Raw genomic sequence first — 44556 nt, forward strand, 5'->3', positions numbered from 1 at the left:
ACGCATTCCTGGACGGCCTGGCCGCGTGGGGGGGCCGCCCCCGGGGGGCCCCCCCCGGCCAAAGCCCGGGGGGGGGGGGGGGGGGCCGGGGGGGGGGGGGGGGGGGGGGGCCCGGGGGCCCCCCCCCCCCGCCCCCCCCCCCCCCCCCCCGGCGCTGGGCGGGGGGGGGCCCCGGGGGGCCCCCCCCCCCACGCGGCCAGGCCGTCCAGGAATGCGTTGGCGGCGGCGTAGCTTCCTTGGCCGGCGCTGCCGAGTACTCCGGCGACCGAGGAGAACAGGACGAATGCCGAGATGGCCGCGCCGGCCGTCGCCTCGTGCAGCTGCCATGCGCCGTCGACCTTCGGGGCGAGTACCGCGGCGACCCGCTCGGGTGTCAGCGATCCCACGACGCCGTCGTCGAGAATGCCCGCGGCGTGCACGATCCCGGTCAGCGGGCGCTCCGGCGGCACCGCGGCGACCAGGTCGCGGACCGCGACCGGATCGGTGACATCGCAGGCCACCGCGTCCACTACGGCACCGGCTTCGCGTAATTGCGCCAGCAGTTCCGCGGCGCCCGGCGCGGCCGCGCCCCGGCGGCTAGCCAGAATCAGATGCCTTGTCCCCCAGTGCGTTACGAGGTGCCGTGCCACGGCCGCGCCCAGTTCGCCGGTCCCGCCGGTGATCAGAACGGTCCCGTCGCGCAGTTCGGCCGGGATCGTCAGCACGAGCTTGCCGACGTGCCGTGCCATGCCGAAGAACCGGAACGCCGCGGGTGCGTCCCTGATGTCCCACGCCCGGGTGGGCAGCGGCCGCAGCACACCGCGATCGAACAGTCCGGTGAGTTCGGCGAGCATGTCGCGCAATCGGTCCCGTCCGGCGTCGAACAGGTCGAAGGCCCGGTAGGTGACGCCGGGGTAGCGCTCCGCGACCGCACCGGCGTCGCGGATATCCGTCTTGCCCATCTCCACGAACCGGCCACCGCGCGGCAGCAGTCGCAGGGAGGCGTCGACCAGGTCACCGGCCAGGCAGTCCAGGACGACATCGAATCCCTCGCCGTGTGTCGCCGCGGCGAACTTCTCCTCGAACTCACCGGTGCGGGAGGAGGCGATGTGCGCATCGTCGAAGCCCATGTCGCGCAGCGTGTTCCATTTCGGCGGGCTGGCGGTGGCGAACACCTCGGCCCCCCGGTGCCGGGCCAGCTGCACGGCGGCCGACCCCACGCCTCCGGTGGCTGCGTGGATGAGGACGCGATCACCGGGACCGAGTTCGGCAAGGTCGGTGAGCGCGTATTCGGCGGTGAGGAAGGCGGCGCACACGCCCGCGGCGTCCGTGTCGGTCAGACCCGCCGGAACTGGCACGAGCAGGCGGTGATCGGCCACGACGCGGGGGCCGACGCCCTGCTCGACCAGTCCCATCGCCCGGTCACCGGGCTCGAATCCGGTTACGCCCGGACCTGTCTCGATCACGACTCCCGAGACCTCGGAACCGATCGGCGTCCGGGTGTCGGGATACATACCCAGCGCGATCAGCACGTCGCGGAAGTTGAGGCCCGCGGCCCGGACCGCGAGGCGCACCTCACCGGGTCCGAGGGGCCGGGCGAGATCCGGGTACGGCGTCAATGCCAGCGCGTCCAGCGCGCCGCCGCCGGTCGCTTCGAGGTGCCAGGGCCCGGCCGATACCGGGGGAATCGTCAAGTGCCCGAACGTCTTCACGGCATGGAGCCGCGCCGCGTGCGGCACACCGTCGCGGAACGACACCCGGGGTTCGCCGGTGCCGAGAATGCCCGCGACGTCGATCTCCCCCGGCTGCACGTCCGCGATCACCACGCGGCCCGGGTTTTCGGATTGAGCCGAGCCCACCAGACCCCAGACTGCCGCACCGGCGGCGTCGGTGACCTGGTCGCCCACCGCGCCCGATGTGACGATCACCAAGGTGCTGGACGCGAACCGCCGGTCGGACAACCAGCACTGCAACACCTCCAGCACGTGCGCGACTACCCGGTGGGTGGCCTCCGCGACCGCGGTCTCACGTGCCACCGCACGGCAATCCAGCACGACCGCGGGCGGCGTTACTTCCAGGTCGTCTATGTCCGGCCACTCGGCCCAGCGCACCGGGGGCCGATCCTCCGAATCGACCGGCACCCACCGTAATCCGAGGAGCGGCCTCGCTGTTCCGATTGTTCCCGCCGTCTCGGGCATCGGCCGCAACCGGACCGCCCCCACGGACAGCACCGTGCGGCCCGACTCATCGATCCCGTGCAGCGAGTACACATCCTCACCGGAGCGGCGCAACCACACCCGCGCCACCGAGGCCCCCGGCACCGGTACCGACACCTCCTCCCACGCGAACGGCACCACGGGGGCGTCCCCGGGGACCCGATCGAGCAGCCGGGTGTGAAGGACCGAGTCCAGCAGCGCGGGGTGGAGCACGAAACCCACTGCCTCGGTGGCGCTCTCGCCGGTCAGCTCGGCCACCGCGGCACGGTCGTCCGCGCCGGACCACGCGCGGTGCAAGCCCTGGAAGCGGGGGCCGTAGTGGTAGCCGAGGTCGGCGAGCCGGTCGTAGGCGGTGGCGGTATCCAGCTCCGTCAGCTGCTCCGGCGGCCAGGACGGCGCGGTGCCCGGGTGGGTACCGGCCTCAGCACGCAGCACGCCTTCCGCGTGCCGGATCCATTCGCCGTCGATGCCGTCGGCGGAATGGATTCGCACCGCGCGGTCGCCGGTGGCGTCCGGCCCCTGCACTACGACCTGGATCCGGCGTGGTGTGTCGTCCGGGAAAGCCAGTGGGGCAAGAATTGTCAACTCACGGATGGCGGCACATCCGGCCGCCGCGGCGGCGCACAGTGCCAGTTCGACGAAGCCGGTGCCGGGGAACAGGACCGCGCCGTGTATTCGGTGGTCGGCGAGCCACGGGTGCGTGCCGGGCGATATCCGTCCGGTCAGCCGCAACTCTCCCGGCTCCGGCCCGTCGAGGACGGCACCGAGCATCGGATGGTCCGGACTGTGCAATCCCAGTCCCGTCGCGTCGCCGCCGTCCGGCATCGGCAGCCAATAGCGGCGATGCTGGAATGGGTATGTGGGCAACGGGATCCGACGCGCGCCGGTGCCCTCGAAAAGCGCTGGCCAGTCGACACTTTGCCCGGCCGCGAACGCCCGGCCCACGCCCTCGAGGAGCGCTCGCGGCTCCGGCCGATCCTTACGCAGGGCCGGGACGACGGCCCCGATCTCCGGAGCGGATTCCGTGATCGCCGACACCAGGCTCGCGTCCGGGCTCACCTCCACGATCCTGGTGACGCCCCGGTCCGTCAGCGCCGCGATACCCTCGGCGAACCGGACCGCCTCTCGTGCGTGCCGCACCCAGTAGTCGGCCGTTCCGTAACCGTCCTCGGCGACCGCTCCGGTGACGTTCGAGATGATCGGCAGTCGCGGCGCGCGCACCGTGAGAGCGGCGGCCACACGGCGGAATTCGTCCAGCATCGGATCCATCAGCTGCGAGTGGAAGGCATGCGAGACGTCGAGACGTTTCGTCCGGCGTCCCCGTGCGACGAACCCCGCCGCGACGTCGAGCACGCGGTCCTCGATACCCGAAATCACCACCGAGGCAGGCGAATTGACAGCCGCGATGCCGACACCGTCGGCCAGCAGCGGCGGCTCGGCGTCGGCGACGGCCGCCATGGACGCCAGCAGCAACGCCACCTCGTCCGGGCTCGCCTGTACCGCGACCATCGCCCCGCCGCCCGGCAGTTCGTCCATCAGCCGCGCGCGGGCCGCCACCAGCGTCGCCGCGTCCTCGAGCGACAGCACCCCCGCGACGTGCGCGGCCGTGATCTCGCCCACCGAATGACCCAGCACCACGTCCGGCCGCATACCCCAGCTCTCGAGCAGCCGGAACAGGGCGACCTCGACGGTGAACAGCGCGGTCTGCGCGTGCAGCGTCCGGGTGAGCGCCGCGGCGTTCGATCCCCACGCGATATCGGCGACCGCGCGGCCGGTGTGCCGTTCGATCGCCGCGGACGCGGCGTCCCAGGCGGCGGCGAAGGCCGGATACGCCCGGTAGAGCTCGCGGCCCATCCCCGGCCGCTGCGATCCCTGACCACCGAACACGAACGCCGTCGCCCCGGTGTCGGCGGCCGCGGTCTCCCCCACCGAGGCCAGGCCCGCCAGGAAGTCACCGCGCTCCGTTCCGAGCAACACCGTCCGATGGTCGAGGGCGGCGCGACCGGCCAGCGACCGGCCGACGTCCACCGGAAGCGCGTCGGGGTGCGCGGACAACCAGACCGACAGGCGATCCACCTGCTCCGCCAGCGCCGACCGGCTGCGTGCCGAGAGCGCCCACGGAATCACGGGCGGCGCAACAGGTTCCGGTGATGACTCGCGCGTCGGCGCCTGTTCGACGATCACGTGCGCGTTGGTGCCCGAGATGCCGAACGACGACACGGCGGCCCGGCGCGGGCGGCCGGTGTCGGGCCACGGCTGCGGCTCGGTCAGCACGGCGACGTGGCCGGTGTCCCACTCGACGTGCGGGCTGGGCCGGTCCACGTGCAATGTGCGCGGCAGCACGCCGTGCCGCATCGCCTGCACCATCTTGATCACCCCGGCCACGCCCGCCGCGGCCTGGGTGTGCCCTATGTTCGACTTGATCGAGCCGAGCCACAGCGGCGCTGCCGCCCGGTCGCGCTGACCGTAGGTCGCCAGCACGGCGTGGGCCTCGATCGGATCGCCGAGCGTGGTGCCGGTGCCGTGCGCCTCCACGGCGTCGACATCGGTCACCGTGAGACCGGCATTCGCCAGCGCCGCGCGGATGACCCGCTGCTGTGCGGGGCCGTTCGGGGCCGTCAAGCCGTTGCTGGCCCCGTCCTGGTTCACCGCCGAGCCCCGGAGCACGGCCAGCACCTCGTGCCCATGCCGCTCGGCGTCCGAAAGCCGTTCCAGCACCAGCATTCCCACGCCCTCGGCCCAGCCGACACCGTCGGCCGCCGCGGCGAAGGATTTGCAGCGGCCGTCCGGTGCGACACCGCGCTGCCGCGAGAATTCGACGAACATCCACGGCGTCGCCATCACCGTCACCCCGCCCGCGAGGGCGAGCGCGGTCTCCCCCGCGCGCAGCGAGTGCACGGCCTGATGCAGGGTGACCAGCGACGACGAGCAGCCGGTGTCCACTGTCACGGCGGGACCCTCCAAGCCCAGGAAGTACGAGACGCGGCCGGAGGCAACGCTTCCCGCACTACCGGTCAACAGGTAACCCTCGGCCTCCGCCGCGGTCCGCATGCCGCCGGAGAACCGCGCACCGTAATCGCCGTGCATGACCCCGATGAATGTGCCGGTATCACTGCCCCGCAGCAACTTCGGATCGATACCGGCGAATTCCAGCGCCTCCCACGTCACTTCGAGCAACAGCCGCTGCTGCGGATCGGTCGCCAGCGCCTCACGCGGGGACATGCTGAAGAAGCCGGCGTCGAAATCGCCCGCTCCGTAGAGGAATCCGCCCTCACGCACGGTAGACCTGCCCACCGCGCCGGGGTCCGGGTCGAACAGGTTCGCGAGGTCCCACCCGCGGTCCGCCGGGAACTCCCCCACCGCGTCACGGCCGTCGGCGACCAAGCGCCACAGATCCTCCGGGGACCGGACATCTCCGGGATAGCGGCAGCCCATTCCGACGATGGCGACGGGCTCGGACCGGGTGGCCCGCAGCGCGGCGAGTTCGCCGTGCAGGCGCTCGTTGTCCTTCGCGGCGACGCGGAGCGCTTCGAAGAGCCGGTCTTGCGGCGCGGTCATGGTGACACCCTCCGTCGATGGGTCGGAAGCGCGCGGTCAGGAACCGCTGTCGGACTGCAGGATGTGCCGGATGAGCGCCTCCTGATCCATCTCGTCGATCTGGGTGCCGCCGCGCTGCGCCACCGCCTGCCGCGGCTCGGCCGCCAGACCCACGAGCGTGTCGAGGATGCCCGCGGCGCGGAACCGCTCGATCGGGACCGACCGCAACGCCCGGCGCAGGGCATCGTCGTCGCCCACCGGCTCCGACCGGCCTGGGGCTGCCGGGCCGAGTTGCTCGGCAAGGTGCGCGGCGAGCGCGTCCGGCGTGGGATAGTCGAAGACGGCGGTGGTCGAAAGGCGCAGGCCGGTAACCTTTTTGATGCGGTTGCGCACCTCCACCGCGCTCAGCGAGTCGAACCCCATCTCCTCGAATTTCTGACCGGGGTCGATCGCGCCGGATCCGCTGTGGCCCAGCACTATCGCTATCTCGCCCCGGACCGCGTCGAGCACGAAGCGTTGCCGTTCGGAGGCGGGCGCGCGCCGCAAGCGCTCCGCGAGTCCCCCACCGGAGCGGGCCGGATTGCGTGCGGGCACCAAGCCGCTCAGCATCGGCGGGAGTTCACCGGCGTGTGCCTGTGCACGCAGGACGGCCGGGTCGAAGTGGGCGGCCAGCACGGCCGCCGTCTGGGTGCGTACGGCGGCATCGAACAGTGCCAGGCCCTCGGCGGTGGACATCGCCACCAGCCCGTCCCGTTCGACGCGGGCGAGATCGAGGTCGCCGAGTCGCTCGGTCATACCTCCGTCCTGTTTCCACAGTCCCCACGCGATCGACTGTCCGGTGAGGCCCTGAACGCGCCGCCAGGCGGCCAAGGCGTCCAGGAAGGTGTTGGCGGCGGCGTAGTTTCCCTGGCCCGGACCGCCGAGCACACCGGCCTCCGAGGAGAACAGCACGAACAGCCGCAGGTCCAGGTCCCGCGTCGCCTCGTGCAGCTGCCAGGCGCCGTCGGCCTTGGGCGCGAGCGCCGCGTCCAGCTGTTCGGGCGACAACGCGCCGACGAGACCGTTCGCCGCGACACCGGCGGCGTGCACGATCCCTCTCAGCGGGTGTTCGGGCGCGACCGCCGCGATCAGCGCGCGGACCGCGACCGGATCGGAGACGTCACAGGCGGCCACGTCCACCGCCGCGCCGGTATCCTCCAGTTGCGCAACGAGTTCCGCCGCGCCCGGCGCCGCCGTTCCGCGCCGGCTCGCCAGCAGCAGTCGCCGTACACCCCACCGGTCTGCCAGGTGGCGGGCCAGCACCGCGCCCAATCCGCCTGTGCCACCGGTGATCAGCACCGTACCGTCCCGCAGATCCGGTGGCGGCGCGGTCGGCTCGCCGGGCAGGCGAGTCACCCGGGGCACGTGTACCACCCCGTCGCGCAGCAGCACCTGCGGTTCGCCGGACGCGAGGACCGCGTCGACATCTATATCGCCGGACGCCACGTCGGCCAGCACGATGCGGCCCGGGTCCTCCGATTGTGCCGAGCGCACCAGCCCCCATACCGCCGCGCCGGGGAGGTCGGTCACGTCCTCGCCCACCGTGCCACGCGTGACGATCACGAGGGTGCTCGACGCGTACCGGTCCTCCGACAGCCAAGCCTGCACCACGGCCAGCACACCGGAAACTCTCTCGCGCAACCGTTCCGGCGCGACCGCGCCGGGCTCGCCGGATCGGCAGTCCAGCAATACCACGGGCGGCACCTGCGCCACCCGCGCCACCTCGCGCCATTCCGCCCACGGCCGCGCGGCACGGCCGCCGACCGTCTCCGTAGCCACCCAGCGCACTTCGGCCAGCCAGTCCCGCGCGTCCGCCGCGCCCAGCTGCTCCGTCGACACCGGACGCCACCGCAGGGTGCCGACCGACAGCACCTCCCTGCCCGACTCGTCGGTCCCTACCAGCGAGACCGCGTCGGGCCCGGTGATTTTCATCCGTACTCGCAGCGCGGGCACACCCGGTTCGGTAACCGAGACGTCTTCCCACACGAACGGCAGCAGCACGTCACCGTCGCCGCGGTCGGCCAGGAACGCGTGCAGCAGCGCGTGCAGGGACGCATCCAGCAGTGCCGGATGGATCGCGAAATCGCCTGCCTCGCCGCGTATCTCCGTCGGCAGCGCGGCCTCGCCGAAGATCTCGCCGGACTGCCGCCATGCCCCGGTCAGCCCGCGGAACAGCGGCCCGTACTCGAATCCCCACTCGGCCAGCCGCGCGTATCCGTCCGCCGTCTCCATCGGCTCGGCCGCGGCCGGAGGCCACGGACTCGGCTCGCCCGTGTCGGGTGCCGCCGCGCGTTCTCGTGCGAGCATTCCTTGCGCGTGGGTGGTCCAGCTCTGCCCCTGTGCGGCCCGGGAGTGCACGGAGATCGTCCGCTCGCCCGAGTCGTCCGGCTCCCCGACCCGCACCTGCACCTGCCGCGGCGCGCGGTCGGGGAAGACCAGTGGCGCTTGCAAAGTCAGCTCCCGCACCGTCGCGCAGCCGGCCTCCGCGGCCGCTCGCAGCGCCAGCTCGAGAAATCCGGTGCCCGGCAGCAGCACGGTCGCACCGACCACGTGGTCGCGCAACCAGCCGGGTGAGTCCGGCGTCAGTCGCCCGGTGAGCGTGAAGGCCGCCGAATCGGGCTGCGGCACCACCGCTCCCAGCATCGGGTGCGCGGCGGTGTCCAGCCCGGCGGCCGCGGTGCCGCCCGGCCCCGATCCGGTGTCGGCAAGCCAGTACCGGTCGCTGGCGAACGCATAGGCGGGCAGCCGCACCCGCCGCGCCCCGGCGCCGTCGAACAGCGCCTTCCACCGGACGTCCGCACCGGCTTCGAACACCGCGCCCGCCGCCGCCAGCACCGCGTCGACCTCCGGCCGCTGCCGCCGCAGGGTGGTGACGGCGACGATGTCGGTGCGCCGCACCGACTCCTGGACCGCCGCGGTCAGGCCACCGTCGGGCCCGATCTCCACGAACCTGGTCACCCCGGCGTCCTCGAGAAACCGGATACCGTCGGCGAAACGCACCGTTTCCCGGGCGTGCCGGACCCAGTATCGCGCGGACCCGAACTCCGCACCGGCCGGTGCGCCGGTCAGATCGGACACCAGTGGAATCCGCGGCGGCGTGGGTGTCATATGCACGATCGCCCGCTCGAACTCGGCGAGTATCGGCTCCATCGACTCGGAGTGGAAGGCGTGCGACACAGCGAGGCTCCTGGTGCGGAAGCCTTGCTCGCGCAACCAGATCACGACCTGTTGCACGGCATGGTCGACGCCGGAGACGACCACGGCTCGCGGCCCGTTCACCGCGGCGATATCCACGCCGTCGCCGACGAACGGACGCACCTCGGCCTCCCCGGCCCGCACCGCCACCATCGACCCGCCCGCCGGCAGCGACCGCATCAGGCGGCCCCGGACGGCGACCAGCGCGGCCGCGTCGTCGAGGGTCAGCGCACCCGCCACGTGCGCGGCCGCGATCTCGCCCACGGAGTGTCCGATCACCAGATCCGGTGTCACCCCCCAGGTTTCGAGCAGCCGGTACAGCGCCGCCTCGACCGCGAACAGCGCCGCTTGGGCATGATCGGTGCGCTCCAGTGCCGCCTCGCTCGCACCCCACACGACGTCCTGGATCGGCAGATCGTGCCGCGCCAGCGCGGCCGTCACCTCATCCCATGCCGCGGCGAACGCCGGAAACGCCTCGTACAGTTCGCGTCCCATGCCGAGTCGCTGCGCCCCCTGCCCGGCGAAAACGAACGCCGTCTTCCCCGGCACCGGACCCGGTCTCGCACTGCCGATCTCCGCCAGCTGCGCGAGCAGCGCGTCCCGGCCGGTTCCGGCCACCACCGCCCGGTGCTCGAACACCGTCCGGTGCGCGAGCGACCAGCCGACGGCCACCGGGTCCAGATCCGCTCGCTCGGTGACGAATTCGCTCAGCCGGTGCGCTTGCGCGGCCAGCGCCTGCGGGCTGGGGCCGGAGATCACCCACACCGTCGCCCGCGACGGTGACCGCGGCGCCTCGGCGACGGGATCGGACGGCGGCGCCTGCTCGATGATCACGTGCGCGTTCGTGCCGCTGATGCCGAACGAGGACACACCCGCGCGCCACGGCCGATCCACGGCAGGCCAGGGTCGCGCGCCGGTCAGCAGCTCGACGGCGCCGGCGGACCAATCCACGTGCGGCGACGGCTCGTCCACGTGCACGGTGGGCGGCAGCACCCCGTGTCGCAATGCGAGCACCATCTTGATGACACCCGCCACGCCCGCGGCGGCCTGGGTGTGACCCAGATTCGATTTCACCGACCCCAGCCACAGCGGCCGATCCGCCGGGCGGTCCTGCCCGTAGGTCGCCAGAATCGCCTGCGCCTCGATCGGATCACCGAGCGTCGTGCCCGTGCCGTGCGCCTCGACCGCATCCACCTCCGCGGCGGCCAGGCCGGACGCGGCCAGCGCCGCCCGCAGCACCCGCTGCTGCGCGGGACCGTTCGGGGCGGTCAGGCCGTTGGACGCGCCGTCGGAGTTGACCGCCGAGCCGCGCACGACCGCGAGCACCTCGTGCCCGTGGCGACGGGCATCCGAAAGCCGTTCCAGCACAAGCACACCCACGCCCTCCGACCAGCCCACGCCATCGGCCGCGGCGGCGAACGATTTGCACCGGCCGTCCGGCGCCAGTCCGCGCTGCCGGGAGAATTCGAGGAACAGCCACGGCGAACCCATCACCGTCACGCCACCGACCAGCGCCAGCCCGCACTCGCCCGCCCGCAGCGCCCGACCGGCCTGATGCAGGGCCACCAGCGACGACGAGCACGCCGTGTCGACCGACACCGTCGGCCCGTGCAGTCCCAGGAAGTACGCGATCCGGCCCGACGCCACGCTCAGCGCGCTGCCGGTCAGCCGGTAGCCCTCGCTGTCGCCGCCGGAGGCGTGCAGCCGGGGCCCGTAGTCCTGGCCGTATATCCCGACGAAGACCCCGGTGTCGCTGCCGCGCAACGACACCGGGTCGATGCCCGCGGTTTCGAGGGCCTCCCACGACACCTCGAGCAGTTGCCGCTGCTGCGGATCCATACCGGTCGCTTCGCGCGGGCTGACGCCGAAGAACCGCGCGTCGAATTCCCCTGCCCCGTCGAGAAATCCACCCCGGCGCACCGTGGACCTGCCACGCGCGTCGGGGTCCGGATCGAACAGTCCCTCCAGCTCCCAGCCGCGATCGGCGGGGAAGTCGCCGACCACGTCGCGGCCCTCGGCGACGACCTGCCACAGCTGTTCGGGCGAACGGATGCCGCCGGGGAACCGGCACGCCATCCCCACGATCGCGAGTGGTTCGTCGGACGCGACCGCGGCGGGCACGGCGGTCGGCTCGTCGGCGCCCACCGCCAATTGCGCCAGGCGCCGGCCCAGTTCGGCCGGTGTGGGGTAATCGAACACGGCGCTGGACGGCAGCGGCACACCGGTGCGGACGCTCAGCCTGGCGACCAGGTCGACGGCCGTCGCCGAGACCATTCCCGCAGCCTTGAACGGCCGGTCGGAGGCGATCGCGTCGGCGTCGCGATGCCCGAGGACGCGCGCCGCCTCACGACGCACGATGCGCACGTAGTCGTCGGGTTCGGGGGGCGCGGGCTCGCCCGGGACGGGCTGCGGGGCGGGCCTCGCCGAAACCGGCGATGACGCGGGCCTCGCCGAAACGGGCTGCGGCGCGGGCGTCGCCGGGGCGGGCGCGGGCACCACCGCCGAGGTGTCCGGCCAGTACCGTTGACGCTCGAAAGCGTATGGCGGCAACTCGATTCGCCGACCGGTCCCGGCCGTTGCGGCGAGCACACCCGCCCAGTCGACAGCGCCGCCACCGACGAACAACCGCGCCGCCGAATCCAATAGCCGGCCGGTTCCGCCGACGGACCGCGACAGCGAGCCGACGGCCGCGACCCCCGGCACCGCCGACTCCGCCGCGATGTCCTGCACGCTGCCGGTCAGGACCGGGTGCGGACTCGACTCGAGGAATACGCGATCACCCGCGGCCAGCAACGCGGCCACGGCCGCGTCGAATCGCACCGGCTCCCGCAGATTCCGGAACCAGTACTCCGCGCCGAGTTCCGCGCCGTCGAGCCGCCGGTTCTCGACCGTGGAATGAAAGGGCACCGTGCCCGGTCGCGGGCTGATGCCGTCCAGATCGGCGAGCAGCGGATCCCGGACGGCATCGACATGCCGGCTGTGCGAGCCGTACCCGACCGGCAGCAGCTGGGTACGGATTTCCGCGTCGGCGCATTCGCGCGCCAGGTCGGTCAGGGCCGACAACGCACCGCTCACCACCACTTGGCGCGGGCCGTTGACCGCGGCGATCTCGAGGTCCCGGCCGTTCAGCCGCCGCCGCATCCCGGCCTCGGACTCCGCGATCGACAGCATGCCGCCGCCGCGCGGCAGTCGTTGCAGCAGAGCCGATCTCCGCGCCACTACCCGCGCCGCATCGGCCACCGACAGGATGCCCGCCACGTGCGCCGCGGCGATCTCACCCTGGGAATGCCCGATCACCACCGCCGGCTCCACTCCCCACGAGCGCCACAGCGCCGCGAGCGAGACCATCATCGAGAACAGTGCCGGTTGCAGCACATCGTCGCGCTCGGCGGTCCGTTCCTCGGCGCGTCCGGCCAGCACGTCGAGCAGTGACCAGTCGGTGAGTGGCCGGAACGCCTCGTGGCAGCGGGCGATCGAGGCCGCGAACACCGGTGACGTCGCCAGCAATTCGCGTGCCATGCCGAGCCACTGCGATCCCTGCCCGGGAAACACGAAGACCACGCCGGACGCCCGCGCCGGGCGGGCGGCGGTGACGACCGTCTCGCCCGGATCACCCTCGGCCACACCGCGCAACGCCGCCGTCAGTTGCTCCCGATCCGCGCCCGACACCACCGTGCGATGTTCGAAGACCGTCCTGGTGGTGGCCAGCGACCAGGCCACGTCCACCGGGTCGGGTCCGGTCTCGTCGCCGACGGTCTCGAGCAGCCGCGCCGCCTGGCCGCGCAGCGCGGTGGCCGAACGCGCGGAGAGCGTCCAGGCGATCGGCGCACCGCGCGGGCGCGACACCGGTTCGGGCGCGACCGGTCCGGGTGCGGACAGCACCAGGTGGCAGTTGGTGCCACCGATGCCGAACCCGCTGACCCCCGCCACTCGCTCCCGGTCGTGGTCCGGCCAGTCGCCGAGCCGATCCTGGACCCGTAGATGCCACTGCTCCAGGGGAATCCGGGGATTGGGCGCGCCGTAGTTCAGGCTCGGCGGGATCCGGCCGTGTTCGAGCGCCAGGACCGTCTTGATCATCCCGAGGACACCGGCCGCGCCCTCGAGGTGCCCGATATTCGTCTTGACCGAGCCGACCCGCAGCGGTGTCGCGGCGGTCCGTCCGGCACCGAGCACCGCGGCGAGCGCGGCGGCCTCGATCGGGTCTCCCACTCGCGTTCCGGTGCCGTGCAATTCGACATAACCGACCCGATCGGGCGCCACGCCCGCGCGCTCGTACGCGACGCGCAGGACCGCGGCCTGCCCGTCGATACTCGGCGTGGTCAGGCCCATCGTGGCTCCGTCGTTGTTGACGGCCCCGCCCCGCACGACGGCGCGGATGGTGTCGCCGTCGCGCATCGCCGCCGACAGCGGCTTCAACACGACGATGCCGCCGCCCTCCCCCCGCACGAACCCGTCGGCGCGGGAATCGAAGGTGTGGCACCGGCCCCCGGGGGACAACGCGCCGAGCCGCTCGAGCGATAACCCGCTGTCGGCGACCAGATTCAGGTGCACGCCGCCCGCGATCGCGTAATCGCACCCGCCCGAACGCAGGCTCTCGCACGCGAGCTGCACGGCGACCAGCGACGAGGACTGCGCGGAATCCACGGTCAGGCTCGGCCCGCCGAGGCCGAGGGCGTACGACACGCGGTTCGCGATCAATCCGCGGCTGGTGCCGGTGAGAGTGTGCGCGCCGACCCCCGCGCTGCCGAGTCTCGACAGCACCGTCGCGAAGTCGCCACCCGAGGCGCCCACGAACACACCGGCCCGCCCGCCACGCAGCCGATCCGGCACGATGCCCGCCGATTCCACAGCCTCCCAGCTCAATTCCAGGGCCAGTCGTTGTTGCGGGTCGGTCGCCGCCGCCTCGCCCGGCGACATCCCGAAGAAGTCCGCGTCGAACTCCGCGGCATCGGGCAGGTAGGAGCCGCGGCGCAGGCCGGGCGGGAGCGGCTCGGCCCCGGCCCGGCGATCGGCCGGTGTGTCGCCGATGGTGTCGCGGCCGTCCACCAGCAAGCGCCAGAACTCGCGCGGCGTCCGGGCGTGCGGCACCCGGCACGCCATACCGATCACGGCAATGTCGCCGCGGTCGGTCACCGGCGTCGCGGCATCAGTGGTCTCCATCGCCTCGCGCTCCCCGGGTCGTGAGTGGGCACCGGCCGGTCCCCCAATGAACGATATCCGATCGGCCGAAGAATGTGATCCCTTCTTTCGCCGAGCTGCCAGAACATTGTTGCCGCGGCACCGCCCGCCAGGTCAACCTCCTTGTTGTACAGCATGTTCGGTCCGCTGCGAACAGTCGCTGCCGATCATTCCTGCCGCGCCCTGCCCGCGAACGGGCCTCCGCATCTATGATGCCGACAATGCATTCTTCGGAGGCAGGCGAGCAATCTTCGGTCCCGGCCCGGCGAAGGGAAGGTCACCCCGATGGCACCAGAACCCCAGCACCTGCGGACGATCCGCGAGTTCGTCGCCGAGGAGCTGATAGACCGGCAGGAGTACCTCGACTCGTTCGCCGACGCGCCCCTGCCGCTGTACGAGCGGTTCCACAAGACCGGACTGGCGAACTGGTGGCTCGCGGAGGATCTCGGCGGCCTCGGCCTCGGCCTCACCGACAGCGTCGACATCGTGTCGGAACTGGCGTACGGGGACGCGGGCGCGGCCTTCACCCTGTTCGTGTCGATCCTCGGCACCAGCATCGTCGAGCTGTACGGCTCGGCCGACCTGCGCACCACCTACCTGGAACCGATGGCCCGCCACGGCACGTTCTGCGCCACCGTCGGCAGCGAGGAGGAAGCGGGCAGCGAACTGTCACGGATCACCACCACCGCCACGCGGCACGGCGACGACGTCGTACTCACCGGCGAGAAGTACTTCTCCACCAACGCCGGGTTCGCGGACTTCTACATTGTCGTCGCCCGATCCGAAGCGGCCGCCGACGGATACCTCGCCGTGCTGGTGCCGCGTGACACCCCGGGACTGCGAGTCGTACGGCGCTGGGAAATGATCGGCCTCCGGTCCTCGGGCACCTATCAGCTGAGCCTGCGGGACTGCCGGGTGCCGGCGGCCAATGTGCTCGCGGGCCACGGCTTACGGCTGCTGGAGTTCGGCCTCAATGCCAGCCGGATCCTCATCGCCGCGACCGCGGTCGGTATCGCGCGCCGCATCCGCGACCTGAGCATGGAGTACGGCAGGCACAAACACGTCCGCGGCGAACCACTGACCGCCAACGCCGTCTTCGCCGCCAAGCTCGGTCAGATGGAAACCTGGATCGAGGTGATGCGCAATCAGTGCCTGGCCGCCGCGCGCGAATACGACACGCTCATGGCGACGCCGGACGCCGCGGCCGAATTCCGCCGCCAGGGCTCGCTCCGCTCGGCATTGACGACCAAGCTGTTCTGCGGCCAGACCGGCTGGTCGATCGCCGGGACGGGCTCGGAGATGTTCGGCGGCCTGGGATACACCACCGGTTCGATCATCGGCAAGCTGGTTCGCGACATGCGGTATATCGCAATCGTCGAAGGCGGCGAGGACGTCCTGCGCGACATTGTGTACAGCCGGTACGTGGTTCCGCCGACCAAGCGGATCTGAGATACGGAGCCATCGCACATTGCAAAGAATTTTCAGCTGCCGCGGACCGTGACGAAACGGCAACAACGCCACTTCGCTTTAGCCACACAAGGGTCGCGCGATGGCAACATCCCACGATTAACGATGCCGCCCCGAGACCCGGCGAATATCCGCACTTACCGTACACATTTCCCTCGCATTGCGGACCATCGGCCCTTGCGCCGGTCACCGCGTTTACTGTGACCTCCATCGCTATCCGCGCACGGGAGCGGCGGAGGAACTGTGGTAATCGTCGTCGGTCGGCGTGGCCCGGTTGCATTTCGACAATGCGCGCGTTTACCATGTCCTGCACAAGGGTGTCCAACCTCCGTGAAAGGACTCTGGTGGCAAAAAAAGTCATCACAAAGACTGTCGTTACCGACGATTTCGACGGGAACGAAATCCAGGATGGGCACGCCCTAGAGGTCAAGATCAGCATCGCAGGCACGGAGTACCGGTTGGATCTGCGCCCGGAGAACGTCGACAAGTTCCGCGCGCACATCCGGAAATGGCTCGAGGCCGCCCAGTCCGGCGGCGCCTCGTCTCCGGAGCAGCCCGCCGAGCGCCGCGCCACCCCCGCACGGCGCACCGGCCGGCCGACCACGAAGCGCGGCAGCCGCCGCAAGGGCCCGTCGCCGCGCCGGCCGCGGGAGGAGATCCAGGCGGTCCGCGAGTGGGCGCTCGCGCACGGGTTCGAGGTCTCGCCGCGCGGCCGCATCTCCAACGAGGTGCACGACGCTTTCAAGGCCGCGCACTGAGCGCGAGTTCCGACATTTTCGGACATTTCCGATCATTCGGGCACCGAGAACGGTGCTCACGCAGCGGACGACATGGGCGAACAGGGGCATCGGCCGACCGATGCCCCTGAAACTGACGGCACCGCCGCGGCAGCGCCGCCGGTCCGGACACCGCTCTCGATCATCGCGAGCGCGATGCCTCAACCACCAGCGCCACAACACTTTTCACCGTTCTCGCGGCACCGGCCGGGCCTCGTCACCGTGCCGGTCCACGGCGATAGTGCGCCGCCACAGAACGTTGACAGGGCCTTCGTACGCAGGCATCATCTCCCTAACCACGCCAGTCCGTTTCCGAGGAGCCCGCGGGGCCGACACAGCATTGTGTAGGCAACCCACCGATGCGTCCCGAATGGACCCACACCCTTGGTTTACTGCTTTATGTACGACGTATATGATCGAGTTCTGACCTTCGCGGGGGGAGCAAGCATTGCGCAATCAATCATCTTCGCGCCGGGACGAAGTGGTAGCCAAGGTCAGGCAAATTGCAATCAACACACTTCTCGGCCTCGGGGTGATCGTCGCGCCGGCGGCCTCGCTGGAACTGGTCGCGGTCGACGGCACCCGGTATTACCTGAAGACATTGTTGTCCAAGTGCCAGCAGGAGCCCGACACCCGGTGGCCGCACATCGTCTACGACCACTTCACCGCAGCCGGGGTGTGCGTGCCGTCCCAGCCCGCCCGGGATCGGGTCGCCGACCACATTCGCGTCCAAGTGGCGCCGCCGCACACCGCCGGGCGGCGTAACTCGAAGTTGTTGCACGCCAAACCGATTGCGTCCGACATCGATACCGCGGTACCGCTGGCCGGGTTACTCCTGGACCCGTCCGACCCCGCGGCGAGCACCGGCGAGCCCGCCGTGGGCAGCCGGGACGCGGAAGAGTTGTGGACCCTCGCCTCGGCGAATACCGCAGCCGAGCCGATCGATCACCGAAACCGGTTGGAGCGCAACGATATCGTCATCGATGTGCTCGAAGGGGAATCACCCTTCGTCGCATCGAAGATCGCCGTCATGTCCTACCTGGTCGCCAGCGAGATCGGCCCGGCGCCCTACGGGGTGCTGATCGCCATCCCCGACCAGCACATGATCGCATTCCACCGATTGAGCAGCGCGGCAAACGCGCTGTTCACCGGCTACCTGCTGATCGATTTCGCGAGCCACTTCACCGAGCGCGGCCGCGCGCCGGTGACGCGCGAGATTTTCTACTGGTACGACGGGCAAATGCAGCAGTTGACCCGTACCGACCCCAAGGGGGTCACCGATCTGCACATCACCGGCGCGTTCGAGCAGGTGTACCGCGAAATGCCCTGAGCGGGCGGGTGTTCAGTCGCCGGAGGGATCGCCGGGGAGTCGCTCACCGAAGACCCGGGCGTAAATGTCCTCACCGTGGCTGGTGGCCTCGGGAGCGCCCGCGGCCACGCGATAGGTGCGACGGCCGTCGGCGGCGCGCTGGGCCCGCAGAAACAGGTCGGTGTCCCGTCCCGCCGCGTACCGCTGCCGGACGAAGTCGTAGAGGTGTGTCACCAGTACGACCTTCGCGCCGGATTCGAGCAGGGCCGACATGATCGGGTCGGCGATCGCCGCGGCCTCGCGGTCGTTGGTGGATGCGAACGGTTCGTTGCACAGCAACATTCCGCCAGGACGCAGGGCCTCGGTGAGTTCGCGCATGCGGGCCAGCTCCTCGTCCAGCCGCCCGTGTTCCATATCCGGATCCTCGGCGCGCACGAAATGCGTGAACACACCGTTCCGCACGTCCGCGCCGAAGTCCGCGGCCGTAACGAACATACCGGCCTGCATCATCAACTGCGCCGTGCCGACACTGCGCAGGAATGTCGACTTGCCGCCGCTGTTGGCGCCGCTGACGACGAAGAATGTCACCCCGGCCGCCTCGACATCATTGCCGACCACGTCCGCCGAGGACAGGCACAGCGCCGCGTCGCGCAGGTCACGGCATCGCAATGCCGGCGCACCCGGCACCGGCACGGGGTAGCACATCGGCGTGCCCGTCCGGCCGAGCCGGTCCCGCAGATTCAGGCAGCCCAGATAGAAGGCCAGCTCGGTGCGCAGGTGCCGGAAGAAATCCTGCACGCTGTCGGTCGCTCCGGACACCACCTCGGCGACCGTGTCGAGCGCGGGCTCGACCACGGCGCTCAACGGATCGTCGGGCAGTTCGAAATCGCTCGTCGCCTCGAAGGTGGCGCCCGAGCGCCGCCCGAACAGCGACCGTTTGGCGTTGCGCGGCGGTTCGTGCAGCACGATGCGGTCGGCCTTGTTCCCCGGGCCCAGCGCCGCGCTGAACTGCACGCCGTCGTCGAAATACAATGCCGCCAAGTGGGTTTCCAGCCCGGCGAGATAGTCGTCGTCGAGCATGTCGGTCATCAGCTCGCGGAACCGCACGAGGCCGTCGGAGCTGCACGCGCCGGCGTACTTCTCGCACGTCTGCCTGAGTCTGCGCAGCTGGCCGACCAGGGCCTCGAGCGGTTGCAGCGCCAGCCCCAGTTTGCTCCGGGGCGCGCGGCCGCGCCCGACCATCCAGCGCCGCACCGTGGTCGCCTCGGTGGCGACGGCGTACAGCGCGCGCAGCATTTCCGGTTCCGCGGAGAAGTTCGCCAGCACGCCCTGCCGGTAGCGGATGATCTCGATGTCGGTCAGGCTCGCGGGGACGACCGCCCGCACGACGCTCGCGACGAACTCGTCACCGGCGGCCATCACCGTGAACAGTTCGTCCAGGTTCAGGTCCGCTGCGACGGCGGCGCCGTTGCGGGCCACGTGCAGCGGGCGGTCGGGCGGCTGCAGCAGGCCTACGGGGATCATCGGACCCGCGCCCGGATCGCGTCGTAGGTCAGGCCGTGCCGCTCGGCGACGGCGGCCGCGTAGGCCAGTCCGTCCGGCGGCCGCCGCTCGATCCGGAATGTCCTGACGGCCTCGTCGCCCGCGGCAACTCCCGCGACCATGCTCACCACCTCCGGTCCCAGGTCCGCGAGTTCGTCCAAGAATGTCACGTACACGGCGACGGCGCCGCGCGCGACGATCCGGCGCACCACGTCGCCGCCGATCCGCAGCGCGTCGGCGGCCGCTGTGGTGCTGAAGCTTTCGTTCAATACCACGATGCTGTGCGCGGTGATCCCGTCCACGATGTCGCGCATCCGGAGCAGTTCCTGTGCCAGTGCGCCGTCCGGATCGCTGATGTCGTCGTCGTGGACGAAATGCGTGAACAATGCGTCCGGCAGCAGTACCCGCGCCCGCGTGCCCGGCACCGGGCAGCCCAGTGCGGCCAGGTAGAACAATTGCCCGAACATCCGGGCGAAGGTGCTTTTGCCGCCCTGATTGGGGCCGGTGACGACGAGTATCCGCTCGGGCCCCTCGAGCCGGAAATCGTTGCGCACCACGATGGCCGACTTACCGGCGAGCCGTACGGCCAGCGCGGCGTCGTACGCGCCCTCCACGTGAATGTCGGCGAAATCCGAGGTGACCTCGGGATAGCAGAACGGCGCCCCGTGTGCCGTGAGTTTCCGGACGAACCGGAGATAGTCGAGATAAAACTGTAGTTCGGTGTCGAAACGCGCGACGGCGGGCGCGATGAAGTCGCGGTGCCGCTCGGCGTGCTGTTCGAGCCGGCGGAACGGCCGCGCATGCTGACCGGCGACGAGCGCGATGACCTGCTCCTCGACTTCGTTCATATCGGGCCACGGGTCGACCACGCGCGGCCGGGAAACGACGGCGTCGGCCCGGAAGCGCGCGAACGCCTCCCCGATGATCGCGCTGTAGTCGGCCTGGTCGGCATACCGATCGATGACGAGTTGACGCCCGGTGACGTGCACGGTGTACCGCACCGACTCCAGTTCCGCGCGCACTTCGGCGGCCTCGGCGACCAGCTCCCGATACGCCGGCGCGCCGATATGGTCGTGCAGCCAGTCCCGCCAGTGGCGCAATCCATTGGAGCGCAACGGCAATGCGGTCAGCGCGCTGTCCAGCTCCGCGAGTGTCCGGGAGTAGACCGCCTCGGCGTCGAGTTGCCATCGGTTGCGTTGCTGCGGGTGGTGCAGGCGTCGGCCGCGCTCCACATGCTCTCGTACCGAACGCATTCCGGCCGTGAAGGCCTCGAATGCCGCGCGCACGGAGTCGTCCTCCAGGTCCCGGAAGATTTCGTGCCGATAGGCCACCGAATCGATGTCGCGCAGCGGCCGACGATGGACCGCGTCGTGCGCGATTCCTCCTGTGGCCGTGAAGATCTGGTCAAGATTCAAATCCGCGAGCACATGCGGTTCGACATCGACCGCGTGTGCTTCGTCGCTGCCGCTCCACAGAATGCTCCCGAACTCGGCCAACGCTGCCCTCCCGACGGATGCCCCCAAACATAGCACGCACCCCATCGCCTCTCTGCGACAAACTTCGAACAATGCGCGGGCCGGGCAGCGGCCATTCCACCGACCGGCCCGGCGCGAACCGCTGTCGGCGATACGACACTATGGGCGTATGACAGACATGCCTTCCATGTTCACGATCGACGACGGCGGGCGGTACCTCCCGCAGGGCTGGGCGTACGGTCGGTGGGGGGCGGACATGCTCAACGGCCCGGCGATCTGCGCCGCGGCGGCTCGCTCGCTCGAACGCGAGCACGGCCTGGCCGATTTCGTACCGGCGCGGTTCACCATCGATATGTTCAAGGCGGCCAAGGGCGCTCCGCTCGAGGTGCGCACCGAGGTCGTGCGCTCCGGCCGGCGCATCCACATCGCCGCGGCTCACGTGCGGCAGGGCGACGTCGAGGTCGCCGAGGCACGGCTGGTGCAGTTGCGCGCCACCGACGCGCCGCCCGGCGAGGAGTGGCACTCCGAGCACCCGTTCGATCCGCCCGCCGACTCGGGCGTCGACTGGTGGTATCGCAGCGACCACGACTGGTCGACCACCCTGTCCGACCACCAGAATTCCGGCCGCAAGAGCCTGTGGGCGGTCCCGCTGGGCGCGGTCGAGGGCGAGGAGCGCAGCCCCTTCGTCCAAGCGGTGGTTGCCGCCGAATCCACGAGCCTGGTGACCAATTGGGGTTCGCGGGGCATCGGCTACATCAACGCGGACCTCACCGTCGCCCTCGACCGCGTCCCGGTCGGCGACCGCATCGGCCTGCACGCCGAAACGCACCTCACGAGCAACGGCATCTCGGTGGGCACGGCCACCCTGTTCGATTCCCGCGGGCCCCTCGGCACCGGCATGGTCACCGCGGTCGGCAATGCCGCCGCACAGATCGACTTCAGCGGTTCCTGACCGGCGGCACGGCGTTCCCGCCGTGGCGGACGTCACCCGGCGTGGCAGGAAAACCGCAGGCAAAGGCAGAATGAAGCACGTGAGAGCCTGGCAGCCGATCCCCCACGCCGACGATGTCTCCCCCGCGGACATGGGTCGGGTCACCATCGACGACGTTCGCGCGCTCCGCGAGCAGTTCCTCGATTTCATGCTCGGCTACAAGTTCGCGATCGACGAGATCACGACCAAGATCAATATCTTGCGCGAGGACTTCAACAGCACCCACGAGTACAACCCGATCGAGCATGTGGGATCGCGGCTCAAGTCGCCGGAGAGTGTGCTGGAAAAGGTCCAGCGCAAGAATTACGCGATGAACCTGGCGTCCATCCGGGAGAACGTGCTCGATATCGCCGGGGTCCGGGTCGTGTGCAGTTTCATCTCCGATATCGCCCAGATCAGGGACATGCTGGTCGGGCAGGAGGACATCACGCTGCTGGAGGAGCGCGACTACATCACCCACCGCAAGCCGAACGGCTACCAGAGCCTGCACCTCATCGTGTCGATCCCGGTATTCCGCTCCAACCGCACCGAGCGCATGCCGGTCGAAATCCAGATCCGCACCATCGCGATGGACTTCTGGGCCAGCCTGGAGCACAAGATCTACTACAAATACCGCGGCGAGGTCCCACCCAACCTCCGCACCGACCTGACCCAGGCCGCCGAGGTAGCCGCCCAGCTGGACGAAAAAATGGAAGCCCTACACCGCCAGGTCGACCACACCACCCGCCCCCCGACCACTTCCCTCGACACCTTGGACCTGAGCACCCTGTACAACAGCCTCACCACTTCCCCCGGCCGCCCCACCACCTGACCGATCACCCGAACACGTCCGGCCGGGTCGATTCAGGGGCAGCAGTTGGGGTCCAGGACGGTGCAGAGGGCGGCGAGGGCTTCTCGGCGGGGGCGGTGGAGGGTGTTCATGCCTCGGCGTTCGGACTCTATGAGGCCGGCGTTGCGTAGTTGGGTGAGGTGGTGGCTGACGGTGGATTCCGACAGGCCGACCGTGGTGGCGAGGTCGCCGCCGTTCTCTTCGCCGCGCGGGCTGGTGAGTAGCAGGGACATCAGTTTCACGCGGACCGGGTCCGCGATTGCCTTGAGGCGCAAGGCGACTTCCAATGCGGCGGCATCGTCGATCGGACCGGCCGCCACGGGCCGGCAGCAGACGGGGGCGGACATGTCGATCACGGGTAGCGCCTTGGGCATGAGACCAACCCTACCCAGTGCATTGACATATGTCGAAGAAGTGGTGCAGACTCAGGCCGTCGAGTTCTTCGACATATGTCTCACAAGTGGAGGTTCGTCATCATGTCCCGCATCCAACTCGCCCTCAATGTCGATGATCTCGAGCAGGCCGTCGCCTTCTACTCGACCTTGTTCGGCACGGCACCGGCCAAGCGCAAGCCGGGGTATGCCAATTTCGCGATCGCGGAGCCGCCGTTGAAGCTGGTGCTGCTGGAGAACACCGGCCAGGGCGGCACGCTCAATCATCTCGGGGTGGAGGTAGAGACCTCCGAGCAGGTGCACGGCGAGATCGCGCGCCTGTCGGAGGCCGGGTTGTTCGCCGAGGAGCAGATCGCGACCACGTGTTGTTTCGCCACCCAGGACAAGGTGTGGGTCACCGGCCCGCACGGCGAGCGCTGGGAGGTCTACACCGTCCTCGCCGACAGCGAATCCTTCGGCGACGCACCGCAACTCGGTGACGCGGAAGCCGTACAGGCGTGCTGCGGCACCGCCGAGGAGGCGGCCGCCGAGGGCGCGTGCTGCGGCAGCGCGGCGAAGTAGCAGGCGTGAAACCGCAGGCGTCAGCGCTGCTGCGCCGCGCTCAGGTCCAGAGCGATGTCGGTGATCAGGTCCTCCTGGCCACCGACCAGCCTGCGCTCGCCGACCGCCAGCAGGATGTCGCGGGTGTCCAGGCCGTACTGTTTCGCCGCCGCTTCCGCGTGGCGGAGGAAGCTCGAGTACACGCCCGCGAAGCCGAGGGTCAGGGTTTCGCGGTCGACCTGCACCGGACGATCCTGTAGCGGGCGCACGATGTCGTCGGCGGCGTCCTGGAGGGCGAACAGGTCGCAATTGTGTTTCCAGCCGGACAGATCCGCGACCGCGGCGAAGGGTTCGATCAGACAGTTGCCCGCGCCCGCGCCGTGCCCGGCCAGCGAGGCGTCGACCCGGATCGCCCCTTCCTCCACCGCCACTACGGAATTCGCCACCGACAGCGACAGATTCTGGTGCGCGTGGATCCCGATCTGAGTGCCGGGATCGAGGATGTCCCGGTAGGCGCGCACCCGCTCCCGCACCCCGTCCATGGTCAGCCTGCCGCCGGAGTCGGTGACGTAAACACAATGTGCGCCATAGGATTCCATGAGTTTCGCCTGCCGGGCCAGCTCGGCCGGTTCGCTCAGATGCGACATCATCAGGAAGCCGCTCACGTCCATGCCGAGTTCGCGGGCGGTGCCGATGTGCTGGGCGGCCACGTCGGCCTCGGTGCAGTGCGTCGCCACTCGCACCGAGGTCACCCCGAGGGCGAAGGCCTGCTTCAACTCGGCGACGGTGCCGACTCCCGGCAGCAGCAGCGTGGTCAGCTTCGCGCGGTGCACGACCGCGGCGGCCGCCTCGATCCATTCCCGGTCGGTGTTGCTGCCCGGCCCGTAGGTGAGGCTGTGCCCGGCGAGGCCGTCGCCGTGGGTGACCTCGAGGGCGTCGACCCCGGCGGCGTCGAGGGCGGCGGCGATCCGGGCCACGTTCTCGGGGCTGATCCGGTGCCGCAGGGCGTGCATGCCGTCGCGCAGGGTGACGTCCTGGATGTAGAGCGGGGCGCCGTCGGTGACATTCGGGCGGGTGGTCGTCTGGGTCATCGGGCCGTCTCCACAAGCATGTTGTCGGCGATCTTCTCCGCGACTCGCAGGGCCGCGGAGGTCATGATGTCGAGGTTGCCCGCGTAGGCGGGCAGATAGTGCGCGGCGCCCTCGACCTCGAGGAAGACCGATACCTTCCACAGGCCGGGGCCCCGGTCGACGCCGCCGGTGAGGGTGGCGACCGATTCGGCGTCGTCCAGCTTCGTGAACTGCACATCCTGTTTGAGCCGATACCCCGGCACGTACGCCGCGACCGCGGCGACCATGTCCCGCACGGACTTTCGGATCGCCTCCTGGTCCGGATCGGTGACCAGGGTGAGTACGGTATCGCGCATGATCAGCGGCGGCTCGGCCGGATTGAGGACGATGATGGCCTTGCCGTGCTCGGCGCCCCCGACCCGCACGATCGCCTCCGAGGTGGTCTCGGTGAACTCGTCGATGTTCGCCCGCGTCCCCGGCCCCGCGGATTTCGAGGCGATGGAGGCCACGATCTCCGCGTAGTGCACCGGCGTGACCGCGGCCACGGCGGCGACGATCGGAATCGTCGCCTGTCCCCCGCAGGTCACCATGTTCACGATCGGGGCGTCGAGGTGCTCGTCCAGATTGACGGCCGGCACCACGAACGGCCCGATGGCCGCGGGCGTGAGGTCGATCAGCCGCTTGCCGTAGGGCCGCAGCGCCTCCTCGTTCGCCAGGTGCGCCTTGGCCGAGGTGGAGTCGAAAATGATTCGGATGTCGTCGAATTCGGGATGTGCGAGCAGTCCCCGCACGCCGTTGTCGATGGCATCGATGCCCAGCCGGCGGGCGCGGGCGAGCCCGTCCGAGGCGGGGTCGATGCCGACGAGCGCGGTGATCTCGACGTGCTGTGCGACGCGGAGGAGTTTGATGACCAGGTCGGTGCCGATATTGCCCGACCCGATGACCGCGGCCTTGATCCGGCTCATGGTGTCCTGCTTTCGGGTGAGATGGTCAATCCGTGAAAGTCGCGGTGACGGAGCCTATTTCGGAAATGTGCGCCTGGTAGGTCGCGCCCGGAGCCACCGGCACGATCGGCCCGAGCGCACCGGAAAGGATGACTTCGCCCGCGCGCAAAGGGGAACCGAACACACAGCAGGTATTGGCCAGCCACGCCAGGGCCTCCCACGGGCTGCCCAGGCAGTCGGCGCCGCGGCCGGTCGAGAGCTGTTCGCCGCCGGAGGTCATGGTCATCGTGACCGCGACGAGGTCGGGGGCGTCGGCGATCGCTAGCGAGTCGCCGAGTACATACAGCCCCGAGGAGGCGTTGTCGGCGACCGTATCGGCGAACCTGATGTCCCAGTCGGCGATTCGGCTGTCGACGATCTCGAACGCCGCGTGCACCCGATCCACGAAATGCGGCGCCTCGGCCGCCGTGATCGGGCCCGGAATGTCACCGGACAGGGTGAAGGCGATCTCGGCTTCGATCCGGGGCTGAAGCAGTCTGCCGAGGTCGACCTTCTCGTCGTGGGTGCAGTCGAAGTCGTCGAGCAGGACACCGAAATCGGGCTGGGCCACGCCCAGTTGGCGCTGCACGGCCGGGGAGGTCAGGCCGATCTTGCGTCCGATCAGCGTGCGGCCACCGGCGAGCAGTGCGTCGATATTGCGCTGCTGGATCTCGTAGGCCGCGTCCAGGTTGTCCGGCCCGATCAGGTCACGGATCGGCGCACACGGGGTCCGGGTGGCCGCCGCTGCCGCGAGTCGTTCGGCGGCCGCGCCGATCGTGTGGGGTTGCACCGTCGTCATGTCGTGCACGCTATGGCCGAGGATGCGCCGCGAATAGGATGTGTCCCATGAAACGGGACGATTTGTCGCTGCTACAGCGCTCGGCGCTGGTGCTCGACGCCTTTCCCGGCGGCACGGCGCTGTCCCTGGCCGAGGTCACCGCCCGCACCGGGCTGCCCCGCTCGACCACGCACCGGGTGCTGACCGCCCTGGTCGAGCTGGGCTGGCTGACGCGCACGGGCGGCAAGTTCGAACTCGGCCTGGCCCTGTTCGAACTCGGCGAGCGCGTCGGCCTGAAGTACCGGCTGCGCTCGGCGGCGCTGCCGTTCATGCAGGACCTGTACGCGGTGACGGGGCAGACCGTGCACCTGGCGGTCCGCGACGGCCGAGACGCCGTCTACGTCGAGAAGATCCACGGGCATGCCGCCCTGCCGCTGCCCTCGCAGATCGGCGGGCGGCTGCCCCTGACGTGCACCGCGGTCGGCAAGGCGCTGCTGGGACCGGCGGACCCGGAGGTCCGCGCCCACGTCCTGAGCCTGCCGCTGCGCAGTTACACCGGCAACTCCATTACCGACCCGGCCCGCCTGACCCGTGAACTCGAGGCCGTGCGGCGGACCGGTGTCGCGATCGAGCGGGAAGAGGCATCTCCGGGCGGCTGCTGCCTGGCCGCGCCGGTGCTGCTCGCGGGGCGCCCGATCGCGGCGCTGTCGGTGTCGGTGCCCACCGACAGCTTCACACCCGAGTTGCTCGCGCCCGCCGTCCGCACCGCGGCGCTGGCGCTGGGCCGAACGCTGTCCCGCACCCCGGCCGAGCGCGCGGCCGCCGTCACCACCCGAAGGAACTCTGCCGCAGTGTGATTCGTGCGCCTGGTCACTCCGTGGCGCGCAAGGGCGCACCGACGTGGTGGAGATGCCGCAGTGCCTCGCGATAGGACGCGATCAGGCCCGTCTCGTGGTACGGCACACCGATTTCGGCGCAGTAGTCACGGACGATCACCTGGGCGTGCCGCAGATTCGGTGACGGCATGTTCGGGAACAAATGGTGCTCGATCTGGTAGTTCAGCCCGCCCAGCGCGAGGTCGGTGAGCACGCCGCCGCGCACGTTGCGGGAGGTCAGCACCTGACGGCGCAGGTAGTCGGGGCGATCGTCGCCGGTCAGGGTCGGCATGCCCTTGTGATTCGGGGCGAAGATGCAGCCCATGTACACGCCGAACAGCACCTGGTGGACGACGAGGAACGCGAGGGCCTTGTCGGCGGGCAGCACGGCGAACAACGCGGCCAGATAGCCGATGAAGTGGCCGAAGAGCAGCGCGGCCTCGACTCGGCGGTGTTTGACGGATCGGTCCCGCAGTGCGCGGACGCCGGCCAGATGGAGGTTGAAACCTTCCAGCATCAGCAGAGGGAAGAACAGGAACGCCTGCGCTCGCCCGATGAGCCGGGGCAGGCCGCGGCTCGCTCGCGCCTGTCGTTGTGACCAGACCAGAATGTCCGGCGCGACATCGGGATCGAGGTCCTCGTGGTTGGGGTTGGCATGATGCCGGGTGTGCTTGTCCTGCCACCAGCCGTAGGCCAAACCGATCCCGGCGTTGCCGACCACCCGGCCCACGATCTCCGTCGGCCGGCGCAACCGGAAGACCTGGCGATGCGCGACATCGTGCATGACGAGGGCGACCTGTGCACTGGTCACGGCCATGAACGCCGCGATCAGCAGTGTCCACCACGAGTTGCCGACGACGACGAACGCCGCCCAGCCGGCGACGAACACCGCCCCGACCACGCTGAGCCGGATCGCGTAGTAGCGGGGACGCCGCTCCATCAACCCGGCGTCGGAGATCCGGCGCAAGAGGCGTGAGTAGTCACCGTCGGCGCCGCCGCGCCGCCGTGCGCGTGGTGCTGACTCTGGAACCAAGGCCGACGTCGTCATGAATCTCCGGAATTCGTTGGAACCGCGGGGTGGTCGCGGCGAGGTGTCCTCGACGCTATCGGCAGATTTCTCGTTCGATGTAGTCCCTCGGTACGGGAGGGGAATAGGACTGTGGGGTGACAGCCGGTCCCTACCGTACACAGGAGACGGGCGCTACGCGTGGCGTCGGGCGGTTTGGCGGAATTGCCCTGGCGGAAGGTCGTATTCGCGCACGAATGCCTCGTTGAACGCCGACATCGACCCGAACCCGGACTCGAAGGCGATGGCGCTGATACTGTCGGCGCGGAACGGGTCCTGTAACCGCTGCCGGGCCCGCCGCAGTCTGGTCTCGCGCAAGAGCCGCGCGGGGCTGGTCTGCACCGACTGCAGCGCGACCTCGAGCATCCGGCGTGAACAGCCCAGGTGTTCGGCGATCGAGGCGGCCGTTACGGCCGGGTCGTCGGAGCATTTCTCGACATAGCCGCGCGCGTCCCGCGCGATTGCGCCGAGCCGCGTCTCGTAGGGCGCACGCTGGTCGTCCAGCGAAATTCCCAGCAGTTCGACAAGGCGCGAGCTGATCTGCAGGAACTCCCACGTCGACATCGTCTCGCGGTGCGCCGCCAGTTGCCCGGTCATCGCCGCCACGGTGCTCAGCAGCGCGTGTTTCGGGTCCAGCGCGAGCGGCGGGCGGTCGCGGCACCGCGCCGGCAGTTCCGCCGCGGGCACCGTGAGGATCCAGCCGTGCGCATTGTCGTTGTGCGCCAGGCTCATCGGGCGTCCCATGGTGATCATGCCGAGTTGCCCGGGCCGCAGCCACACCGTGTCCTCGCCTTGCGACAGGCCGATGCCGCCCGCCAGCGTGATCACGAGCCGCGCGCTGCGGTCGTCGTCCATGCGGATGTGCCGCGTCGATCGTGCGTAGCGAATGCGCTTGGAGGAGAACTCGACCAGTTGAAAGTCCCCCAGTTGCGCATCGGCGAGGCGTTGCACCCGCGTGGTCCCGACGAAATCGCGGCTGTCGCCGAAGTCGAAATGCAGTGCGCCGTGGTTGCCGCGGACATGTCCCACCCAGAAGTCGGTTCGGTCCGCCTTCGACACCTCCGCGGTGGAGGCGTGCAACGGCTGATAATCCGAACGACTCACGGCATCCCCTCCAGTGCGCGAATCAGGCAAGGGTGTGCGCGTCTCCGGTCGAGCCGAAACGTCACGCCCGCATAACCTTTCGGCAAGTGTACGACGACGAGGCGGGCAGTCGTAGGCTCCCCCGGCAGTACGCGGGAATCCGGGACCCGGGCCCCCGATCGGGAAGGTCACCGGACGAGCGGCAGGCGCCGAGGGTGTGGAGGGGAGGTCAGCTCGAGACCGTGGCCCGGGGTCCCGAGCTGGCCGTGCGCCCGCGCCGGTCGCGGTGCGCACCGGGCCTCGGTATGTTTCCTGCATGACGCACTACCGGCGGTGGCGCGGTTCGATTCTCGGACTGTGCGTGCTCGCGCTGACCGCCACCGGCTGCATCGGCGCCGTGGATCGCGCCGACTTCGAAGAACTCGTGCAGGGGCGCGGTGGCGGTCTGGTCAGCGCGCTGCCCGGCGGCGCGATCACCGCGCTGCAGCGGCGTTTGGGGACGGCCGATCTCGAGGCGAGCGTGATCCTGCTGACCGCGCCGAATTCGTCGCAGTTCCAATTCATCATGCTCGACCAGCCCCCGCAGGTCACCGCGGCGCTGAACAGCGGAGGCGCGTTGTCGGGACGATATCCGTTGGCGCGCTTGCGAATTCGCGTGCCGCAACGGCCGGACGAGCTCGACGACTACACCTTCGCGCTGGACACTCTCAGCGAACCCGCGCCCGTGCAGGCGCTCTCGGGCGATCTGAACGGCACCACCTTCGCGATCGGCGAAGTACCCGCGCTACAGCGAGTCGAGGAGATCGTCGACACGTCGATCGCCCACAGCGGACTCGACGACGCGCACGTATCGGCGTTGCTGGTGCACCGATCCGGGCAGAACGTTCTGGTGACGGTGAATGTCGTGGCGCCCCGCGGCGTGACCGTCCTCCAATTCGACCGCGCCGGAACTCTGCTCCGCACACAGCGGGCATGACCATGGCCAAGCCCTTCGCGATCCTGAGCGGCCTCGTTCCCGGCGTCTTCGTATTCAGCATCCTGCTCTCGGTGATCTGGCCCGGCGAGATCGAGCTGACCGCACCCCTGTTCTGCGCGGACCCGTACCGCGACCCGATCGTCGTCTCCGACACCTTCCACGACTCCGAGGGCACCTCGACCAACTTCACCCTGCACTGCGTCGGCGACCGCGGCGAACTCACCGACGAGGGCTTCATGTTCCCCTGGCTGACCCTCGTGGCGGCCCACACCGCCCTCATCGTCCTGATCGCATTCTCGGTCACCTTGGTACACCGCGTCACCACCGACGACCAACCACCGGACAGCCCGCGAATCGGCACCGAACTGTAGCCACACATCGCCATTCATCGGGTATTCCCGGCTGGGTGCGGCCGGGGCCGGCCGCACCCGCTGAGCCGGAAGGCCTTATGCCGAAATGTGTTCGGCGGCGACGTCGAGGATCCAGGTGACGCCGAAGCGGTCGGTCAGCATTCCGAAGGCCGGTGCCCAGGGGGCGGGGGCGAAGGTCTCGATGATTGTGGCGTTGTCCGCGAGGCGGTCCCACAGCGCACCGACCTCCTCGATGGATTCGCCGCGCACCGACAGGAAGAACGGCTCGTCGGTGAGGGTGGCGCCGTTCTCGCGGCGGGTGGTGGGCGCGCTCGCGGCGGCCCGCGTCTCCTGGCCGGGGACGTCGTAGGCCATGACCCGGAACCCGTTGGCGGCGACGACCTGGCCGAACACCACCTTGCTCGCGTCGGGCGATTCGGCGGACATCCCGAAGTCGCCGTAGGTGGCGATGGTGAGCTGCCCGCCGAATACCGACTGATAGAACTCCAGGGCCGCCCGGGCCTGACCGTGGAAGTTGAGATGGGCAACAGCATTGACCGACATGGCGATCCAGTCCTTCACGAGTGGTTTCGCGCCGGAGGGTTCCGGCGACGAAAGCCACACTGTCACCGGTAGCGGTCAGGGAATGTCCGCTACTCGTGACAGCATGAACGCATGCCGACCGCTTCCTCGACGTCGACCTCCCGGCGCCTGCTCGCACTGCTGTCGCTGCTGCAGGTCCGCCGCGATTGGCCGGGAGAGCTGCTCGCCCAGCGGCTGAACGTCAGCGCGCGCACGGTGCGCCGCGATGTCGACCGCCTGCGCGAACTCGGGTATCCGGTCCAGGCCGCGAAAGGGCCGGACGGCGGCTATCGGCTGGAGGCGGGCAGCGAACTCCCGCCGCTGCTGTTCGACGACGAGCAGGCGGTCGCGCTCGCGGTGGCGTTGCGGACCGCGGCGGGGACGGGCGCGGGCATCGAGGAGGCCGCCGCCCGAGCCCTGGCGACCGTGCGCCAGGTGCTGCCCTCCCGCCTGCGCCGGCGCGTCGACGCCCTCGAGATCTCCGCGGTCGGGTCGGCCGGACCTCGCGCCGATTCCCAAGCCGATACCCACACCCTGCTCGCGCTCGGCGCCGCCCTCCGAGCCGGCGAGGAACTGCGATTCGACTACGCGTCCCCGGCACAGCCGGAGGCCACCGACCCACGCCGGCCGCGCCGGGTGCAACCCCATCATCTCGTAGCCCGCGGCGGCCACTGGTACCTCATCGGATGGGACCCACAGCGCGCGGACTGGCGGATCTACCGCGCCGACCGCATGACCCTGCGCATTCCCAACGGGCCCCGCTTCTCCCCCCGGCCATTGCCGGGCGACGACATCGCCACATTTCTCTCCGCCCGGTTCAAGGGCTCCGACAGCACCGACGCCTGGCCGTGCAACGGCGAGGTGATACTGGAACTCCCTGCCGCACAAGTCATTCCGTTCGCAGACGACGCCGTCGTCGAGGAATACGGACCCACCCGAACGAGAATGCTGCTCGGTTCCTGGTCCTGGCCCGCACTCGCGGCGACGCTGGCTCGTTTCGACACCGAAATCGAGGTCGTCGGCCCGCAGCAATTGCGCGACGCCTTCGCCGACCTCTCCCGCCGCGCGGCCCGCGCCGCGGGCGACAACCCCACGTCCACGAACGATCGGGGGTGACCGCATCGAGCCGAACGCGGACCGTCAGCTCGCCGCGCGCACGGCCGGGTAGAGGCGGAAGGTGCCCTCGAATCCTTTGAGTTCCACTTCGCGTTCGGGGCCGAGGGCGATGTCGGGCTCCTCGCATACCGAGTCCCGAACGGTCTCGCTCACCAGCACCTCGCCGCCGGTGGCGCGGGCGGCGACTCGGGCGGCCATCGCGACATTGCGACCGTAGAGATCGTCGCCGCGCCGCACCGACGGTCCCATGTGGATGCCGATGCGCACCAGGACACTCGGCCGTCGCGGCGAATCGGCGACGGCCAGCGCGGCCTGGACGTCGATGCTGCACCGGACCGCGTGCTCCGGTTCGGCGAAGGCGATCATGAAGCCGTCACCCTGGCTTTTCACGATATGGCCGCGGTGCGTGCCGACCAGGTCTCGGACCAGCCGGTCGTGGCGGTCGAGCAGTTTGACCCAGGCGCGGTCGCCGAGCCGCTCGTTCAGCGCGGTGGAGCCCTCGATGTCGGAGAAGACGATCACCACGTTTCCGTCGGGGGTCAGCCTGGCCAGGTCGGGTCGTTCCACCCGCGCCCACGCCGCAAGTTCCTCGACCGAACTGAACACCGCGCCACGAAAGCCCTTCTCACGCACCAGGTTCGCGGTTTCCCACACGGTCTTCACCGCCAGCCTGCCGCGCGAAAGCAGAATCCGGCTCGCATCGGGCCGACGCCGCCTGGACCGCAGACGGCGATTCGCACGCGCCAGCAGTACGCCGAGCACGACCAGGCCGACGGCTTCGGCGGCGGCGATCACCACCAGCAGGATCACGATCACCGTGGGCATGAGCCGACCATAGCCGGGCCGGGGCGGCCGCGTCTCGGCCAGGCACGCGGGCAGAATGGCGGGGTGGATTCTCTTGCCCGGCCGGACGCATCCGCCTCGTCGACCGCGTCGTTCGAGGCGCAGTTCAGCACCCTGCTCGGGCCGCTACGCCGCGCGGTACTGCGGCGCACCCGCACCGCCGAGGACTTGCCCGACCTGCCGGACGCGCAGATCGAACTGCTTCGACTGCTGGTCACGACGGGAGGGCTCGCACCGAGCCGGGCAGCCGCCGAACTGCGGATGGCGCAGTCGACCATCAGTAATCTGATTCGCACGATGGCCGCGGCCGATCTGGTAGAACGCCGAAATCAGCCGACCGACGGCCGCGGCGCGCTGCTGGTGGCCTCGGCGCGCGCGCATCGACTGCTGGATCGGTACGACCACGCCAGCGCCGCGATACTGCGCGAGACGCTCGAAACCCTCACCGCCGCCGACCGCCACGCCCTGGAATCCGCGCTGCCCGCACTGCAACGCCTGGTACAGGCGTTGGGCGAATAGTCGGCGATCTTTCCCGAATCACCTCCCTCGCGCGGCCGTCGTCCTCTACAGTGCTTTTGTTTCAAAAGCACTTGCCCGCAGGGAGCTTCACATGCGAATCCGCACCGCCGGCCGTCCGCGGACCAGATGGCTGACGCCGCTGGCGATCCTGATCAGCGGCGTCGCCGCGGCGGCGGTGTCGGTGTTCGCACCGGCGCAGGCCGTGCCGGGCGGCGGCCCGGAACCGGTCGTGAGCGTCACCGGTGGCGCGATTCGCGGTATGCGGTCCGACGGCGTCGTGAAGTATCTCGGGGTGCCGTTCGCCGAAGCGCAGCGTTTCGCGCCGCCGCGTCCCGCGATGCCGTGGGACGGTGTCCGGGCGGCGGTCGGGCACGGGCCGCAATGCCCGCAGTCGGCTCCGGTGCCCGGCGCTCCGGGATTGCAGCCGTCGAGCGAGGACTGTCTCAGCATCGATGTGTATGTGCCCGAACACCCGGCCGCCGCCACGCTTCCCGTCATGGTGTGGCTCTACGGCGGGGCGTTCGTGCTCGGTTCCAACGCGCAATACGATTCGCCCGCCAGGCTGGTCCGAGACGGGCAGGTCATCGTCGCCATCCCCAATTACCGCGTCGGGCCGTTCGGCTTCCTGGCGCTTCCCGAACTGGCGGCGGAGGGCGCGGCCGGCACCTTCGGCACCCTCGACCAGCAGGCCGCCCTGCGCTGGCTGCGCGACAACGCGGCGGCGTTCGGCGGCGACGCGGGCAATATCACCCTCTTCGGCGAATCCGCCGGTGGCATGAGCGTCTGCACCCAGCTGGCCTCGCCGTCGGCTCGCGGCCTGTTTGCGAAAGCGATCATCGAGAGCGGGTCCTGCGCCCGCAGCCCCCTGGTTCCGCCTACTGCCGAGGTCGCGTATCGGCGGTCGGCCGACTACGCCGCGAGTCTCGGCTGCGGTAACCCGGCGACCCGCCTGGCGTGCCTGCGCGCCCTGCCCGCGGACCGGTTGCTGGACTCGCCCACCACGACCCTGAACACCATGGCGGTCACGTGGACTCCCGCCCTGGACGGGATCGTGCTGACCGACACTCCCGAGAACGCCCTCGCCGGTGGGGCCGCACGTGACATCCCGCTCGTCGTCGGCAGCAACGCCGACGAAGGCGCCACGTTCATCGCGCTGCTCGACTACCTGCGCGGCGCCATACCCACCGATGCCGACTACCGCGCGTGGGCACGAGACCTGTTCGACGACAACAGCGATTCGGTCCTCGACCGGTACCCCGCCGCCGCGTTCGCCTCGCCCGCCGCGGCGAAGGAACGCGTGATCACCGATGGATTCTTCGCCTGCCCAGCGCAATTCACCGCCGACGCCGCCCGCCGCGGTGGCGCATCCGTGTGGCGGTACCGATTCGGTGACACCCCGCTGCCCGCGAACCCGTTGCTGCCCGGCGCTTTCCACGGCGCGGAGGTTCCGTACGTCTTCTCCGCGCTGATGGGCATCCCCGTCCCGCTGCCGCCGGAGGCAGACCTGCTCTCCCGCCGAATCCAGCACAGCTGGGCACAATTCGCCCACACCGGCAATCCCGAAACCCCCGACTTCACCCCTTGGCCCCACACGAATCCCGCCACCACCCTCGAACTGAGCAGCCACCACATCGCCGTCACCGACTCGTTCGCCGACCGACACCACTGCGACCTCTGGGCCTCCATCGACCGCATCGGATAATCGGCTGGGGTGCCCGAACGCGGTTTCCTCTGCGGGAACGACGATCAGTGCCGCCCGGTATGGGTCAGCCGATGCCGGTACACCACCACGGCCATCGCGATGAGCATCAGCACATGCCCGAGGATCATCAGGCCCGCGCCGGACAGAATGCCCGCCCAATAGGGCGCCAGGAGCACCGCGAACGGCACATACATCGCCGCGGTCATCTCGGCGACTTCGGCGAAACCGTGACGGCGCACCAACATCCACGCCGCCATGGCCACGGCCATCTCCGTCGCCATGATCATCGCCCGGGCATCGGCGCGCTCGAAGACGGCCGACCAACCGGCAGCGGCGAATCCCCACCGCACCAAGGGACCGAAGACGGCCATGCCGATGCCCATGGCGGCCGTCATCTCGAGATAGTGCAGCAATGCTCGTCGCGTGATCGAGCGTGACGAGGAGTGGTGCATACGGGCTTCAAGGGTTGTCATTACAGACTCCATATCGGATAGCGTCTCTATCTATAATAGGAAGCTACACTATCCGTATTACCGAGTCCAGCTTCGGCTCGAATGAGGATCGGAAGCTGCGATCGGACCGGCGATCTCGCCGGTATCGACTTCGGCCGAACCCCCGAGGCCCTACCCCGCCGGTGTGACGCTGCTGCGCCTCCGCCGGCTCAAGGGCGCTCCGGAATCGGCCGAAAAATCGTCTCCGGGAACAAGTTCTATCGTTCCGACGCGCCCCGAGACGAATCCTGTTGTGCTAACCTGAGTTACGCAGTCATTCAGTGGCAAATCCAGGCGAGGAGCCGTCCGGCGTCGTTTCGATGCCCGCGTGGACGCTCCGAGTCGTCGAAGCAATCAATAGTACAACTGTCCAGTCGTCGACATTTGTTCGGTCGATGCGGGTGATGTCTTTATTTGTGTCGATTGCCGATAACACGAAGCGAGGGTGGGGCCCTCGTCTGCGATCAGGGAGGGAGAGTCGTGACCGAAGAATTCGGAAGTGTAAACCCCGTGGGCAAAACGTACAAGCCCACCAGGTTCATGCGCCACCCGCTGACACGAAAAAATCAGCGGGAGCTGAAAGTTCCCGACCGTGCCCCTGCTCTGTGCGAGAAGTGGAAATCCTGGGAAAAGATGGAGAAGAAGCCGCCGGGGTGGGAGCGCATAAAGGCGAGAGCACAGCAGAAGACAGCAGACGGGCAAGATCGGTGGATCGCCCCGGTCGGATTTTCCCTGAACAAGGTTCGATACGGCGACTTTCCGGACGACGAGGCCACCGCACACCAGCGCGAGTGGTACACGTACATGAATATGGGCGTACCACTCATCGAAGAGCGAAGCGACATTCAGCAACCCCCACCCGACGTGATATACCAGAACACGTTCGTCAACCGAACCGACCCCAAACCCGTGACATGGACGGCTACGGTCGAGTTCCTGATCGCGAACGAAATCAGCTGGCAGCTCCAAGGCCAGGTACAGCTCACCTTCGCGGCGAAAACCACCGCATCGCTACAGCAGCAACTACAGAAGAGCATGGCGGCGAGCGAGTCGCAGACGACCACGATGAAGAACAGCAGAGACAATGTCGGCGTCGACAACGCCTCGCAGACGCAGACGACGAATACGACGACGGCCACCGGAACCGCCACGGGTACCGGGGAGTTGTCGGCACAGCTGATGTTGGGAATCACTTCTTCGATCGGCGGCAAACTGACCACTCAGTTCAGAAGCTCGCTACAGCTCAGTGGAAAAATAGACACCCGAGCCGTGGTCCGGGCGACACAGCGCCGGAAGATCAGCAGATTCGACTACGAACTTCCCATCACCTTCGGCGGCTACATCGCTCTGTATTACGACGAGCCGGTCGAGTTCGGCAGCCTTACCAGTAAGGATCGTGCGGCGCGACGAAAAGCGCAGACTCGCGACGACAGTGGAAGAACCGAGCCCGAACAGTACTACCAGATAATTGCGCACGATATCGATGTCCTCGAATTGATCGAGGACGGCAGAGAATACCTCAGCCAAAAGGGCGAAGCCGAGATCGTCTCCACCTTCGCAGGAGAAATGGAAGTATTCGAACTCGAATCACTGACACTCAGCGACGGCGTCAACGAAAAGACAGAGGCGTATCTCTACAAGGAGTGATCGCTCCGTTCCGGCCAGGAGGAAAACATGCCTGTCGACAAAGATCCCGCAAGCAGTAACAACGAAGGCGGATCCGCCCGACCGAACGCTTTCGACGGCTCCTTCGGCGGCGGCCGAGAGGGGGCCCGCTCCGCCGAACAGACTGCCCGACAACTCGATACAGACACTCCCGGATCGGCCCACGGCGTGTGGGACGACGAGGAGGAGTCCGTCTCCGGCTCGTTCGCGGGGTGCCTGCGCGACTTGGAAAGTCGACGCGATCCGGCGATCTTCCGCCAGATTCCGCACGACCGGCTCCACGTCAACGATATGTTCCTCATCCCCCATTTCCAGAGTTTTCAGGCCGCGGCGACAGGTCAGCAACAAGTCTTCGGAGATCCGGGGTCGACGTCGGCCATGGCCTCGTCAACCCTGAATGTCGCGGCCGAATCGCTGACTGTCGAGATCAAGGACGAGGACCGGCCCGGAGTCGCCGACAACAGGAACTTCGTCCTGGTCGCGACCGGTCTCGGGCAGTCGGAAGGTCTCGCGGTGGATACACTGCGCGGCACGGCATACTCCGCCGACCGGAGCGGCCACCACCTCTACGCCGTGGATCTCGGCTGCGGCGCGGAGTACGTGGTCGCGAGCAACCTGGGTGACATCGGAGATGTGGCCCTCGACGGAAACGGTACGGCCTACGTCACCGACTATGCCGGGGCGCGGCTGCTCGCGGTCAACCTGTCCGACGGCTCCAAGCGCCAAATCACCAGTGCCGACGGCATATTCGCCTACGGTGTCGCACTGGGCGACCGCGGCACGGCCTACGTCACCGACTGGTACAACGGCAAACTGTTCGCGGTCGATCTCGAGACGAATGAGAAGAAGACCCTCACCGAAGGCATCGGACACGCCGCCGGGATAGCGCTGAACGGCACCGGCAAGGCATACATAGGCCAGAAGGACGGCGATCGAAACCTGTACGAGGTCGACCTGGACACCGGCGCCAAACGCCTGCTCACCACGCTCGTCAACGCGAGCACCACCCGTGTCGAACTGGACGGGGCCGGGAAAGCATATGTCGCCGACCATGTCCAGGGCGGCCTGTACGAGGTCGACCTCGCCAACGGCGCCAAGCGGGTGGTGGCCACCGGCCTGGGCGCCGCCAACGGTCTCGCGGTGGACAGCGGCAACGGCCACGTCTACGTGAGCAATCAGGCGGGCGAACTCTGGCGACTCTCCCAGCGCGCCCTGCGGACCATCGGAGGCGTCGGCAAAGTGACGCTGCCACCGCCGCGATAACGCTGGACGCGCGAAGTCGCCGCGGATCCGGTCAGACGACCGCGTACGGGTAGGCCGCGGCGCGGCCCTGGAAGGAGAGGATGCGGAGGTTCTGGACTCGGCCCTCGCGGATTTCGATTGCGCGGCGGACGGTTTCGCTGCTGTCCCAGGCGTCGGGGCCGGCCATCACGATGGGCAGGTATTCCAGCAGCGCCTCGGAGTTCTCCCAGGTGGCGGAGTTCCAGAGGAACGAGGGGCTGTGGTCGACGCCGTAGTTGTGCAGGTCGTCGCCGATGGTGAACATCGGGTCCGCGAACGAGGTCGGGCGTGCCCACTCGAAACCCATGCCCGCGTCGCAGGAGACGTCGACGAACAGCGTCCCGCGCGCGAACAGGTCCAGATCCGCGTTCCGCACGAACAGCAGCGGCTCCTCGGTGTCCTGGAGCATGCAGTTGACAACCACGTCGTACTGGGCCAGCGCCGCCGCCAGCGGTCCCGATTCCGGCGCCTTCAGCGCGAGGGTCCGGCCGGGGTTCGTCGGATCCCGCTGGAAATGCTGCATCCGCACCGACGCGAACGGTGAGGCCACCGCCGACACGCTGCGCTGGGTGAACACCGTGACATCACTGATCCCGAGTGCCGAGAGCGCACGCACCGCGCCGCGGGCGGTGGCACCGAAACTGATGACCGCCGCCCGCATCCGCCGCCCGTAATCGCCGCAGGATCCACGCAGTTGCAGCGCGTGCAGGACCGAGCAGTAGCCCGCCAGCTCGTTGTTCTTGTGGAAGACGTGGACGCTGAAATTGCCTTCCTTCGTCCAGTGATTCATCGCCTCCCAGGCGATCAGGGTCAGGCCGCGGTCGACGGCCAGCTGGGTCATCCGCGCGTCCTGCACACAGTGCGGCCACCCCCACACGACCTGCCCCGGGCGCAAACCCTCGAGGTCTTCGGCCAACGGCTTCGGTATCAGCAGCACATCGCATTCGGCGAACAGCTCCGCACGCGTGCGGTGGCCGCCGACCAGCGGCGCCAGGTGCTCGTCGCGGTAGCCGAACCGATCACCGTAGCCGCGTTCCAGGAAGACTCGATCGCGAAGCGTCGGGTCGATCCGGTCGAAATGCGCGGGGTGGATCGCCAACCGGTGCTCGGCCTCTTTGCGGGAGGTCGCCACTACACCGATGGTTAGTTGCTTCACCGAACAAGTCTACGCGAGACGGTAGCGAAATCCGCAGGTCAGCGAAACGGCGTCGACGCGGTCCGCGGTGTGAACGCGATCCTGCCGAACACTCGGTGACCGAGTTCCCACGGGTGGAAGTGCGGGCATCGGCCGGACCGAGATACCTTCTGCGTCCACCGGTCCATTGCCGCGAGTCCGCGAATCCGCGGTAGACATGGGCTGCCGGGTGCGAGGAGCTGACATGGTCCGTGGCGACGTACATCTGTGCGGCAGTGTTCCGCTGCCGAACTCCGAGGCCGTATTCACCGCGGCGGCACGGCATCTCGGCCCTTGGCTCGAACGCATTCCGGACGGGGAGACCGGCGTGCGGGACAATTTCACGGTCTGGCAGCTGCCACGCATGGCCGCACATCCCGATCTGGAGGTCGCGCCGCCGCCGAGCCCGGAGTACGGGCCGAGCGAACGGGTGCGTCCGAAACCCGGTGTCGATCCGGCCACGATAGATTTCGGCCCGCTCGGCTACGCCGACGCCGCCCTGGAATCCTGGCGGATATTCCGAAAATTGCGCGCAGAGGGAACCATCGGCGCGGGAGTCCGGTTCCAAGTGAGCCTGCCTTCGCCGATCTCCGTGGTCGGAGCCTTCGTCGGCGATCCGCAGGATGTTCTCGAAAGCCGTTACGAGGCAGCCCTTCTCGCCGAACTCGACAAGATCGTGGCCGAGATCCCCGGTGCGGATCTGGCGGTGCAATGGGATTGCCCGGTCGAATTCGCCATTTTCGAGGGCATATTCCCGTCCTGGTTCGGCGACGGCTATCCGCGACAGCTCGCTCAGGTCGTCGCTCGGCTGGCCCGGCTCGGCGCCGCGGTGCCCGAGGGCGTCGAACTCGGATATCACCTGTGCTACGGCGACTTCGGGCATCAGCACTTCGCCGAGCCCGCCGACACCGGCCGCATGGTGTCGGTGACGACCGGCATCCTGGAATCGCTGTCACGGCAAGTCGACTGGGTGCATATGCCGGTCCCGCGCTCGCGCTCCGACCGCGAATACTTCGCGCCCTTGGCAGCACTGCGGCTCCCCGAACACACCAGGCTCTATCTGGGACTTGTCCACGCCACCGATGGCCGAGCGGGCGCGATGCGGCGTATCACCGCCGCCCGCAGCACAATCGCCGAATTCGGTATCGCCACCGAGTGTGGTTTGGGGCGACGGCCGGCCGAGCAGCTGTCGGCACTGCTGGACCTGCATGCCGTCGTGGCCGCCGCCCTGTCCTGAGCGATGAATTTTCCCTTCGCCGACGTGACGCCGAATCAACTGTCGTTCGAAGAGCGCGACGCGTGGTACGGGCGGCTACACGAATGGCCGGACAGCAGTTATCGGCATCGCAGCGGACTGCGCCTGGTCTGGCGTTACGACGATGCACGGCAACTGCTCGAGGCGAGCGAATCCGGTATCTCGAACGCGAATTCACTCCAGCCGCTGGTCGGCTATCGGCGTATCGCCGCGAATCCGCGTGCCGTCGGCCGACTGTGCCGGCATCTGATTCCCTTGCCCGCCAAGGCGACCGCGGATTGCACCGATGACCTCCTGCACAAGCGCGTGTGGGACAGCATGGCCGGCCCGGACGGGCATTTCACGATTCCCGCCGGCCTGCGCGAGCAGCGGACGGCCGAGCTGACAGCGCACTTCCACGCGACAGTGGCGGGGTGCGTGCCACCGCGTGGAGTGGCGATCGACGCGACGGCGTTGTCGATCGCCTACGCCGCCTGGGTCGTCGGTGCGGCGGTCGGCCTGCCCGCGGCGGAATGGCCGTCGGTGGCGGAATGGAGTGGCGCGCAGTCCGGTCTGCTCGGTCGTCACCTGCGTGGCCGCGAGCTGGCCGACGCGGTGGGCGCGCTCGGGCAGTTGTTCACGGTGAGCGGCAGGACCGTGACCGCGGCGCGGCGGTTGCGGACCGCGGGTTTCGCCGAGCGACTGGCTGCCGCCGGGATTCCGCATCGCGTCGCCGTCTCCGCGATGGCGAACTCGCTCGCCGCGGGCGTGCACACCGTCAGCGGCACCATTCAGCAAGGGCTGCAACGACTTCTGAGCGATCCCGCCCGACACTGGTGGGACCTGCTCGCCGGGCCCGACGCCGCGCGGGTTACCGCCAAGGTGCTCGCACTCGATCCCGGCCTGGTCGCGTGGAAACGCGATGTGCTCCGGCCGGTGACGCTGCGCAGTACCACGCTGCCCGCCGGGCCGGTGCTGGTGATGTTCGCCGCCGCGAACCGCGATCCGCTGGCCTTCGGCAATCCGCTGGATCTGCGCGCCTCCGGCACACTGCCCCTGACCTTCGGCTTCGGCAGGCACGTCTGCCCGGGCAAGTCGCTGGCCCACCTGGCGATCGAGGTCTTCCTGCGAGAATGGCGCCTCCTCGCTCCCGAGTGCCGCCTCGGGCCCCTCCCCCGATCCCCGCGGGCACGCCCGAACGACCTGCTGTTCAGCGGCGCGGACGTGACTCTCGTCGGCGGCCCGATCCAGTAGGCGGGCGCGACCGTCATCGACAGTCCGTCCAAGGGGCGAAGGTCACCACCAGCACGTCGCGATGCGCCGGCCGATCCGGCCGTTCTGGGCACACCGGGGAGACGTCGTGCAGCGTGCTCCGATCGTCCCCGAGCAAGACGGCACCCGGTTCCCGCAGCGTCGTGGTCAGCACCTCCCGGCCGTCGGTGGTGAACACAGAACTCTCGCCACCGGCCGCGTTGTCCCGGCCGACCAGCAACGACGACACCAAGGTGACCCCGTCGCGATGGCGGCCCTCCGGCGCCGGTGACCCCGTTGTGGCGGCATGCGCGCTCACCCGGAACGGATGCACCTGCACGGTCCAGTGCGCCGGGTCGTCCAACACTGTCGCGCACCGTCCGAGCAACCGCAGCAGCGCGCCGAACACCGGATCGGTCACGAACGCGTCGGTGAGGGGCTCGAAAACGCGATCCACCCCGATATAGAGCGGGTTGCTGTTCTCGGGCTGGACGAACGAAGCCGACTCGAGCCGGTCGAATCGTCCGGTCGCTGTGGTGAACGAGAAGCGGCCGTAGCGACGGAATCTGACAGTGCCCCGCTCTGCGGCGAAACCGTCCCTGCACAGCGCATTCCACTGGGAACGGAATCGCCGCCAGTCGCCGTCGGTCGTGCCGAGCACCGAGTTCGTCGCCGCCGCGGGCATGACATGCGCCCCGGTGGACAGCAATGCTTCCCGCGCCGCGTGTACGGGGTCCGCGAGCGACCCGAGCGCCGACGCTGTCGCAGGTTCGTCGAATATCCTGTTCACAATTCAACCCACCTTTCCGCAGTCCGGTGCTCGCGTATTTCCCGTCGGCATCGCACGGAAACAGCAGGGAGACCAGACTCTGACCAGCACCGAGGTCGGGCACGGCAGAGGGAAACAAGGCAGCGACGGCGGCACAGCCCCTGCCCGACGGTGACCGAGATCGGGCATTATGGGCGCATGACAGAGCGCGACGAGGTGTCGCAGGCCGAGTTGGACCTCGTCGAGCGTGTGGTCGGGGTCGGCGATCCGCTGGCCGTGGGCCGATTCCGCTACTGGTTCGGCAGTCGGCGGTGGGAATGGTCCCCGGAGGTCGCGCGGATGCACGGTCACCCGCCGGGCACCGAGCCCACGACCGCGTTGCTGCTCTCGCACAAACACCCCGACGACCGGGACCGGCTCGAAGCGTTGATCACCTCCGTCGAGGACGGCGGCGCGTTCTCCAGCCGCCACCGCATCATCGACGCCGCCGGGCAGGTGCGGGAAGTCCTCGTCGTGTCGGAGCCGATGACCGACGAACGCGGCGCGGTGATCGGGACCCAGGGCTACTACATCGACCTGTCGGTCGCCGCGGCCGAGTACCGCAAGGAAGTACTCGACGACGTCCTGCCGCAACTCGTCGACGCCCGCGCGGTCATCGAACAGGCCAAAGGCGCACTGATGCTCGGCTACGGCATCAACGCCGACCAGGCGTTCGCGGTACTGCGGTGGCGCTCGCAGGAGACCAACATCAAACTTCGCGCGATAGCCGACCGCATAGTCGCCGAACTACCGAGCATGGCGGACAACGAGATCAAGCTACGATCCCGCCTCGACCACGTACTGCTGACGGCACACAACGGCATCGACCGCACACCGACGGGTAAATAGAAGCCACCCGATCGATGGCCGCCAACCCGACGGGCCATCGATCCGGGAACGCGCGAACGGGGGGGGGGGGGGGGGGGGCCCCCACCCCCGGGGGGGGGTTTGGGGTTTTTGGCGGGGGGTGTTGGGGGGGGGGGGGGGGGGGGGGGGGGGGGGGGGGGGGGGGGGGGCGGGGGGGGGGCGGGGGGGGGGGCGGGGGGGGGTGTGGTGGCGCAGTAGAGGTCGCCGGTTGCGCAGAGGGTGCGGACGCGGTCGGTGAGGGTGCCGAAGTCCGTCAGTTCATCGAGGAAGTATTCGAGGAATATATTTCGTGGGCTCGCCGAACGCCGGTGACGATGCTGCCGCGCGATACCACCGGTAGCTTGCCGGGTGACTTCGCGTCGACCTACGAAAAGGAT

The 44556-nt window shown here is 69.2% G+C and carries 32 protein-coding genes; 17 read left to right on the plus strand and 15 right to left on the minus strand.

Translation table 11 applies throughout. The features are described from left to right. Both QH470_RS35665 and QH470_RS35670 read right to left on the minus strand, forming a co-directional pair. Positions 1–5753 (minus strand): type I polyketide synthase (locus tag QH470_RS35665; RefSeq protein WP_280276804.1); only part of this gene is annotated, 5753 nt, incomplete at its 3' end. Between the two features lie 36 nt (positions 5754–5789). After that, the gene (locus tag QH470_RS35670; protein WP_280276805.1) at positions 5790–14126 is read right to left on the minus strand and encodes a type I polyketide synthase; all 8337 of its coding nucleotides are present in this window, start codon (positions 14124–14126) and stop codon (positions 5790–5792) included. A 303-nt stretch (positions 14127–14429) separates the two neighbouring features. Between QH470_RS35670 and QH470_RS35675 the strand changes: the two genes are divergently transcribed. From QH470_RS35675 to QH470_RS35685, 3 genes are all read left to right on the plus strand, one after another. Continuing rightward, positions 14430–15593 (plus strand): acyl-CoA dehydrogenase family protein, encoded by a 1164-nt coding sequence (locus QH470_RS35675; protein ID WP_280276806.1) that lies wholly within the window; start codon positions 14430–14432, stop codon positions 15591–15593. Between the two features lie 362 nt (positions 15594–15955). Then, positions 15956–16369, plus strand: coding sequence for a histone-like nucleoid-structuring protein Lsr2 (locus tag QH470_RS35680; RefSeq protein WP_280276807.1), 414 nt, complete (start codon positions 15956–15958; stop codon positions 16367–16369). 550 nt (positions 16370–16919) lie between these two features. Then, complete coding sequence (locus tag QH470_RS35685) at positions 16920–17717, plus strand: hypothetical protein (protein ID WP_280276808.1); 798 nt, start codon at positions 16920–16922, stop codon at positions 17715–17717. Positions 17718–17729: 12 nt separating this feature from the next. Here the strand turns inward: QH470_RS35685 and QH470_RS35690 are convergent, their stop codons facing one another. Both QH470_RS35690 and QH470_RS35695 read right to left on the minus strand, forming a co-directional pair. Continuing rightward, the gene (locus tag QH470_RS35690) at positions 17730–19220 is read right to left on the minus strand and encodes a MutS-related protein (protein WP_280276809.1); all 1491 of its coding nucleotides are present in this window, start codon (positions 19218–19220) and stop codon (positions 17730–17732) included. Then, positions 19217–20734: a MutS-related protein gene (locus QH470_RS35695; protein ID WP_280276810.1), complete on the minus strand. Its 1518-nt coding sequence runs from the start codon at positions 20732–20734 to the stop codon at positions 19217–19219. Before QH470_RS35695 ends, QH470_RS35690 begins: the two co-directional genes overlap by 4 nt. Before the next feature lie 148 nt (positions 20735–20882). Between QH470_RS35695 and QH470_RS35700 the strand changes: the two genes are divergently transcribed. Then, positions 20883–21665 carry an acyl-CoA thioesterase domain-containing protein gene (locus QH470_RS35700; RefSeq protein ID WP_280276811.1) on the plus strand — a complete coding sequence of 261 codons (783 nt, stop codon included), beginning with the start codon at positions 20883–20885 and terminating at the stop codon, positions 21663–21665. Positions 21666–21744: 79 nt separating this feature from the next. Further along, positions 21745–22515, plus strand: a complete 771-nt coding sequence (locus QH470_RS35705; protein ID WP_425302837.1) for a GTP pyrophosphokinase — start codon at positions 21745–21747, stop codon at positions 22513–22515. Between the two features lie 32 nt (positions 22516–22547). On the opposite strand, the gene QH470_RS35710 is transcribed toward QH470_RS35705, so the two are convergent. Beyond that, positions 22548–22907 carry an Rv2640c family ArsR-like transcriptional regulator gene (locus QH470_RS35710; RefSeq protein WP_280276812.1) on the minus strand — a complete coding sequence of 120 codons (360 nt, stop codon included), beginning with the start codon at positions 22905–22907 and terminating at the stop codon, positions 22548–22550. A 102-nt stretch (positions 22908–23009) separates the two neighbouring features. On the opposite strand from QH470_RS35710, the gene QH470_RS35715 reads away from it, so the two are divergent. Then, positions 23010–23486 carry an ArsI/CadI family heavy metal resistance metalloenzyme gene (locus QH470_RS35715; RefSeq protein WP_280276813.1) on the plus strand — a complete coding sequence of 159 codons (477 nt, stop codon included), beginning with the start codon at positions 23010–23012 and terminating at the stop codon, positions 23484–23486. A 20-nt stretch (positions 23487–23506) separates the two neighbouring features. Here QH470_RS35715 and dmpG read toward each other — a convergent pair whose 3' ends face one another. The 3 genes from dmpG to QH470_RS35730 are packed head-to-tail and all read right to left on the minus strand — an operon-like array spanning position 23507 to position 26317. Beyond that, positions 23507–24556 (minus strand): 4-hydroxy-2-oxovalerate aldolase, encoded by a 1050-nt coding sequence (gene dmpG / locus QH470_RS35720; protein ID WP_280276814.1) that lies wholly within the window; start codon positions 24554–24556, stop codon positions 23507–23509. Next, a complete protein-coding gene (locus tag QH470_RS35725; RefSeq protein ID WP_280276815.1) occupies positions 24553–25500 on the minus strand; it encodes an acetaldehyde dehydrogenase (acetylating) in 948 nt (315 codons plus the stop codon). The genes dmpG and QH470_RS35725 overlap by 4 nt, the downstream gene beginning before the upstream one ends. A gap of 25 nt (positions 25501–25525) precedes the next feature. Next, on the minus strand, positions 25526–26317 hold the full coding sequence (locus QH470_RS35730; protein WP_280276816.1) for a 2-keto-4-pentenoate hydratase: 792 nt from the start codon (positions 26315–26317) through the stop codon (positions 25526–25528). Positions 26318–26364: 47 nt separating this feature from the next. On the opposite strand from QH470_RS35730, the gene QH470_RS35735 reads away from it, so the two are divergent. Next, positions 26365–27153: an IclR family transcriptional regulator gene (locus tag QH470_RS35735; RefSeq protein WP_280276817.1), complete on the plus strand. Its 789-nt coding sequence runs from the start codon at positions 26365–26367 to the stop codon at positions 27151–27153. Positions 27154–27166: 13 nt separating this feature from the next. Here QH470_RS35735 and QH470_RS35740 read toward each other — a convergent pair whose 3' ends face one another. After that, a complete protein-coding gene (locus tag QH470_RS35740; protein ID WP_280276818.1) occupies positions 27167–28219 on the minus strand; it encodes a fatty acid desaturase family protein in 1053 nt (350 codons plus the stop codon). A gap of 153 nt (positions 28220–28372) precedes the next feature. Further along, a complete protein-coding gene (locus tag QH470_RS35745; RefSeq protein ID WP_280276819.1) occupies positions 28373–29341 on the minus strand; it encodes a helix-turn-helix domain-containing protein in 969 nt (322 codons plus the stop codon). 295 nt (positions 29342–29636) lie between these two features. Between QH470_RS35745 and QH470_RS35750 the strand changes: the two genes are divergently transcribed. Both QH470_RS35750 and QH470_RS35755 read left to right on the plus strand, forming a co-directional pair. After that, positions 29637–30296 carry a hypothetical protein gene (locus QH470_RS35750; protein ID WP_280276820.1) on the plus strand — a complete coding sequence of 220 codons (660 nt, stop codon included), beginning with the start codon at positions 29637–29639 and terminating at the stop codon, positions 30294–30296. Next, positions 30293–30667 (plus strand): hypothetical protein, encoded by a 375-nt coding sequence (locus tag QH470_RS35755; protein WP_280276821.1) that lies wholly within the window; start codon positions 30293–30295, stop codon positions 30665–30667. Before QH470_RS35750 ends, QH470_RS35755 begins: the two co-directional genes overlap by 4 nt. Positions 30668–30742: 75 nt before the next feature. Here the strand turns inward: QH470_RS35755 and QH470_RS35760 are convergent, their stop codons facing one another. Continuing rightward, a complete protein-coding gene (locus QH470_RS35760) occupies positions 30743–31210 on the minus strand; it encodes a VOC family protein (RefSeq protein ID WP_280276822.1) in 468 nt (155 codons plus the stop codon). A 111-nt stretch (positions 31211–31321) separates the two neighbouring features. Here QH470_RS35760 and QH470_RS35765 point away from each other — a divergent pair, with 111 nt between their 5' ends. Then, positions 31322–32344 carry a helix-turn-helix transcriptional regulator gene (locus QH470_RS35765; protein ID WP_280276823.1) on the plus strand — a complete coding sequence of 341 codons (1023 nt, stop codon included), beginning with the start codon at positions 31322–31324 and terminating at the stop codon, positions 32342–32344. A gap of 24 nt (positions 32345–32368) precedes the next feature. Here QH470_RS35765 and QH470_RS35770 read toward each other — a convergent pair whose 3' ends face one another. Beyond that, positions 32369–33169, minus strand: a complete 801-nt coding sequence (locus QH470_RS35770) for an adenylate/guanylate cyclase domain-containing protein (RefSeq protein ID WP_280276824.1) — start codon at positions 33167–33169, stop codon at positions 32369–32371. A 63-nt stretch (positions 33170–33232) separates the two neighbouring features. Here QH470_RS35770 and QH470_RS35775 point away from each other — a divergent pair, with 63 nt between their 5' ends. After that, positions 33233–33706 carry a MarR family winged helix-turn-helix transcriptional regulator gene (locus tag QH470_RS35775; RefSeq protein ID WP_280276825.1) on the plus strand — a complete coding sequence of 158 codons (474 nt, stop codon included), beginning with the start codon at positions 33233–33235 and terminating at the stop codon, positions 33704–33706. A 91-nt stretch (positions 33707–33797) separates the two neighbouring features. Continuing rightward, entirely contained in the window at positions 33798–35408 is a 1611-nt protein-coding gene (locus QH470_RS35780; protein ID WP_280276826.1) for a carboxylesterase/lipase family protein, read from the plus strand. A gap of 44 nt (positions 35409–35452) precedes the next feature. On the opposite strand, the gene QH470_RS35785 is transcribed toward QH470_RS35780, so the two are convergent. Continuing rightward, positions 35453–35881 (minus strand): hypothetical protein, encoded by a 429-nt coding sequence (locus tag QH470_RS35785; protein WP_280276827.1) that lies wholly within the window; start codon positions 35879–35881, stop codon positions 35453–35455. 498 nt (positions 35882–36379) lie between these two features. On the opposite strand from QH470_RS35785, the gene QH470_RS35790 reads away from it, so the two are divergent. Together QH470_RS35790 and QH470_RS35795 are read left to right on the plus strand one after the other, a co-directional pair. Then, complete coding sequence (locus tag QH470_RS35790) at positions 36380–37546, plus strand: hypothetical protein (protein WP_280276828.1); 1167 nt, start codon at positions 36380–36382, stop codon at positions 37544–37546. A 27-nt stretch (positions 37547–37573) separates the two neighbouring features. Continuing rightward, positions 37574–38827 (plus strand): Vgb family protein, encoded by a 1254-nt coding sequence (locus QH470_RS35795; protein ID WP_280276829.1) that lies wholly within the window; start codon positions 37574–37576, stop codon positions 38825–38827. A 31-nt stretch (positions 38828–38858) separates the two neighbouring features. Here QH470_RS35795 and QH470_RS35800 read toward each other — a convergent pair whose 3' ends face one another. Further along, on the minus strand, positions 38859–40001 hold the full coding sequence (locus tag QH470_RS35800; protein ID WP_280276830.1) for a N(5)-(carboxyethyl)ornithine synthase: 1143 nt from the start codon (positions 39999–40001) through the stop codon (positions 38859–38861). A gap of 223 nt (positions 40002–40224) precedes the next feature. On the opposite strand from QH470_RS35800, the gene QH470_RS35805 reads away from it, so the two are divergent. After that, on the plus strand, positions 40225–41256 hold the full coding sequence (locus QH470_RS35805) for a hypothetical protein (protein WP_280276831.1): 1032 nt from the start codon (positions 40225–40227) through the stop codon (positions 41254–41256). 3 nt (positions 41257–41259) lie between these two features. Beyond that, complete coding sequence (locus QH470_RS35810) at positions 41260–42507, plus strand: cytochrome P450 family protein (RefSeq protein ID WP_280276832.1); 1248 nt, start codon at positions 41260–41262, stop codon at positions 42505–42507. A gap of 13 nt (positions 42508–42520) precedes the next feature. Here the strand turns inward: QH470_RS35810 and QH470_RS35815 are convergent, their stop codons facing one another. Further along, positions 42521–43189 (minus strand): 2OG-Fe dioxygenase family protein, encoded by a 669-nt coding sequence (locus QH470_RS35815; protein WP_425302838.1) that lies wholly within the window; start codon positions 43187–43189, stop codon positions 42521–42523. A 282-nt stretch (positions 43190–43471) separates the two neighbouring features. Between QH470_RS35815 and QH470_RS35820 the strand changes: the two genes are divergently transcribed. Next, a complete protein-coding gene (locus QH470_RS35820; RefSeq protein ID WP_280276834.1) occupies positions 43472–44161 on the plus strand; it encodes a GAF and ANTAR domain-containing protein in 690 nt (229 codons plus the stop codon). Positions 44162–44556: the final 395 nt, after the last annotated feature.

The sequence above is a fragment of the Nocardia wallacei genome, from assembly GCF_029868745.1.
GTDB classification, from domain to species: Bacteria; Actinomycetota; Actinomycetes; order Mycobacteriales; family Mycobacteriaceae; genus Nocardia; species Nocardia wallacei_B.

Coding starts and splice junctions, on each gene's coding strand:
- QH470_RS35670 (WP_280276805.1), bottom strand. CDS start 14,126: ATGGAGACCACTGATGCCGCGACGCCGGTGACCGACCGCGGCGACATT.
- QH470_RS35700 (WP_280276811.1), top strand. CDS start 20,883: ATGACAGACATGCCTTCCATGTTCACGATCGACGACGGCGGGCGGTAC.
- QH470_RS35795 (WP_280276829.1), top strand. CDS start 37,574: ATGCCTGTCGACAAAGATCCCGCAAGCAGTAACAACGAAGGCGGATCC.
- QH470_RS35810 (WP_280276832.1), top strand. CDS start 41,260: ATGAATTTTCCCTTCGCCGACGTGACGCCGAATCAACTGTCGTTCGAA.
- QH470_RS35740 (WP_280276818.1), bottom strand. CDS start 28,219: ATGACGACGTCGGCCTTGGTTCCAGAGTCAGCACCACGCGCACGGCGG.
- QH470_RS35730 (WP_280276816.1), bottom strand. CDS start 26,317: ATGACGACGGTGCAACCCCACACGATCGGCGCGGCCGCCGAACGACTC.
- dmpG (WP_280276814.1), bottom strand. CDS start 24,556: ATGACCCAGACGACCACCCGCCCGAATGTCACCGACGGCGCCCCGCTC.
- QH470_RS35675 (WP_280276806.1), top strand. CDS start 14,430: ATGGCACCAGAACCCCAGCACCTGCGGACGATCCGCGAGTTCGTCGCC.
- QH470_RS35710 (WP_280276812.1), bottom strand. CDS start 22,907: ATGCCCAAGGCGCTACCCGTGATCGACATGTCCGCCCCCGTCTGCTGC.
- QH470_RS35805 (WP_280276831.1), top strand. CDS start 40,225: ATGGTCCGTGGCGACGTACATCTGTGCGGCAGTGTTCCGCTGCCGAAC.
- QH470_RS35815 (WP_425302838.1), bottom strand. CDS start 43,189: ATGCCCGCGGCGGCGACGAACTCGGTGCTCGGCACGACCGACGGCGAC.
- QH470_RS35760 (WP_280276822.1), bottom strand. CDS start 31,210: ATGTCGGTCAATGCTGTTGCCCATCTCAACTTCCACGGTCAGGCCCGG.
- QH470_RS35690 (WP_280276809.1), bottom strand. CDS start 19,220: ATGATCCCCGTAGGCCTGCTGCAGCCGCCCGACCGCCCGCTGCACGTG.
- QH470_RS35785 (WP_280276827.1), bottom strand. CDS start 35,881: ATGACAACCCTTGAAGCCCGTATGCACCACTCCTCGTCACGCTCGATC.
- QH470_RS35765 (WP_280276823.1), top strand. CDS start 31,322: ATGCCGACCGCTTCCTCGACGTCGACCTCCCGGCGCCTGCTCGCACTG.
- QH470_RS35725 (WP_280276815.1), bottom strand. CDS start 25,500: ATGAGCCGGATCAAGGCCGCGGTCATCGGGTCGGGCAATATCGGCACC.
- QH470_RS35780 (WP_280276826.1), top strand. CDS start 33,798: ATGCGAATCCGCACCGCCGGCCGTCCGCGGACCAGATGGCTGACGCCG.
- QH470_RS35820 (WP_280276834.1), top strand. CDS start 43,472: ATGACAGAGCGCGACGAGGTGTCGCAGGCCGAGTTGGACCTCGTCGAG.
- QH470_RS35715 (WP_280276813.1), top strand. CDS start 23,010: ATGTCCCGCATCCAACTCGCCCTCAATGTCGATGATCTCGAGCAGGCC.
- QH470_RS35735 (WP_280276817.1), top strand. CDS start 26,365: ATGAAACGGGACGATTTGTCGCTGCTACAGCGCTCGGCGCTGGTGCTC.
- QH470_RS35755 (WP_280276821.1), top strand. CDS start 30,293: ATGACCATGGCCAAGCCCTTCGCGATCCTGAGCGGCCTCGTTCCCGGC.
- QH470_RS35770 (WP_280276824.1), bottom strand. CDS start 33,169: ATGCCCACGGTGATCGTGATCCTGCTGGTGGTGATCGCCGCCGCCGAA.
- QH470_RS35750 (WP_280276820.1), top strand. CDS start 29,637: ATGACGCACTACCGGCGGTGGCGCGGTTCGATTCTCGGACTGTGCGTG.